General features: G+C 49.1%; 51 protein-coding genes and 2 pseudogenes (2 of these 53 cut by a window edge). 20 read left to right on the top strand and 33 right to left on the bottom strand.

Annotated elements, in window-relative coordinates; genetic code table 11:
• The 5 genes from ACXAFI_RS01540 to ACXAFI_RS01520 all read right to left on the bottom strand — a co-directional run.
• A protein-coding gene (locus ACXAFI_RS01540) for a hypothetical protein (protein WP_475107403.1) crosses the window boundary here: on the bottom strand, positions 1-1,577 show its 5' portion. The gene continues 1,486 nt to the left of window position 1, outside the view; 1,577 of the gene's 3,063 nt are visible here — the first part of the coding sequence; the start codon lies at positions 1,575-1,577; its stop codon lies beyond the left edge, outside the window.
• Positions 1,578-1,930: 353 nt separating this feature from the next.
• Positions 1,931-2,128 carry a hypothetical protein gene (locus ACXAFI_RS01535; RefSeq protein ID WP_475107402.1) on the bottom strand — a complete coding sequence of 66 codons (198 nt, stop codon included), beginning with the start codon at positions 2,126-2,128 and terminating at the stop codon, positions 1,931-1,933.
• 344 nt (positions 2,129-2,472) lie between these two features.
• Positions 2,473-2,895, bottom strand: coding sequence for a GFA family protein (locus ACXAFI_RS01530; protein ID WP_475107401.1), 423 nt, complete (start codon positions 2,893-2,895; stop codon positions 2,473-2,475).
• Between the two features lie 63 nt (positions 2,896-2,958).
• Positions 2,959-3,324: a hypothetical protein gene (locus ACXAFI_RS01525; RefSeq protein WP_475107400.1), complete on the bottom strand. Its 366-nt coding sequence runs from the start codon at positions 3,322-3,324 to the stop codon at positions 2,959-2,961.
• Between the two features lie 398 nt (positions 3,325-3,722).
• Complete coding sequence (locus ACXAFI_RS01520) at positions 3,723-8,900, bottom strand: DUF748 domain-containing protein (RefSeq protein WP_475107399.1); 5,178 nt, start codon at positions 8,898-8,900, stop codon at positions 3,723-3,725.
• Between the two features lie 259 nt (positions 8,901-9,159).
• Between ACXAFI_RS01520 and selD the strand changes: the two genes are divergently transcribed.
• The 3 genes from selD (at position 9,160) to cobB (ending at position 13,841) form a co-directional block, all read left to right on the top strand.
• The gene (selD, locus tag ACXAFI_RS01515; protein ID WP_475107398.1) at positions 9,160-11,445 is read left to right on the top strand and encodes a selenide, water dikinase SelD; all 2,286 of its coding nucleotides are present in this window, start codon (positions 9,160-9,162) and stop codon (positions 11,443-11,445) included.
• Between the two features lie 182 nt (positions 11,446-11,627).
• The gene (locus ACXAFI_RS01510) at positions 11,628-12,935 is read left to right on the top strand and encodes an NAD(P)/FAD-dependent oxidoreductase (RefSeq protein ID WP_475107397.1); all 1,308 of its coding nucleotides are present in this window, start codon (positions 11,628-11,630) and stop codon (positions 12,933-12,935) included.
• Between the two features lie 201 nt (positions 12,936-13,136).
• Positions 13,137-13,841: a Sir2 family NAD+-dependent deacetylase gene (cobB, locus tag ACXAFI_RS01505; protein WP_475107396.1), complete on the top strand. Its 705-nt coding sequence runs from the start codon at positions 13,137-13,139 to the stop codon at positions 13,839-13,841.
• Between the two features lie 19 nt (positions 13,842-13,860).
• On the opposite strand, the gene ACXAFI_RS01500 is transcribed toward cobB, so the two are convergent.
• On the bottom strand, positions 13,861-14,430 hold the full coding sequence (locus tag ACXAFI_RS01500) for a SixA phosphatase family protein (RefSeq protein WP_475107395.1): 570 nt from the start codon (positions 14,428-14,430) through the stop codon (positions 13,861-13,863).
• A 181-nt stretch (positions 14,431-14,611) separates the two neighbouring features.
• On the bottom strand, positions 14,612-15,088 hold the full coding sequence (locus ACXAFI_RS01495) for a DNA binding protein (RefSeq protein ID WP_152455050.1): 477 nt from the start codon (positions 15,086-15,088) through the stop codon (positions 14,612-14,614).
• A 546-nt stretch (positions 15,089-15,634) separates the two neighbouring features.
• On the opposite strand from ACXAFI_RS01495, the gene ACXAFI_RS01490 reads away from it, so the two are divergent.
• Positions 15,635-16,081 (top strand): CBS domain-containing protein, encoded by a 447-nt coding sequence (locus tag ACXAFI_RS01490; protein ID WP_444920154.1) that lies wholly within the window; start codon positions 15,635-15,637, stop codon positions 16,079-16,081.
• A 2-nt stretch (positions 16,082-16,083) separates the two neighbouring features.
• On the opposite strand, the gene ACXAFI_RS01485 is transcribed toward ACXAFI_RS01490, so the two are convergent.
• Both ACXAFI_RS01485 and ACXAFI_RS01480 read right to left on the bottom strand, forming a co-directional pair.
• The gene (locus ACXAFI_RS01485) at positions 16,084-17,940 is read right to left on the bottom strand and encodes an SLC13 family permease (RefSeq protein ID WP_475107394.1); all 1,857 of its coding nucleotides are present in this window, start codon (positions 17,938-17,940) and stop codon (positions 16,084-16,086) included.
• 243 nt (positions 17,941-18,183) lie between these two features.
• The gene (locus ACXAFI_RS01480) at positions 18,184-18,780 is read right to left on the bottom strand and encodes a hypothetical protein (protein WP_475107393.1); all 597 of its coding nucleotides are present in this window, start codon (positions 18,778-18,780) and stop codon (positions 18,184-18,186) included.
• Between the two features lie 786 nt (positions 18,781-19,566).
• Between ACXAFI_RS01480 and mnmH the strand changes: the two genes are divergently transcribed.
• Positions 19,567-20,658: a tRNA 2-selenouridine(34) synthase MnmH gene (gene mnmH, locus ACXAFI_RS01475; RefSeq protein ID WP_475107392.1), complete on the top strand. Its 1,092-nt coding sequence runs from the start codon at positions 19,567-19,569 to the stop codon at positions 20,656-20,658.
• 129 nt (positions 20,659-20,787) lie between these two features.
• Here mnmH and ACXAFI_RS01470 read toward each other — a convergent pair whose 3' ends face one another.
• The 9 genes from ACXAFI_RS01470 to ACXAFI_RS01430 all read right to left on the bottom strand — a co-directional run bounded on the left by ACXAFI_RS01470 (position 20,788) and on the right by ACXAFI_RS01430 (position 27,607).
• Positions 20,788-21,717, bottom strand: coding sequence for an SDR family oxidoreductase (locus tag ACXAFI_RS01470; RefSeq protein ID WP_475107391.1), 930 nt, complete (start codon positions 21,715-21,717; stop codon positions 20,788-20,790).
• Between the two features lie 14 nt (positions 21,718-21,731).
• A complete protein-coding gene (locus ACXAFI_RS01465) occupies positions 21,732-22,115 on the bottom strand; it encodes a VOC family protein (protein ID WP_444920159.1) in 384 nt (127 codons plus the stop codon).
• Positions 22,116-22,169: 54 nt separating this feature from the next.
• Positions 22,170-22,625 (bottom strand): DUF2750 domain-containing protein, encoded by a 456-nt coding sequence (locus ACXAFI_RS01460; RefSeq protein WP_444920160.1) that lies wholly within the window; start codon positions 22,623-22,625, stop codon positions 22,170-22,172.
• Positions 22,626-22,696: 71 nt separating this feature from the next.
• Positions 22,697-24,061, bottom strand: a complete 1,365-nt coding sequence (rlmD, locus tag ACXAFI_RS01455) for a 23S rRNA (uracil(1939)-C(5))-methyltransferase RlmD (protein ID WP_475107390.1) — start codon at positions 24,059-24,061, stop codon at positions 22,697-22,699.
• Positions 24,062-24,116: 55 nt separating this feature from the next.
• Positions 24,117-24,824, bottom strand: coding sequence for a M48 family metallopeptidase (locus tag ACXAFI_RS01450; RefSeq protein ID WP_475107389.1), 708 nt, complete (start codon positions 24,822-24,824; stop codon positions 24,117-24,119).
• Positions 24,825-24,854: 30 nt separating this feature from the next.
• Complete coding sequence (locus ACXAFI_RS01445) at positions 24,855-25,286, bottom strand: hotdog fold thioesterase (RefSeq protein ID WP_152455066.1); 432 nt, start codon at positions 25,284-25,286, stop codon at positions 24,855-24,857.
• Between the two features lie 77 nt (positions 25,287-25,363).
• A complete protein-coding gene (locus tag ACXAFI_RS01440) occupies positions 25,364-25,975 on the bottom strand; it encodes a DUF2799 domain-containing protein (RefSeq protein WP_475107388.1) in 612 nt (203 codons plus the stop codon).
• 44 nt (positions 25,976-26,019) lie between these two features.
• The gene (locus ACXAFI_RS01435; RefSeq protein WP_152455070.1) at positions 26,020-26,670 is read right to left on the bottom strand and encodes an MBL fold metallo-hydrolase; all 651 of its coding nucleotides are present in this window, start codon (positions 26,668-26,670) and stop codon (positions 26,020-26,022) included.
• Positions 26,671-26,713: 43 nt separating this feature from the next.
• A complete protein-coding gene (locus ACXAFI_RS01430) occupies positions 26,714-27,607 on the bottom strand; it encodes a hypothetical protein (RefSeq protein ID WP_475107387.1) in 894 nt (297 codons plus the stop codon).
• Positions 27,608-28,094: 487 nt separating this feature from the next.
• Between ACXAFI_RS01430 and malT the strand changes: the two genes are divergently transcribed.
• Together malT and ACXAFI_RS01420 are read left to right on the top strand one after the other, a co-directional pair.
• Positions 28,095-30,809, top strand: coding sequence for an HTH-type transcriptional regulator MalT (malT, locus tag ACXAFI_RS01425; RefSeq protein WP_475107386.1), 2,715 nt, complete (start codon positions 28,095-28,097; stop codon positions 30,807-30,809).
• Between the two features lie 233 nt (positions 30,810-31,042).
• Positions 31,043-32,680 (top strand): alpha-amylase family glycosyl hydrolase, encoded by a 1,638-nt coding sequence (locus ACXAFI_RS01420; RefSeq protein ID WP_475107385.1) that lies wholly within the window; start codon positions 31,043-31,045, stop codon positions 32,678-32,680.
• A 216-nt stretch (positions 32,681-32,896) separates the two neighbouring features.
• Here ACXAFI_RS01420 and ACXAFI_RS01415 read toward each other — a convergent pair whose 3' ends face one another.
• Positions 32,897-33,484: an FMN-dependent NADH-azoreductase gene (locus tag ACXAFI_RS01415; protein ID WP_475107384.1), complete on the bottom strand. Its 588-nt coding sequence runs from the start codon at positions 33,482-33,484 to the stop codon at positions 32,897-32,899.
• A gap of 102 nt (positions 33,485-33,586) precedes the next feature.
• On the opposite strand from ACXAFI_RS01415, the gene ACXAFI_RS01410 reads away from it, so the two are divergent.
• The 3 genes from ACXAFI_RS01410 (at position 33,587) to ACXAFI_RS01400 (ending at position 38,096) form a co-directional block, all read left to right on the top strand.
• A complete protein-coding gene (locus tag ACXAFI_RS01410) occupies positions 33,587-34,453 on the top strand; it encodes a LysR family transcriptional regulator (RefSeq protein WP_475107383.1) in 867 nt (288 codons plus the stop codon).
• A gap of 177 nt (positions 34,454-34,630) precedes the next feature.
• Positions 34,631-37,168: a plasma-membrane proton-efflux P-type ATPase gene (locus ACXAFI_RS01405; protein ID WP_475107382.1), complete on the top strand. Its 2,538-nt coding sequence runs from the start codon at positions 34,631-34,633 to the stop codon at positions 37,166-37,168.
• 49 nt (positions 37,169-37,217) lie between these two features.
• The gene (locus ACXAFI_RS01400) at positions 37,218-38,096 is read left to right on the top strand and encodes a polyphosphate kinase 2 family protein (RefSeq protein ID WP_475107381.1); all 879 of its coding nucleotides are present in this window, start codon (positions 37,218-37,220) and stop codon (positions 38,094-38,096) included.
• A gap of 157 nt (positions 38,097-38,253) precedes the next feature.
• Here the strand turns inward: ACXAFI_RS01400 and ACXAFI_RS01395 are convergent, their stop codons facing one another.
• The 4 genes from ACXAFI_RS01395 to ACXAFI_RS01380 form a co-directional block, all read right to left on the bottom strand.
• A complete protein-coding gene (locus tag ACXAFI_RS01395; protein WP_475109788.1) occupies positions 38,254-38,670 on the bottom strand; it encodes a DUF1203 domain-containing protein in 417 nt (138 codons plus the stop codon).
• 341 nt (positions 38,671-39,011) lie between these two features.
• A complete protein-coding gene (locus ACXAFI_RS01390) occupies positions 39,012-40,334 on the bottom strand; it encodes a phenylacetate--CoA ligase family protein (protein WP_475107380.1) in 1,323 nt (440 codons plus the stop codon).
• A 16-nt stretch (positions 40,335-40,350) separates the two neighbouring features.
• Positions 40,351-41,211: a TauD/TfdA dioxygenase family protein gene (locus tag ACXAFI_RS01385; protein ID WP_475107379.1), complete on the bottom strand. Its 861-nt coding sequence runs from the start codon at positions 41,209-41,211 to the stop codon at positions 40,351-40,353.
• Positions 41,208-42,629, bottom strand: a complete 1,422-nt coding sequence (locus tag ACXAFI_RS01380) for an aromatic amino acid ammonia-lyase (protein WP_475107378.1) — start codon at positions 42,627-42,629, stop codon at positions 41,208-41,210. Before ACXAFI_RS01380 ends, ACXAFI_RS01385 begins: the two co-directional genes overlap by 4 nt.
• Positions 42,630-42,808: 179 nt before the next feature.
• Between ACXAFI_RS01380 and ACXAFI_RS01375 the strand changes: the two genes are divergently transcribed.
• Positions 42,809-43,669, top strand: coding sequence for a LysR family transcriptional regulator (locus tag ACXAFI_RS01375; RefSeq protein ID WP_475107377.1), 861 nt, complete (start codon positions 42,809-42,811; stop codon positions 43,667-43,669).
• 59 nt (positions 43,670-43,728) lie between these two features.
• Here ACXAFI_RS01375 and ACXAFI_RS01370 read toward each other — a convergent pair whose 3' ends face one another.
• Complete coding sequence (locus tag ACXAFI_RS01370; RefSeq protein ID WP_475107376.1) at positions 43,729-44,052, bottom strand: cupin domain-containing protein; 324 nt, start codon at positions 44,050-44,052, stop codon at positions 43,729-43,731.
• 2 nt (positions 44,053-44,054) lie between these two features.
• A complete protein-coding gene (locus ACXAFI_RS01365; protein WP_475107375.1) occupies positions 44,055-44,936 on the bottom strand; it encodes a LysR family transcriptional regulator in 882 nt (293 codons plus the stop codon).
• A gap of 113 nt (positions 44,937-45,049) precedes the next feature.
• On the opposite strand from ACXAFI_RS01365, the gene ACXAFI_RS01360 reads away from it, so the two are divergent.
• The 3 genes from ACXAFI_RS01360 (at position 45,050) to ACXAFI_RS01350 (ending at position 46,654) form a co-directional block, all read left to right on the top strand.
• Entirely contained in the window at positions 45,050-45,724 is a 675-nt protein-coding gene (locus tag ACXAFI_RS01360) for a type 1 glutamine amidotransferase domain-containing protein (RefSeq protein WP_475107374.1), read from the top strand.
• A 160-nt stretch (positions 45,725-45,884) separates the two neighbouring features.
• Positions 45,885-46,337: a DMT family transporter gene (locus tag ACXAFI_RS01355; protein ID WP_475107373.1), complete on the top strand. Its 453-nt coding sequence runs from the start codon at positions 45,885-45,887 to the stop codon at positions 46,335-46,337.
• A 20-nt stretch (positions 46,338-46,357) separates the two neighbouring features.
• The gene (locus ACXAFI_RS01350) at positions 46,358-46,654 is read left to right on the top strand and encodes a putative quinol monooxygenase (RefSeq protein ID WP_475107372.1); all 297 of its coding nucleotides are present in this window, start codon (positions 46,358-46,360) and stop codon (positions 46,652-46,654) included.
• 202 nt (positions 46,655-46,856) lie between these two features.
• Here ACXAFI_RS01350 and ACXAFI_RS01345 read toward each other — a convergent pair whose 3' ends face one another.
• Positions 46,857-48,308, bottom strand: coding sequence for an aryl-sulfate sulfotransferase (locus tag ACXAFI_RS01345; protein WP_475107371.1), 1,452 nt, complete (start codon positions 48,306-48,308; stop codon positions 46,857-46,859).
• Between the two features lie 296 nt (positions 48,309-48,604).
• Between ACXAFI_RS01345 and ACXAFI_RS01340 the strand changes: the two genes are divergently transcribed.
• A complete protein-coding gene (locus tag ACXAFI_RS01340; RefSeq protein WP_475107370.1) occupies positions 48,605-49,270 on the top strand; it encodes an outer membrane beta-barrel protein in 666 nt (221 codons plus the stop codon).
• Positions 49,271-49,335: 65 nt separating this feature from the next.
• Here ACXAFI_RS01340 and ACXAFI_RS01335 read toward each other — a convergent pair whose 3' ends face one another.
• Positions 49,336-49,590: a hypothetical protein gene (locus ACXAFI_RS01335; RefSeq protein ID WP_475107369.1), complete on the bottom strand. Its 255-nt coding sequence runs from the start codon at positions 49,588-49,590 to the stop codon at positions 49,336-49,338.
• A gap of 308 nt (positions 49,591-49,898) precedes the next feature.
• Here ACXAFI_RS01335 and ACXAFI_RS01330 point away from each other — a divergent pair, with 308 nt between their 5' ends.
• Complete coding sequence (locus ACXAFI_RS01330) at positions 49,899-50,534, top strand: outer membrane beta-barrel protein (protein ID WP_475107368.1); 636 nt, start codon at positions 49,899-49,901, stop codon at positions 50,532-50,534.
• 155 nt (positions 50,535-50,689) lie between these two features.
• Entirely contained in the window at positions 50,690-51,355 is a 666-nt protein-coding gene (locus ACXAFI_RS01325) for a hypothetical protein (protein ID WP_475107367.1), read from the top strand.
• 65 nt (positions 51,356-51,420) lie between these two features.
• Here the strand turns inward: ACXAFI_RS01325 and ACXAFI_RS01320 are convergent, their stop codons facing one another.
• Complete coding sequence (locus tag ACXAFI_RS01320) at positions 51,421-51,675, bottom strand: hypothetical protein (RefSeq protein ID WP_475107366.1); 255 nt, start codon at positions 51,673-51,675, stop codon at positions 51,421-51,423.
• 310 nt (positions 51,676-51,985) lie between these two features.
• On the opposite strand from ACXAFI_RS01320, the gene ACXAFI_RS01315 reads away from it, so the two are divergent.
• Positions 51,986-52,687 carry an outer membrane beta-barrel protein gene (locus ACXAFI_RS01315; RefSeq protein ID WP_475107365.1) on the top strand — a complete coding sequence of 234 codons (702 nt, stop codon included), beginning with the start codon at positions 51,986-51,988 and terminating at the stop codon, positions 52,685-52,687.
• A gap of 2 nt (positions 52,688-52,689) precedes the next feature.
• Here ACXAFI_RS01315 and ACXAFI_RS01310 read toward each other — a convergent pair whose 3' ends face one another.
• From ACXAFI_RS01310 to ACXAFI_RS01295, 4 genes and pseudogenes are all read right to left on the bottom strand, one after another.
• Positions 52,690-53,268, bottom strand: a complete 579-nt coding sequence (locus ACXAFI_RS01310) for a hypothetical protein (RefSeq protein ID WP_475107364.1) — start codon at positions 53,266-53,268, stop codon at positions 52,690-52,692.
• A gap of 433 nt (positions 53,269-53,701) precedes the next feature.
• Positions 53,702-54,154 (bottom strand): annotated as a pseudogene (locus tag ACXAFI_RS01305) (IS5 family transposase); the annotation flags it as partial.
• 146 nt (positions 54,155-54,300) lie between these two features.
• Positions 54,301-54,480: pseudogene (locus tag ACXAFI_RS01300) on the bottom strand (transposase); the annotation flags it as partial.
• Positions 54,481-54,586: 106 nt separating this feature from the next.
• Complete coding sequence (locus ACXAFI_RS01295) at positions 54,587-54,922, bottom strand: gamma-glutamylcyclotransferase family protein (protein ID WP_475107363.1); 336 nt, start codon at positions 54,920-54,922, stop codon at positions 54,587-54,589.
• Positions 54,923-55,563: 641 nt separating this feature from the next.
• Here ACXAFI_RS01295 and ACXAFI_RS01290 point away from each other — a divergent pair.
• The gene (locus ACXAFI_RS01290; protein ID WP_444920185.1) at positions 55,564-55,803 is read left to right on the top strand and encodes a hypothetical protein; all 240 of its coding nucleotides are present in this window, start codon (positions 55,564-55,566) and stop codon (positions 55,801-55,803) included.
• Entirely contained in the window at positions 55,761-56,207 is a 447-nt protein-coding gene (locus ACXAFI_RS01285; protein ID WP_253868728.1) for a L,D-transpeptidase family protein, read from the top strand. Before ACXAFI_RS01290 ends, ACXAFI_RS01285 begins: the two co-directional genes overlap by 43 nt.
• Positions 56,208-56,291: 84 nt before the next feature.
• On the opposite strand, the gene ACXAFI_RS01280 is transcribed toward ACXAFI_RS01285, so the two are convergent.
• Positions 56,292-57,671: the 3' portion of an alanine/glycine:cation symporter family protein gene (locus ACXAFI_RS01280; RefSeq protein ID WP_475107362.1), read on the bottom strand. The gene runs 27 nt beyond the window's last position; 1,380 of the gene's 1,407 nt are visible here — the last part of the coding sequence; its start codon lies beyond the right edge, outside the window; its stop codon occupies positions 56,292-56,294.

Genomic DNA, 57,671 nt, shown 5'->3' with positions numbered 1-57,671 from the left:
GGCCCGTAATCAAGGCTGATTTTTGTAAGCCCCTCATTCATCCCCGCATTCAGTGCTAATAGCTTAACTTCAGATTCTATGGTGTGCAGATGTTCTGCCAAACGGTATAAATTTCGTTTCACTGAAATCTGAACATTATTAACATTCCTTCTCCAAGAGAAAAGATCATTAGCAACTCGTGATAAACTATAATTCTTTCCACAACTGACTTCATAACATCTACCTGGGAAAGTTACCCCCAGCAACCTAGTTAATTTTTTCCCCTGTGCTTTATTGCGACCTACAAGCTCCTGAGCTAGAGAGTCGACGCTATGTTGGTAATCTTCAAGGTCTGCTTTCGCTGAAAAAAGGCTTTCTTGTGCCTTAACAATTTTGCCATTCTCTCTACCTATACTCTCAATTAATGCATTAAAGGTATCAGCATCTTTGCCAAACCCTTGCGGTACAGCCTCCCAAGAGAACCCTAAAAAGTTACCTTCGCCTTTAAGCCAAGACTTGGTAACCTCTAGCTCAAAGAGTTTTGCTTGCAACGCATTAACTGCCTGAGGCACACCCGTATCCAGCGAAAGCTGGGTAAAATCAATTTCTGGGAGTAGAGCACGCAGTGCCGACTCGCCAAATGTTAAATCACTGTGAAGAGCATTAACTTCCTCAATTAGCTCTGCAGATAAATTGGAGCCCTCAACCTCGGACATTATCGCCAAGCGGACTTGCTGCACCTTGACTGAAGCCAGCTTCTCCATCAACTGATAAAGCATAGCGATATCTTTATACTCACTGGAGAGGCTAGTTGACGGTGCCACATCCTTTAGCGTACCAGTACTGGGATCATAATAGCGCGGACTTATCTCCCCCCGAGATACTGCCCACTGTTGTAGATAAACTGGGGCGCTCTCAAGTAGATCTATATATTGTTGAAAAGCAGTACTAAGTAGCTCATAGGCCTCATCCACATAACCTATTTCTACAGCTATTACTTCATCATTTAAGCGGCTTGCCAAGGCTTTATCCAGAGCAAGGTTGGCCTGGACAATTTCTGCCACCGCACGATCATAGTAAAGATCCAGCAAAGTATTCTGTAGGCTTTCGTTTGTAGGATACAGTCTTAACTGCTCATACAGCTGTGCTTCTACATCCGAGATACGATTTCGTTCGGTAGTATCAAATAGGTTAGAAAAATCCTCTGGTGATATGCCGCTAAGATATTTGTTGACTACAGAATCAGAATTGGCATCAAGACTATACATTAAGTCGAGATAGCGAAATGCAGCTCTATCGCGGGAGTAAGTGCCTTCTGCGGGAACTTCTTCATCAGGTGCAACGGAATCGGCTTCATTGTAGTAGAGCTGCTTACGGATAGCCTCTCCCAAAATAGAAACCTCAGCTGGCAAATTCATTGACTGAGTAGTTTCTACCAAATTATTGCCCAATAACTTCTCAGAACCCAAATGAACACTTTCTTCTGAATTAGTACCATTTATCAATTGATTTGAAGCCGAGGCGTTAACTGATATTCCAGCAATAAATACCAATCCCATAGTCAAAGCTGGCTTAGTCAGCTTAAAAGTAAATCCCATAATTATCATTCCCTAGATTTTTAACAATCATACTCCTTCCCTACCTGACAGACTTACTCCCAAAGAAAGACAAACCATCCTGAAAGGAAAATCAGCGCACGCTTTCTATCATGCAAATGTGATTGTTTCAACAAACTTGAAACACCTGTTACAGCAATTTATTTAACAATCATCATCTAATACTTGAAGCAGTTGACAAAAAGATAAGCAAAAAAATTCAAACAAAGGTGCAGAATAGATATTTATGAAGAGGTAGGGTATTTGCAAGAAATTTGGAGGGATGAAGAACTAGGAATAGAGTAGACACGAATCTAAAAAGTGCCGATCCATGGCTCGGCACTTTTAACGATTAATCAGCGACCCAAAAACAAAATAAGCGCAAAAATAATTAAACCAATTAACAGAATCCAGACACCTCGCAACATCAAAGAGCGAGCATACTCCGCCTCTTTATAACGCAGCGCATAGGGAATCCCGGTAATGGGGCCAAGAAATATGGTTACAATACCCCAAACCCAATGCTTATTGCCCAAGGCAGTGAGTGCGGCCATAAGGCCTCCAAACCAACACAAGGTGACACCTATGACACATATCACTAGTGCGATTATGGACCACCATTGATTAGCCAGGAAAATTTCTACTATCTGTGTTTCTGTCATGGCAGTTTGCCACTCCCTATTACTACTCGGTCATTCCACATTTTCAGGCCCTTTCAGCAGCTTAGTATGACTGCTTGTGGGAACCTCGTGTCACCCACAAACTCTGCTGCGGGTACAGTTACTCATAAATCCAAATCCAAATCCAAATCCAAATCCAAAAGCACTGTTAGCGACTAATAGTAACCTTAAAGGGGGACAAATGGTCCCCCAAATAGTAACTGGGAGTGTGTAACCACTCACTCTCCGGAAAATTCAGTGACCAACTCCAGGCCGGTTATATTTCTGGTCTCGTTGGCGAAGCTATAGTAAGTGGGCTTCTCATCAATAAATATCTGATGGGTCATTGTTACTTCTGGGGGAAGCTCGAAGATACCTGCAGGTACTGAATACTGCTGAGTTTCCTTTAATCGGTAGAAGAGATGGGAGCCACATTTTGAACAGAAACCACGCTCAGCCCAGTCTGAAGAGTCAAATACCGATACATGTTCTTCACCGGAGATTTCAACACTGGTCTGGCAGTCTACTGCCAACAGTGGACCACCACTCCATTTCTTACACATACCACAATGACAGACCCCAAGGTCAGAAGAAGGCAACTCAGCCTTAATGGTCACAGAACCGCACAGGCAGCTTCCCTGGACTTGATTAGAATCGTTCATATTTTTCTCTCTCTTCTGTAAAGCTATAGAAGCGTACACTTACTAACTGTTGCATAGGGCAATCTAAGATTCATAAGACTTGCAGCGTCGCTTGAACCAGTTGATCCTTTTGGTGTGATTCAGCGGGCAATTTTCCTTGCACAGCCGCGCCAGATCTTCCAGGGTGGTTGCTTCTGGATAATTTGCTACTTCCTCACCAGCAATGATGTGACGAAAACCCGGCTCATCCGCTGTAATCAGGAAGTGATTTTCCTTATCACCAATTAAGATCTTCTCCCTGGCCATTGCGTAAACCTGGAATTCCCACATACCCCAGGCACTCCATTTATTCATTACCAAACACGTGGACATGGTTTTAAGGGGCTGCTGCTGTTCAACAGCAAATACAGAGGTTGAAAACAGTAATAGGAATAACAGGGTTATTCTCATATTCATTCCTTGAATATTTATTCTTTTAAAGGTATGAGCAAATAGTCGCAATAACAGTGGTAAATAGCACTACCTAAAGAGAGGTATTCACACATCAACTATGTCACAAAAACGAGAACCACATCAAGCTAGATGAAAGATACCTATATTTGCGCTCTAGAATTCAGGTATCTAACACACTAAATTCAACGGTCATATAGGCAATACTGATTAATAAAGCAACTGAAAAGATCACAAGAAACTTTATCAATGTGAAGTCCATATCTACATAGGAAATCGGTTAAGCTCTATCAAAAGGATAGTTTCCTAGAAGAAGCCTATTAAAAGGCTCTCCTCCGTTATCAAAAAAACCAAGCCAACAATTTATAAGTTATTAACTTAGCTAATAAGCATCAACGTTAATTGGAAAATTCGACCCTTGGCTCACCGAAATCTCGCCCCATATAATCCGGAGCACATGGGATCAGCTCCGCCGCAGGAATGCCAGCGTCAATTAAGTAACGTTCAACCTTGCGACTTCGCTCCAAAGCGAGCTTCTCAAATTCTTCTCGCAAGATAATCGGCGGCCTACGATAAAAATTAGACAGGAAACGACGACTACCACGCAAGCCAATGGTGGAGTTGGGATACATTGCATTCCAGTCCCTGGCATTGGCAATTCCACAAACCCCTGGACGGGCATCCGGATGTTTGTGCAGCACTGCCACCATTTGCTGAAGCTGTGCCAGGGCTAAACCGGTTAACTCCGCACTACCTGGAGCAAAGTCGATAGAATCAAATGACTTAGCCATAAACCGTCCCCAAGCCAATTTACCCAAAAGATAAATACCATAAGGGGTGAAGTAACTAAATAGTGCATCCATGATGGCTTTTTGCAGAAGCTCACTAAACACATATTCCATGGAAAACTTGGGATCACGAATATTACCAGTAACCGGCATACCAAACTTCACATTCCCTTTTCCATCTTTCAGCAACCAAAGAGCCAGATTCAGGGGAATAAATCTCTTTTTAACTGCTAGTTGATCGTCGTCTCGCACTCGCCGAACCTTGATTTTTTCCAGCACGACATCGGCAAAGGCATTCAGTTGATTTTCGTGGACATGGATGTTGACCACAGCATCCATCTGTCCTTGTAGTATCTTGAAGCCAAGTAGTTTAGCCATATAGGGTGTAGCCGGTATCAGATTCACATTGGCCAAATAACCGGTCAGATCTGCATTCCATTTTTGCTGTCCAAGATAATCAATCGTCCCCGCCAATTGAATATCGCCAAACCCACCGGGGCGGCCATTCGCCACTACAACAGCTGGAGGATGTTCTCCCAAATTACTGATATCAGTGAGATTGAGGTTAATGTCACGCACCGGCAGGCGTGCGCGAAATTCATGCTTTCGGTCTACCCAGGTAAAAGTGCCGTGGCGTAAATAGATATCGCCGATGTGGTAAAAAAGTGGCGGCTGCAGTTTTTTCTTCCGGTGGATATACTGATTAATCGGTATACCACGCAGCTCAGCAATTTCCCAAGTCACAGGAAACTGGCCCTGCTCATCTCGCAACAAAATAAAGCGTGGCTTCAGGAAATCGATAAAATCAATCGTTAGCAGCTCCTTACGTCGATCAAAACTTAAGGCTTTGATATGTAATAGCCTGAAGTCCCCAACAGTACTATGGCGTTCAAATTCCGGGGCACCAGGGTCCCGATTAAAAAAGTGGAAATGAACGGCTTCTCCCCAGGCAAAGTACCACTCTTCTGAATTCATGGAGAAGTGTGAAACTTCAATACTCTCCCCCTCGACTAGTAATTCGCCTTTTGGCGAAAAGAGATCAATATTCTCAACTTTAAACAGGGACAACGTTAGTCCATGTACGCCACTAAAATTACCATCTAGATCAACAGTTCCGAATTTAAGGCAGTGACTGCCTTGGTCAAAGTAACCGGCGGGAATACAACTGGCGATATCCAGGAGGCGCAGTTGTTGTACCCCTAAGAACCGGTCTCCAAAATGCAGCTGCTCGACCTGTAGTCTCTGGGTTTTTAACAGGGGAAGAGGTAGACCTTGAGGAAACCCCGCTTCGTGCATTTGTATTTCTGACACACTGATGTCTCTGAGCAGAAATGTTCTCCCAGTTGATGCCTGCAGGCTTTCCATTCCCCCCAAACGCAACTGCCGCATTTGATAACAGGGGGCAAACTTTTTGTCTTTTAACAGTCCGGCAGGTAAACAGCCACTGGCATTCTGAACCCTTGCCAGGGACTCACCTTCAAAGGAGATGTTGTCCAGCTGGAAGCTGGGAATTTTAATGGGTGGGGTATTTTTTCGGGGAATTGAGAGGCCGGCCAAGTGTAACGAACCCTTAAGCGCAAAAGGCTTTTTAAGGGATATGCGCTGTAAACCGGGCATATATAATTCATCTATGCCATAACACCGCCGTGTATCCCCGGCTCTAGATCTCTCAAGTCGTTCGACTGTCACGGTCTTGCCAGAATCCGGCAGGCAGATCCGCGTATTGATAACCTTTAAATCGGTAACGGAAAAAACCTTTCCGCCGTTCCAGTCTAGTTCCCTCCAGCTCAGCTTTTGCAAGCCAGCTTGAAGGAAGTCTTGACCTTTTTGCCAGAAGGCGATTGGACCAGCTTGTACAGTGCTAAAACTTAGGCGGTCAATACCCTGGTCGAAACCAATACGAATTGGGTTCCCAGTAAATTTTATCTGTGGGGTTTCAATACAATCGGCTAAATTGGCTCTGTCAGCCCCTCCAGGCATTAGGCGCTGCAAACCACAAACTAAGATGTTATCGATAGATAAATCATAGAGATCGATAGAGCCTGGGGAAAAGTAGATCTTTGGAATTTCTAGCTTTGAGAACTGCCAGAGGGGCTCAGCAGAGACCGTACGGGTAAACTTAGTCTCCCCCAAAACCATGCCACTATTATTGATTGAATGTAAATCCCGACTGAAAATGCAGTGCGGTAATTTTTCTTGTATTCCCTGTTGCTGTGGCAGACAAGCTTGCAGGGATTCTGCAGACACTTTTTCAAACTTTATTTCTGAAGAAGCACTGCCATTGCGGGACCATAGAAATTCCAGAACCGGCAGGGAAAGTTTCTGTACATCCAGAGCGGCTTCATCGTCCCGCCCAAGCAATTGAACCCGGGCAATACTGGAGTCATTTAGGTTAGCCGATGCCTGTTGGCGACCAAATTCAAAATGAAATGCTTGGCCAAGTTGAAGCTCCTGAAAATCTATACAGCGGATATGAATATTAGAGAAAACCGCTATATCGGGTAAGCAGGTGTATAGCGTCTTTAAATCACTCCCCGGCAGGGCTATGTAAGTGCTGAGTATGGCGGCTTCTGAGTGGCGGATTCTTACCAGTGGTAAATTCAGATTTTTTATATTTAGTAGGGAGCGATTTTGTGCTGTGTGCGCTAGGGCCTGCTCAAGAGAAACCTCAGTGGTGGCGATATCAATGCCTCCTCGCCAGGCTATGCGAAGCGGCTGCAGTTGGCGAAAGTCACGCAGGTCGAAGCAAGTAGGCATTTCTTCAAGAGGAAGTGAGTCGCGGTAGAGTATGCGGGTCCAAGAATCCGGCAGGCAGCCGTCTAGACGCAGTAAGCTGGCACTTTCCAGCTTGAAATTTGGCGCGTCCACGCTGGCTATTTGAGTACTGGCCAGTGGTCCTTGCTCCTCGAGACGTCCTTTCTCAGTTCCGTAATCCGCTTCGGTTGGGCCAATATCCGATGCCATAGCACTGGCGGCCCAGGGGTCTTCAACCGCTTCACGGCGATAATAACCGGCACCGCTGGCCATTTTTTGCAGTAAAAGGCCCTTATTGCCACTGGGGCTGTCCCCCAGCATCAGCCGCTGCACCCCCAGTTTGCCAAAAATAGCATAGCCGTCCTTACCGGGTTGCAGGGCAAAATTCCCCTGCCCCCGCAGACTACTCAGCTGGGCACACAAAGGCCCCAGGCCCTCCGGTAGCAAGCCACGCGATAGACAACCCGATAGAGATTCCAGGGAGAAGTCTTGAATGGAATAAGGCGTATCGGATACCAAAGTGTCAATGCCGCCCCATTGTAATTGGCGCAATTTCAGTTTTTCCTCAGCCAATCCTTTCAACTGCATCTGCCCAAGATACAGTGGCCCACTGGCAAACCCCCAGGGAATCGACTTTGGCTGCGAACCAAAGCGCAGTGCCACTTTTTCCTCTCCACGCAGGCCCGCCAAACGCACACAGTGGTCGGGCTTATTCCACAACTCACCAGGTACGCAGCCACTGGCATGATCGACCGATAAACTGTCCACCGAGAGAACTCGGCTGGACATATCGAATTTCAGCGAACCCAACTGGGCCTGCTGTGCCGTTAGGGGCTGCCTGTGGGGTTGTGCCACATCCAGGTAGCGAACCTGTTGGGCATGGCTGGGCCCTGTGGCTATTTTTAGGTGCTGATTCCAGTCAAACTCGGTGGGCCCTGGGAGATTTAGGGTGGTGGCACGCACACAAAAATGATGCTCAGCATTGCGCAGCTGTTGTGGACACCAATCAAAGGCGGTAGCGCCTGCACGTCGCCACCGCAGCCGTTTGATTGGACGGATATAATCAAAATCGCGAATGGCAATGGTTTCCGCACGCCAATCCTGCCAGCGCTGATCACTGCGCCGCAACAAAACCCCTTCGCCGCGGGCGCGGCGCCACTGCGCCATGGCTACACGACCAAAGTCAAACTTTAAATCCCCTGCAGCTCGCAACGTGCGCGCTGCCGCACAATGACCGATCAAGCGTTGCAAACCGCGAATCGCATCGGCCCACTGCTGCGGTGGACAACTCGAGAAATATTCAGCCTGAAAGGCATCGGCCTCGGTGAGTAGACTGGGCCAACGAAACTCTCCAGCCTTTAAATGAAAATATGCCAAGGTGGTATTATATCGTGCAGAGTCTCTCTCTCTAGCTAACAATTCGTGCAATTCAATTTCTGCAGCGGCAATATCCACTTTGAGGGGAACATCCCCCTTACGCCACAGTCCCAGGGTAAAATCCCGCGCCCGCACATCGCCTAAATAAACGCAGGAAGCCGTCGACCAGATGGGTCTGTGCAAATAGCAGAGCTCGCTATTACGTATGCGTGCCGAACCGATTGTCAGTTGAAAATCCCTGTCCTGCCGTTCGCCCTGAGTCAGGTTCCAGCCGCCCAGCTCCCAATCTCTTTGCCGATCTCCGGGGGTGGATTGCAGATCGATATAAGCGCCGCTGATCGAAGCCCGCGGCAGATTGGCGCGACCACGCAGCAACTGCCACCAGCTATAGTCCAGCAGGATTTCCTGGGCGGAAAAACCTCGCCCCTCGCGATTGATTGCACGCGAATCGACAACCAAGACACTTAGATCCAGCAGAGACACACGGAAGTGTTGCGCCTGAAAATCCAGCCCCCGCTCGGCCATCCATGCGCTGGTTTTATCGCGTACCAGACCGGAAAGCACCAGAGATAGCCCTTCGAGCAGCAATAATCCGCCAATCAGCCACCACAGCAGATGACGAAAGCGGGCATTATGACGGGCAGGCTCTGTTGGCATTAGAAAAATAGCGCCGCGAAATTAATTGAAAGCAAGCTGCAACGACAGCTGAGCCCATAAAGTAAAGACCAGCCCCGTTGTTTTTTTTACCCTGACGCTGTGATTCGCGATAATGAAAGTTGACGTCGTGCTATCAGTCTCGCCCCAACTCACGCTGTCTAATATTTATCCAGAAGTAAATTTGCGCGGCGGGAGAAGTTGGCTGGCGGGCAATGGATTTACCCCAGCAATCGTTCCAGAGAATTAGTAGTGAGCAAAAATGCAGGAGCACCCTAACTACCAGGATATCGTTCTGGTCGGCGGCGGCCACGCCCATGCCATAGTGTTGCAAATGTGGGCTATGAATCCGTTGCCGGGCGCGCGCCTGACGCTGGTTTCACCGCAGATCCAAACCGCTTATTCAGGCATGTTGCCGGGGATGGTGGCGGGCCACTACTCACTGGATGATACGCATATTGACTTGGCGCGCCTGTGTCGCGCTGCCGGTGCCCGGTTTATTCAGGCCTGTGCCCACCATGTCGACGTGAAAACCCGCACGGTCTCCTTACTCGGGCGCCCCCCACTGGAGTACGACCTGCTCTCCCTGGATGTCGGCGCCACCCCAGTGCGGGAACTGCCGGGCTCTGAGCTGGCCATCCCCATTAAACCCATCGGGCACTTCTACAACTTCTGGCAAAAGCTACAAAAGCACGTACAAAAAAACCGAACGCCCCTGCGCCTCGGAATTATTGGGGGCGGTGCCGGCGGCTGCGAGCTAGCCATGGCCATGGCTCACAGCCTAGAGGAACAGCTCTATTCTGGGCGTGTGCAAATTCACCTGATCCACGCCGCCGACGAAATCCCCCAGGGCTACCCATTCCTCGCACGAAAATTAGTAGCGCGAGAACTCCGTAGCCTCGGGGTAGAGGTACACCACAACTGGACCGTGGCGGAAATTAACGAACAGGGCGTGCGTAACAACAGCGGCGATTTATTGGGCCTGGATCAGGTGCTGCTCACCACCAATGCCTGTGCCCCTCCCTGGCTAGCGGACTCACAGCTTGCGCTGGACGGCAAAGGCTTCGTTCTAGTAGACAGCAAACTGCGCGCCCAGGGTCATCAGGAAATCTTTGCCGCCGGCGATGTAGCCAGCTTTTCCGCAGGGCCGCTGCCCAAGGCCGGTGTCTACGCGGTGCGTCAGGGGCCAGTGCTCTTCCATAACCTGCGCGCGACACTCACCGGGCGCCCACTGAAGCGCTATCGCCCACAGAAGCGCTTTCTCAGCCTGCTGTCCTGTGGAGGCAGGCGTGCTGTAGCGGTGCGCAATGGAGTTGCCGCAGTGGGCGCGCCACTTTGGCGCTGGAAGGACCATATCGACCGCAGCTTTATGCACCGTTTTAGCGATCTGCCCGTCACCATGGAAGAGATGCCGACCGCGCAACCCCGCGAGATACTGAGCCAACGCGAAGGTATTTCTCTGGCCAGCATGCGCTGTAATGGCTGCGGCGCCAAAGTGGGCCCGGAGGTATTGCGCCGCGCCCTGGCCAAACTGCCCGCGCAGCAATCCGATTATCTGTTGCGCGGTCTCGGGGATGATGCCGCCGTAATGGACCTACCTGCCTCTCAGTTATTGGTGCAAAGTTCCGATCAACTGCGTGCCCCAGTAGCCGATCCTTGGCTGTTTGGAAGACTCGCTGCCCTGCACGCACTCTCCGATCTATTTGCCATGCATGCGCGCCCTGTGAGTGCGCAGGTATTGGCCACCCTGCCCACCGCAGCAGAGGAAATTACCCAGCGGGATTTACAACAACTACTCGCTGGTGTGATTTACGAACTCAATCGCCATCACTGTGTTCTATCCGGCGGACACACCGCCGAGGGCGCGGAACTGCAGTTGGGCCTCACCGTAAATGGCTTGGCTGAGCGGGAGCAATTATTGGAAAAGCGTGGAGCTCGTCATGGGGACTGCCTGATATTGAGTAAACCTCTGGGCATTGGCACCATTCTCGCCGCCGAGGGGATGGGGGAAGCCAAAGGGCGCTGGCTGCAGAAGGCTCTGGAAACCATGCTGCACAGTAATGCAGCCGCCGCCGGAATATTCGCCCAGCACGGCGCTCACGCCCTCACCGATGTCACCGGCTTCGGCCTGCTCGGTCACTTGCTGGAAATGCTGAAACCCGATGGACTCGGCGCCACGCTGATCGCCGAGCCACTGCCGATGATTCCCGGTGCCCGCCAGTGCATTGTGCGCGGCTGGCTCTCCAGCCTGCAGCCGCAAAATGCCAGCGCCTACGCTTATGTGGAAAACCCGCGGGAATGGCAATCGCTGCCGCACTGGGCATTGCTCACAGATCCACAAACCTGTGGTGGCCTGCTCGCCGCAGTGCCTGCAGACAAGGCTGAGCCCTGTGTGCGCGCGCTACTGCAGAGTGGCTGCAGCCAAGCTGCCATCATCGGTGTGATCAGCAGTAACGAGAATCCACAACCAAAGGTAAGCCTGCGCAGAGATGGCCACTGGCGGCAGTTACTTACCCGCGATAACGAAGCGGAACACAGCCAAGTGTGATAACCCCGCTTTTCCTCCAATTTTCATCGCCACTGGTTAGGGCCTGTTGATACTAATTGCTATCACTGCCAATGCAGGGGATACTGACGCCAAAACAAGCGCCAGCAGCCAAGTATTGCGGCGATAGGTCTTCACAGATCGGGGAGTCGGCTTATTAGCAATCGACAGGAAGACCACCCACCATGAAAAAAATTGTGATCGTCGGCGGCGGCGCCAGTGGACTACACCTGGCCACGCGGCTCGGGCACTATTTCAGCCTTACTCCAATCCTGGGGAAAAGACGCAATTCCCCCGCAGCACAAGTCACTCTGGTCGATAAAAATCGCACCCATATCTGGAAACCCCTGCTTCATCAGGTTGCCGCCGGCGCACTGGACGCCAATATGGACGCCCTCAACTACCAGGTTCACGCTCGCGCCAATGGCTATGAGTTTCAACTCGGCGCCCTGCAGTCCCTCGATAGAAAGCGCCGTGTAGTCACCCTGGGTGCAGTGCTGGATGACGAGGGCAATGAACTGGTACCCCCCCGCGAGCTTGAATACGACTATTTAGTGCTCTGTATTGGGAGCAAGTGCAATGACTTCCACACCCACGGTGTGCGCGACCATTGCGTTTTTCTCGACAGCAGTGAGCAGGCACAGAAATTCCACCAGCAGCTTCTCAATCACTTTTTGCGCTTGGAGACCCACACTAATAAAAATTTGCAGATCGCCATAGTCGGTGGCGGAGCTACCGGGGTAGAGCTATCGGCAGAATTAGTCGGTGCCAGCAAGCAAATGGGCAACTATGGGCGAATCAGTGCCGACGCTATTGATATCACTGTCATTGAGGCTGGGCCGCACCTGTTGCCGGCCCTTCCGGCCCGCTTGGGCAATAACGCCGAACGCGAACTGAGTAAAATGGGTGTGCGCGTACTCACGGGTTGCAGTATCGCCAGTGCCAGTGACTCAGGTCTCACCACCGGCGATGGCAGGGAAATTCCCGCAGCCATTCGCGTCTGGGCCGCAGGGGTCAAAGCGCCGGAATTCCTCAACCGCCTCGACGGGCTCGCCACCAATCGCCTCAACCAGATAGAAGTGAAAACCACTTTACAGAGCCAAAGTGATCCACATATTTTTGCCATGGGAGACTGTGCCAGTTGCATCGATGGTGACGAGCAACGGGTACCGCCACGCGCCCAAGCGGCACAACAGATGGCCAAGCTCACCGCCACCAACCTGATCGCTCTGATTGAAGACAAGCCATTAGGACATTTTTACTATCGGGATCGCGGTTCACTGGTCTCCCTGAGTAAATACACTGCGGTGGGAAATTTGATGGGCACCCTGGTAAAAGGCAGCCTCACCATTGAAGGGCGAATTGCCGGACTTGCCTACCGCTCCCTCTATCGCATGCACTTGGCGGCTATCCATGGTTGGCCAAAAGCCATGCTGCTCTATTTGATTGGTCAAGCCAACCGCGCGGTGAGCCCCCGTCTAAAATTGCATTGATAAAAAATAATTAAATTCATAAAACTGGCGGTCTATTCGGGTCGCCTGTACTTGTTGATCTGCAAGCATTTACAAACTGTTTCAGGTGTTTACCCTAATTCAACTATTTTGAGCTTTCATACTTCAGATAAAATATTTTCCCCGTAAACTAGCCAGTAAATATTTATCTTTTAATCACCACAGATTAGCGAATTTTTTTCTATGCAATATCAACGTATCGTGGTGCTGACCGGTGCCGGTATCTCAGCGGAATCCGGTATCCGCACTTTTCGTGGGGCCGATGGCTTGTGGGAAAATCAGCGTATTGAAGATGTTGCCACTCCCGAAGCCTTTGAACGCAACCCTCAACTGGTACAGCGCTTTTATAACGAGCGCCGCCAACAGCTGCTCTATGGTGATATAGCTCCCAACCCGGCCCATCGAGCCTTAGCCGAACTGGAAAAAGAATTTTCCGGAGACTTTTTATTAGTTACCCAAAATATCGACGATCTGCACGAACGCGCTGGCAGCAGCAACCTGATCCACATGCACGGTGAACTACGTAAAGCGCGCTGCAGTATCAGCGGCCAGCTATTTTCCTTACAAGGGGAATTACAGGTTACGGATCGTTGCGAATGCTGTGGACTGTCCGGCACCTTGCGCCCCCATGTGGTTTGGTTTGGGGAAATGCCATTGCAGATGGAGACTATTTACGCAGCTTTGAGTCAGTGTGACCTATTTATCAGCATCGGTACCTCCGGCAATGTTTACCCGGCAGCCGGTTTTGTGGAGTGCGCTAACCTGGCGGGTGCGCACAGTGTGGAATTAAATTTGGAACCCAGTAGTGTGGGTGATGCCTTTGCCGAGCACCGCTATGGACCTGCCTCGAAGATTGTCGGCAGTTTTGTACAGGAGCTGCTCGGCTAGGAAGAATATCCGTTGAGAACTACTGGGTTTCCGAGTGCTCGGCCATTTTGTTTTCTCTACTGTCCTCACCGTAACGTTGTAGCAGGGTGGTCACCTGTCCGCGATCACGGATAACGATATAGAGTCGATCGTATTCATCCGATTCCCTGATCGGCGCACCCTGCTCCCCTCCGAGCAGCGCCACCATCTCCGGGGTAGTATTACTATGCCCCACCACTAAGATACGATCACCAGCCAGCTCCAGCTCCATAGCAAACTCTTTTAGTTTGCGATAATCATAGCTTTTAATCGTTAAGCCCCGCTGCTCGGCCAGTGGACGGGCGGTTTCCTTGGTGCGAATAAAATCGGTGCTGTACACCGCATCAATTTCCACACCCTCGAGTATCCGAGCCAATTGTTCAGCACGCGCTTTTCCGGCCGCAGCGAGTTGCGGATCTCTGCCAGCATCGGGCCCCCGCTGTTTTTCCCCGTGGCGCACCAGATAAATCACCTGGCTACTGGTATTTGATGGTGTGGCTTCCGCCCAGGCATTGAGCCCAATCAGGGGTGTAAAGCAGAAAACTAGCAGGCCAATAATTCGAGTAAACACAGAAAAACTCTCTCAATCCAACTATTGGCCGGAGGTTATGCAAAAGATATTAGAGAAAGTAAACCCGTATTCGATGAAATACAGGAAAATGCGTTTAATTTTTTAAGAAGTGTAAAGATAACCGTGGCGAGAAGTATCCAGCACCGGTATTACCGGTACTGGATAGGGAGCCAGAGAGGAGTTAGATCTTCCACTCTTTAACGGTTTCCAGACCGTACTCATCGATCCACTGGCTCAGCGCTTTAGGGTTGCGCTTTTTCTTTTCAACAGTGGCACCGGTATAAGGGTTGCGGTAGTGACCGGTTTCCAGCTTAGGCTCGGCAGACTTGCTCGCAGCGGCAGCACGGCGGCCGCGACGGGGGGTATCACCCTCTTTTTTCAGGTGACGGGCCACACGAGACTTAAGAGTCTGTACGTAGTCTGGAGCGTCTTCATCATTCAGCTGGTCTACCAGCCACTCAACGACCTGACGGCCACGTGCAACGAAGAATTCCTCTTCTTCCATGTGGTATTCAGCGGCCAGGTTAACCAGCGCCTTATCAAAAGCAATAACGCCATCTTTTTTGCGCTCTGCCTGAGCCATTTGCTCTTGCAGTTCTTCTATTCTTGCCTGGTGTTCGGCAATTTGTTGTTCGAGTTGTTCGTATTCCTGGAACATTCAATAAACCTCAACGACGGTTATTAAAAATACAGAGTAAACACTGTGACGGAAACCGACACAGAGTCGAGCCCGGTTATTCGAAATATCAAAATTGTTAACAGCACCACTAGCCGATTGCAGGCGGTTAAGTGATGTTATATTCGGCATATTACGAATTAGCCGAATGCAAAAACGAGATATCGTTGCACCGGTCGACTCCAGTGCTAGATATGTTCGGCAAATACATTATTTAAAGCTAGCCGATTTCAGCCATCTCCGGTATTGAACCCGAAACACTGATTATATTTCTCGGCTGAGGTCGCGAATAATAATCTTTCGCCAACAAATATCAACTGTTTACGCCCTATCATTTGAATATAATAGGATTCTTCGCTCTTATCGCTAACAAAGTGTAACAAAGGCGGGGATATCTGCCTCAACAAAAGGATATTCAAACACTCCTGTTTTGGCTATATTGTATCCGCAGTCACCAGTTGCAAATTATTGCATAGACTTTTGTTATAGCACCCATTGCAAAAAACCATTGGATAACCATTGTAAGCTATGTCCAATACCCACAATATCCATCATATGCCCACTCTAGCGGCACTGATGACACCTTTTCCCTACCATATTGATATCGATGCCACGGTCGAGGAAGCCTTAGCGCTAATGGAAGAGCACAAGGTGCGCCATCTACCGGTGACCCGCGCCGGTGATCTGGAGACGGTTATCTCCAAAGGGGATATCGAAAGGGCCAATGCACCGGGACATCGTTTGGAAGAGCAGCAACTCTATGTCCACGACTTGTGCGCGCGCCGCCCTTTTATTGCCGATATCCACGATCCATTGGATAAGATTCTCATGGCCATGGCGGATACCGGTATCGGCTCGGTGCTGGTCATGCGCGAGGGAGAGCTGGTGGGTATCGTCACAGTGACCGATATCCTGCGCTTTTGCGGCAACTACCTTGCGGAGCTGGCGCAACCGGTGGACGACTCCATCGCCTGAGTTCAGAGGGGCCATACCCACAGCAGCATAGGGATACTCACAACCACTACCAGTATCTCCAGGGGCAGGCCCATGCGCCAATAGTCGCCAAAGTCAAAACCGCCCGGCCCCAGGATTAGGGTATTGTTCTGGTGCCCCACCGGCGTGAGAAAGGCACAGGATGCACCGATCGCCACCGCCATTAAAAAGCTATCTGGATTCACCGCCAACTGCTCGGCGGTACTGATGGCAATTGAGCACATCACCGCCGCAGTAGCCACATTGTTCATAAAGTCCGACAGGGTCATGGTGATGATTAATATCAAAGCCAGAGCCACTACCGAGCTACCCTGAGCCAGGTTATCCAGCAGTACTTGTGCCACCAGATCCGCCGCGCCTGTCCTCTCTATGACCTCAGCCACAGAGATCAGAGTGCCCAATAAGACAATCACCGATCCATCCAGAGCCTCGTAAATATTGCGCAATGGCACAACTTTCAGCGCCATAAAAGCCAGTACACAGGTGGCGAATGAGACTGCTGCAGGCACCAAACCAAAGGCCGCCCCCGCCACTCCCAACGCCATGGCAATCAGGGCGATTGCGGCCTTCTCTTTATTGGGCATGCCGATATCCCGTTGGGCCAAAGGCACACAGCCCTGATCCCGTGCAAAGTTGCTGAGGTTGTCATCGGGGCCCATCATCAACAGGGCATCGCCCGCTTGCAGCGGTGTTGAGCGCAGCCGCCGTACAGAACGACGCCCCCGCCGGGACAGGGCGAGCAGGTTGATCTGATAGCGGGTCGAAAGGTGCACAAACTGAATCGAGCGCCCCACCAGGAATGAATCGGGCATCACTACCAGCTCGCGAAGCTGCATTTCCTCGCCAGCGGGTACGCCCTTATCTTTATCCTGATCTTTTTTCCGCCCATCAGTATCCTCCAGTGGTTTTGCGCCGCCGAGCTGTACAACAACCTTTTTGTCCTTTTCCGTCTCAGTGCCGCCTACCATTTTCAGCCCCAGCCTGGATAAACTGGCAGCCAGGGATTCGGGCTCGGCCTCAATCACCAGAATGTCCCCGCTTTGCACCCGCTGCCAGGGAGCGACCGCTGCTACCCTGGCATCGCTTTGCACCAACCCAACCACCTGTGCATCCTCGGCACTCAGCACCTTGCCAATTTCTCCCAGGCTCTTACCCACAGCCGCACTCTTTTCCCCAACCAGTGCCTCAGTTAGGTAGGTTCCTGTTTCAAAACTGGCCGCACCCGTCTGGCCACGACCGGGCACCAGGCGCCAACCCAGCAGGCCGATAAACAACAGTCCCACCAGAGTCACCACTAAACCCACCGGTGTGAAATCGAACATGCCGTAACTACCAGCCCCCGCGCTATCGCGGAAACCAGAGACCACCAAGTTTGGCGGCGTGCCGATCAAGGTGGTCATGCCACCGAGAATGGTTGCGAAAGACAACGGCATCAACACCTTACCCGGGGCCAAGCCCTGTTTTTCCGCCATATCCGCCGCCACCGGCATCAACAGCGCCAAAGCCCCTACATTGTTCATAAAGCCGGATAAGAGAGCACCGAGCCCGGTAAGCAATAACATGGATATTGTGATGTTGCCGCTGCGCGGTACTACCCGCTGAGCCAGGGCCCCCATAGCGCCAGTATTCTGCAGGCCGCGACTGAGAATCAGCACACAGGCCACGGTAACCACGGCGGGATGACCAAATCCAGCAAAGGCTTTTTCAGGAGGGATTAATCCGAAGAAAACACAAGCGAGCAGGGAGGACAGCGCCACCATATCGTGGCGCCAAGGCCCCCAGATAAACAGCACTATCGTAATCGCGAGAATGATTAAAATCAGCAGCTGATCGAGGGTCATATAGAGGAGCGCCTAATGCAATTCATAGGGAAATTCCCACAGGGCGACTTATTCAGGGTATACAAGGATTAAGGCTAAAGAGGAAAAATGGCGCCAGAACACTGGATTCTATTGAGAGGTATTTGTGCCGAAATTTACTTCTTCTGCCTTTGTCAGCGAAGTAAATCGTTCGGAATAGAAATAGCGAGAAAGAGTTCCAATCGCACATCCCTGTGCGGTTTGGGGCCAGCGTTGCTGTCCTAATTAAGCTAAGGTGAAGGTCACCGCCCGCTCCTCAAGGGGGTAAAACTGGGTGCCCACCTTGATACATACCCGCATAGTACTGCAGGAAAACCAACCTCGATATCCCGTTACCTGGAGGCTCCCGTGCGTTATAGCCATCCTCTGCAACAGGCGCTGGGCCCAAGGTCTCAGATTTTCGCCGTCATAGCCCGAACCACAGGCACACACATGAAGATTTACGAAATTGGCGGGTAGTCCCTCTTTAATCAGGGTGCTCGCCAATTCTGTTGGCGTGTAAGTTTTCCATTCCCCCCCAGTCCACTTCGGCGTTCCATTTACATACACTTTTTTCTGTACATTTTTTCCCACAGATCGCTCAGCACCGATCATTTGACCATCCGGCGCCCCCGTTCCGTGTGTAACGATATAAAGAGTATCCTCTGGCCTCAATTTACTGAGGCATTTATCGACCCAACGATACATCGCTTTCCCAATACCAGAAGTTACTTTATTCGCAAGTATCTGGTTTACTGGGATATTCCAGGCCCCAGCCAAACTCTTTGCGTACTCCTGCATTTCATCGCTATTAATGGGAATATAAATATAACTTTTTGCCATTATAAAACTTCCCTGGGTCACTGATGTTTCTAAAGGCAGTTAAACCCGTAGTAATCAATCATTGGTATAAATGATTGTCTCTGATTAACCTGCCATTGATCTCAGCCCCAGCTTTAATCAACCTTGATAATAATTAGGACTTTTGGGTATCCCCTTAAGCCTTCTTTAAGTTAGCCATATAAATACCGCTAAAAGCCAATGAAATTTGCAAAACGGAGTTGTCATAACACGACACAAACTGAGGTTATTGATGATTTATCTTTTATAGCTGAGGGTTTTGGAGCTCCAAACTCAATAAATAAACAATTTCCATTAACGATAATAACTATTTAAGAGTACCCTCAGGAAATTGGTAAATTGCTTAAAGATTAAGAGGAGCTTTAGTCTTTATTGTTAAAGCCCACAGTAGAGAAGAGCACTGGAAATGAGCCACGATTTAATCGCAAGCGACTGGAAACTTTTTATTTTTTGATTTAAAGCTCTAAAAGCGTCGCCCCCAAAAAGGGAATGCCTGATTTTAACGAGCTTAAAATTTACCCCTTAGTACCACGCTACCACTTCCATCGAGAATTCAAGCAAATCCTGGTTAGTTCTTGCTAACCTACCGGCATGACCGGAAACGCCTACCAAAAGGCTTTGTTCAAATCGTACCGACTCACTCCCAACTCCACATCCAAACTTATGGTTAAGAAAGCATCAAGGCGCGTTACAATTTGAGGACCAAACCTGCAATGGACAGGTCTGGGTACTTTACTCTCACCGCTTCAGAATTTGTGGAGACTCTCATTGCGGCACAATACTGCGAATTACCGGGCCCTTTTCCTCAACGATATTCCTCTACTGGATGTGCGTGCGCCGGTGGAATTCCAACGTGGAGCCTTTCCCTGTGCGGAAAATCATCCGCTATTGGATGACCAGCAGCGTGAGTTGATAGGTACCGAGTACAAGCAACAGGGTCAGCAAGCGGCTATCGATTTGGGCTGGAAGCTGGCCACTCCGGAAGTGGTTGAGCAAAGGCTGCAAAATTGGACTGCATTTATACATCGCCACCCCCAAGGTTATCTCTACTGTTTTCGGGGCGGCCTGCGCTCGCGCACTACACAAAAATTATTGCGGGAGATGGGAAGTGATTACCCATTGATTGAAGGTGGCTACAAAGCCATGCGCACTTACCTGCTCAACGAGCTGGACAACCTCAGCCAAAAGCTGCCGCTAGTCGTAATTGCCGGTCATACTGGCAGTGGCAAGACAGAACTGATCCAGGGCAGTGAACGTGCACTCAATCTGGAGGGAATTGCCCGACACCGCGGCTCCAGTTTTGGCCGCACGGGTTGTGAACAGCCATCTCAAATCGATTTTGAAAACCAAGTAAGCATCGATTTACTCAAACTTTCCCAAGCAACCGGACCTGTTTTTATTGAAGATGAAAGCCGGCTTATTGGTCGCTGCGCCCTACCCCCGATACTGCAAAGTGCCATGAAAGAAGCCCCCAGAGTCCTGGTGGAAGAACCACTGGAACAGCGGGCGCGGCGTATTGTGTGCAGTTATGTGAGCGAGTCCCTGCCGCGCTTTAAAGCTACAGAAAAACCCGCGGTTGCCCTTGGCGAAGATCTGCGTAACAGCCTGAGTAAAATTCGTAAACGTCTCGGTGGATTGCGCTATCAGATGTTGGATGCACAACTCGCCGATGCCAACCGGGAGTTACAGCACAGTGGTGACAGTGAGGTCTATATCCCGCTCGTTATGACACTGTTGCGGGAATATTACGATGGCAGTTACAACTACCTGATGGAAAAACGCGATAGCACCATCCTGTTTCGCGGAAGTTTCTCCGAAGTGAAAGAGTGGCTGCAACAAGCGAGTGCAACTGCTAGTTAGTAACTATTAAGTTTCAGTTAGTAATTCTTAAAACTAAGTCGGTATTTTGCCGTGGTGTATTGCGCTATAAAACATGTTTGTCCAAGTGGTAAAAACTGAAGCTACGACCCAGCGGCCTGTAAAAATTAATTAAACCTTGTGGGCCAAACGGTGCAACTTAAAGCGACGCAATAAAATCCAGTCTCGCAATTTATGCGGTAACCAGCGCGCAAGCCAGGGCAACAGGCGGCTGCGATTGCCGATACGGACCAGTGTGCGCGGCCGTTTACGTAGTAGTTCACGTACTAACTTACGTGCCAGGGAACTGGCCAGGGTGGCATTTTGTTGAGATTCCTGTGCGCGGGCGCGTACCACCTCTTCCTGGCGCTTATACATTGAATCTGGGGGCAAGAGACCGCGCAGTGATACTTCCGCGTGGCGGCCGAACTCCGAGGCAATAGCCCCAGGTTGTACCGTCATAACGCGAATCCCAAAAGGTTTTAGTTCCAGGCGCAAGACTTCCGAGAGCGTGTGCAAGGCCGCTTTGGAAGCGCAGTAAGCTCCGGAGAAAGGAGTAGCCAAAACACCGGATACGGAACCGATATTACAAATTACAGCCCCCTTGCCCGAGCGCATCAACGGCACACTGGCGCGCGCCAGTGCCAGCGGGGCAAATACATTGGTGCGAAACTGATTTTCCAGGGAGCGGGTATCCAGCTCCATCAGCGGGCCCATCTGCCCGTAACCGGCGTTGTTGATCAATATATCCAGACGACCGTAGGCGGCCTTGAGGGCGTGTAGCACCCGGTTAATATCTGCCTGGCTATTAACATCCAGAGCTTCGGTGGCGATACCCAGATCCGCCAATTCCTGCAGACTTTCCGGGCGCCGCGCGGTGGCGATAACAATTGTGCCGCGGCGGTGCAAAGCCAGGGCCAGCTCGCGGCCAATACCACTGGAACAGCCGGTAATCAGTGCGACTCTGTCGGGCGCCACATAGCCCCGGCCAATTTGCGCAAGGCTCTCTGCGGCAAAGCTATCAGGAGATTTTCGGAAACTGGATACTGGCGGTTTGTTCACGGGGACTGCTCCGTTTACTGGTTCGAACCCTCCGACACGACCTGAGGTTGCTCAATCAAGCCAATAATATTGCCGTAAGGATCGAGAAAACTCGCCATTAGTACGCCCTCGCCAACATCCACCACATCGCTGTGTTGTCGCGCACCCATGGCTCCAAGACGCTCGACTTGCGCGGCCATATCCGCAACCGCCCAGTAGGCGATCACCCCGTCCGCACGGCTGATCGCGCTGCGCGCATCCGGATTCAGGCCCAGTTCACAATGGCCGAGATGGAAACCCACATAGCAATCGCTATCGAAATAGGGCTCCTTCTGCAGCAGCTGCGAATACCAGGCGCGGGCCTCCGCAATATCTGTTACACCGTAAATAACTGTATGCAAGCCGAGAAACTGCTCCATTGAGACACCCTGTTGTTTAATTTTTATCCGCTGGGTGGGGCACTATGGCGCAGCTTATTGCAGCTCCTGCTCCAGTTGCTCCAGCAGGTCGATGGGTTCCAGCTCCACACCGTCCAGCTCATCGTTCCAGTTCAGCCCCACCAGCAGTACATCCTCGTGCATACCGGTGAGCCAGTCATCCATAAATTCTTCCAGGTCGATAGCTACCGCCTGGTAATCCGCCCAATCGCCCTCACAGTGTGCCTGGGCAAATTCCCGCTGGGACCAAAAGGGCATCACCTCGGTCTGTGGGCGCTTTTCGGATTCGCACAACGCAAAGCCCTCTTCCCCCTGCAGCGCCCAGACGCAGCCCTGTTCAGCGGCCTCCGGTAAAAAGCGTGCGCAGTTTTCTTCAAAATCGTCAGTTAAGGGTTCGCTTTGCATAACATCTTCGCTTAATAAGTTTGCCAGCAGTTTACGCCAGTTTGCCCCCCGCACCAACGCAAAGGCCACGGCTCTGGCATCAGGCAAAACTGCTTTACTTCCATCCCCCAGGACTTTTTAAATGACATACAGGGACGGAATAAAATTGAATAAATGTTTTAGGAATCCAGCTCAAATACCGCCATAGATTCCACATGGGACGTCTGCGGAAACATATCCATAACACAGGCCTGCCTAAGACGGTAACCCAGCTGAACCAATTCCCCGGCATCCCGCGCCAGAGTCGCCGGGTTACAGGACACGTAAACAATTTTCTGCGCCTTGAAACGGGCGATACCACGCACCGCCTGCAAGGCGCCATCGCGCGGAGGGTCCAACAAAATTTTATCGAAGCCACCGCTGGCCCAGGCCTTTTTCACCATTTCCTCATTCAGGTCGGCAGTGTGAAAGCGCACGTTGTTCAGCCCGTTCAATGCGGCATTTTCCTTGCCTCTTTGGGTGAGAGCGCCAACACCCTCGATACCGATAACCTCCCCGGCGCGGCGTGCCAGTGGCAGGGTGAAATTTCCCAATCCGCAGAAAAGATCCAACACCCGCTCGCCGAGTTGCGGGTCCAGTAACTGCACAGCACGGCTCACCATCTGCCGGTTAACCTCGAAATTCACCTGGAAGAAATCCATCGGCTGGAAGTGCAGGCTCAAGTCAAATTCCGGCAGACTATAACTGAGGCAATTCTCACCATTCTCTGGCCACAGAAGCTGTATCGAAGCCGCATCACCAGGTTGTATATACATGTGTATACCTGATGATTTAGAGAAACCCAGCCAGCGCTGCCGATCCCCTTCCGACAAGGGCTGTAGGTGGCGCAATACCAAGGCCGCCACATCATCACCGACCGCCACTTCCAACTGGGAAAAGTGCGCGCGCCCCTCGCTCTCCGCCACCAGTTGCTTTAACGCAGGAATATGTTGAGCGATAGAAGGGTGCAAAACATGGCACTCATCGATATCGGTCAAATCGTTGCTGCGCTTTTCGCGAAAACCAAAAACGAGTTTTTTACCTTTTGCCGATTTCACCAGTCGAATACCGATACGTGCTTTACGCCGATAGCCATAAGGTTCGGCCAGCAGAGGAGGCAAAATTTCCTCGGGTTCAATACCGCCAAAACGGGCCAGCTGATCCAACAAAATTTTTTGTTTTTCGACAATTTGCGCATCGTCCTGCAGGTGTTGCAGGGAGCAGCCCCCGCACAGGGACACATGGGGGCAGCGCGGTTCACAGCGCAGTGGCGAAGCCTGAATTATCTCACTGGCAACACCTTCATCGAAGCGAGCCCGATGAGCGCTATAACGAAAACGCACCTCTTCACCAGGCAGGGCGTTATCGATAAATACTGTTTTTTTCCCCACACGGGCGAGACCGCGCATATCGTGGCTGAATTTTTCCACACAGGCTTCTGCCTGGGTGGGCAAAGGTTTTTTTACCTTCTTACGCGGAGTGATAAAACGCGGTTTTCTGCTCATAGGAAATTACTGAATATTCAAAACTTCTGAAATCAATGGGACCTGTCGGTAAATTCTATACCGTGAGGCGGTGGCCGTTATCACGCAGCCAGCGGCGCAGCTCTTTATAGCGGGGGCAAACACTCTGCACCAGCAGCCAAAAATCGCGGCCGTGATTATGGTGACGCAAATGACTGACCTCATGGGCCACCAGATAATCCACCACCGGTTCCGGTGCCAGGCACACCAACCAGTTGTATTGCAGGTCTCCACGAATACTGCAGTGCCCCCACTTACTCTTGGTGCGGCGAATTCGCAGTGTGGAAAACTGTAAGTCCAATTGTTCGGCCAAGCGCTGGGACTTCTCTGTTAACAGGGCCAACGCCTCGCGCTGGTAGAGGCGCTGTAGGGCACCCTGTAATTGCTGCGCTGTGGGTGCGGGCGATAACGTGTAGAGACGAACAGCCTCTTCGGTGATTGCCGCACCACCTCGATTAGCCGCCCGCTCCAGGAGGCGCATTTTACCCAGCCAGGGAAAGTGTTCGCCAAACTCAAAGCGATATTGCGGCACCTGCGCCGCACGCTGGTTGGCAGCGAGCAATTGAGCGCGTACCCACTGGATATTTTCCTGTAAAAACTGATGGCCGTGACGGGCGGCGCAGCGCTGTGGAATACGCACCTCCACGCCAGATTGGGCCAATACTAGGCCCAGGCGCTTGCGTCTTGCCGAGCGCACCAGGCGGTAGGGAATATCCTCAAAAAAATATTCCCGCACTTCACTCATTAAAATCGCCCCAATAAAACTCGACGAAAATTACCCAGCGGCATGAGCCACAACCGCCATGGTAATCCGGGAAATACAGCTCAGCTTGCCATTGGGGGCGTAAATCAGAATTTCCCATACCTGGCTGGTGCGCCCGATATGTACCGGCTTGGCCCGTCCGGTAACTTCACCCTCCGGCACAGGACGTAGATGATTGGCATTAATCTCCTGGCCAACACAGTAAAACTTACTGGTATCCACCAACAGATTGGCACCGATAGATCCCAGGGTTTCCGCCAACACCACGTTGGCTCCACCATGTAGAATGCCGAATGGCTGGCGGGTGCGATGATCCACCGGCAGCTTGCCCTCCAGGTAATCCTCACCAATTGCGGTAATCTCCAGGCCCAGATAACCGGGCATACACTGGGCGGTGCCCCGGTTAATCTCTTCCAGGGTGGGAGTAACGTGCCAAATTGCCATGGGAATAACTCTCTTGAAAATCCAAACTGGGACCGGGGGAAATGGCTGAATTGACTAGCCATATCAACCCACTAAATTCACCAGTAAAAAAAACCAGATGAAAAAAAGCCGCGCGGATAAAAACCCGGTGTGAAATAGTCTGGGCCGAAAAGCCCGTAGCGGTGTAGTTCTAAATCCAACATGCGCAACTCCCATTCGAGCCGGCTGTGCTGGAAATAGAGCGCACGCCTCTGGTTGTCACTATCGCTGTGCCTAAGGGCATGATGTAGGGAGTAAAGCTCTCGCTCTAAATTATCCCGGCGCCACAATAAATCGCGATACTGCTGTGCTACGCGATAGTGGGCGAGGCCACGCTGATAACTCTTTAAAAAAATATCCGCGGTGGGACCGGTGCATACGCCCTCATATTTTCGCCCCTGGCGCCCCTGGGCATAGCCATTCTCAGCGGTACAAAATTGTTCCACGCCTTCTTCGTGGCCCCGCAACCAGGCCTCGCTGTCCACATAGATTTCGTAACTTTGGCATTCCTTGGCGATATCCTGCACCAGCGCCTGGGAACGCCCGCGGGCGCCGTCTTGTAGACCGCGCTCGTACCAGAGCCCATTGCGGCAATCCGCCTCGGAAATAACAGCGCAACCACTAATGGCAGTGGCCAGAATCAACATGAAAACACTCAGCTTTACGGGCATGGGAAGGGGCTCCCGATGGATTATTGTTTTGCCATTTCCACCAATTAGCCGAAACGTTTATCGGCGACGAACGGGTTGGTCTGACGCTCCTGGCCAAAAGTGGACATAGGGCCGTGACCGGGTACAAAGCGCACATCATCGCCCAGTGGCCACAAGCGCTCGGTAATCGAGCGGATCAAGGTGTCGTGATCCCCCTGGGGAAAATCGGTGCGGCCAATAGAACCGGCAAACAACACATCGCCTACCAGTGCCAACTTGCTCGGGCGATGGAAAAAGATCACATGTCCTGGGGTGTGGCCTGGGCAGTGATGCACTTCCAGTTCCTGGTCGCCGACAGTCACGGTATCGCCCTGCTGCAACCAGCGATCGGGGGTGAACACCTCCACTGAGGGAAAACCGAACATCTGCGCCTGCACCGGCAATTGCTCGATCCAGAAACCATCGCCCTCGTGGGGCCCCTCAATCGGCAACTGTAATTGTTTGGAGAGCGCCGCAGTGCCACCCACATGATCCAGGTGACCGTGGGTAAGCAGGATTTTCTCAATGTTGAGCCCGCGCTCTTGCGCCGCCGCCAGAATTTTGTCCAGGTCGCCACCCGGATCCACCACTGCGGCACGCTTGCTATCTTCGCACCAGAGCAAGGTGCAATTCTGCTGAAAAGGAGTGACCGGGACCGAGTGAAATTGCAGCGACATGGTAAAACCCATCCTTATTCGGGAGTAGTAGCTAGTGCCGCAATTATACCGCGACTGCCCGCCGAGATCGCTGTGCGGATGCGCCTGCCTTTGGTTTGGTGTTTTGCAGAAGAGCGCGCAGGTCTTTGCCCAGCTGCTCCCACACCAATTCATTGCACCAGTTACCCTCCGGTGGCAGTAGCTGCGGACCGGCCAGGGCATCGTGTGGATCGAACAGTGGCCTTGTCGCGTAATCCCGAAATACCGCTTGGTTGTAACTGGGACTGAGAGGTTTTAGGGGCCAGCCGAGCAGGTCATCCGGATGATAGAAATTTTTCCAGCGGAATTGATACCCGCGAGAGGTCGTAGCCACCGCCTGGATCTGATCCCGCTGCTTGGCCCCAAACCACAGCGGCGTGCCGGCCCCGAGGGTATACCAATGGCTGAGCGTTTTCAGGCGCAAAAAGCGTTCCCGTGCGGAGCCCTTGCGCACCTCGGCTGGCCCGCCATCGCGCCAGACACCGTGGTTTACACTGGGCCGCTGGGCATCCCACAAATAGTTGGACAAGCTAATACAGCTGGCCGAATGACTGATAAGCAACACCGGAGCGCAATCGCCAGCGGCGGCTGCGGCCTTTTGCAAGGTTTGATAAATGGCTGTCTGAGTTCTCTCATAGAGACCACCGCGACTATGGATATCCCCCAATTGCGCCGAGTTCTCAGCCAGGGCGTCAAGCAGGAATTTACGCGCGCGCAGACTATCCACCTCGCATTTGCGCATATCCTCAAATACTCGCTGGGTATTACCTGGCAGTGTTTCCACAGTAGGAAAAGTATCACAATGAAGGCGCGACCAGTCTTCACCCAGGGTTTCCCTGAGCATGGAAAACAACGGCTTTACACAACTCCTGTGTGCGTCACCTATAGCCGGCGCTGCCAAAACCACAATATCGGCCATAACTCCCTCTTTTTTTATTATTGTTGTCGCAGCCGCATCTACTTCCCTGACGGCATCAGTTATTCACCAAATTTTTTTCGAAAATAACTCTGTTTTTTCATAATCCAGTGATCCAAGAATCCCCCACTGCGTACAAACGTTCGTGTATTACGGCAACGAATGTCAGCCGGGAAAGCAGATAACGCTGTCGGGTAGCTCTACGCCGGTCTAGGTGAACACAGGGATGTGTTCCTGGCACCGGACACCGCAAGCCAAAAACTGGCCGCAGGATCTCTTTCTGATTATTTTGTCTCTTTGGGCTGGATCGGTAAGACTGATTGGATCCGCCGATCAATATACCGTCATAAGCAAAGCCACTTCTAGTATTAGCCAAAGAGAATCCAGCAAGTCGTCCTATCCTCGGCGCAAATCTGTCACAAAAGCGCTCCGCTAGTGCATAATATCCCTGTATAAAAATCAGACATTTAAAACAATCCTGCCCGCAGCGATGCTTTTAACTTCCAAATACAGCCTGCCGGACTGCCCCGAGCATACCCTGGTGCGCCCGCGCTTACTGGCACTGCTCGACGACAGCCACAGCGACCAGCTGCTGCTTGTGACGGCACCGGCGGGCTACGGTAAAACCACGCTGGTCACTTCCTGGGCCTCGGCGCAGGAAAATCCAATGGCCTGGTATACCCTTGATGCCAGCGACAATGAACCGAACCAGTTTTGTCGCTATCTGGTGGAAAGCGTGCATCGCGCTACCGGCAAAGGCGTACCGCAAACCTGTCGCTTATTGGCGGCGCCACAAAGTCCGGATCCAACAACTGTCATCAGTCATCTGCTGGGTGAACTGCGCAGCTTGCCCAGCGAACTGCGCATAGTGCTCGACGACTACCACCATATCGACAATCAGGCGGTGCACAGCGTCACTCGCTTCCTGTTGCGCCACGCACCGCCAGGCGTCGGGGTCCTTCTCACCAGCCGTAGCCAGCCGCCCCTGGGGCTGGCCACCCTGCGCGTACAAGGCCGCCTATTAGAGCTGGGCAGCGATCAACTGGCCCTGAATACCGAAGAGATCGCACGTCTGCTGAAGCAGCGCTTGCCATTTAATCTCGATGGCGACCGCGCCGCTCAACTGCACCACCTGAGCGAGGGTTGGCCACCAGCGGTACAACTGTTCGCCCTGTCGGTGCGCGATCGCCAAGAAGTAGACCGCTACCTGACGGAACTGGAACAGGGCCACAGCCATATCCTCGACTATCTGGCCGAAGAAGTGCTGGAAAGGCTGGAGCCAGAGCTGCGCGAATTACTCGCTCGCACCTCGATCCTCACCCGTGTCAATGCCCAGCTGGCGGAGCGCCTGAGTGGCCGCAGCGATGGCCAACAACTGCTGGAAGAGGCGGCGCGGCGCGGACTCTTCCTGCAGGCACAGGACTCCAGCCGCCAGTGGTTCCGCTTCCACCCGGTATTCGCCCGCTTCCTGCAGCGCCAGCTCACCAATCGGGAGCAGCTGTTGCACCTGCACGCTCTCGCTTGTGATTCCTGGCAGGAAATGGAACAGCCGGTGGAAGCCCTGCGCCATGCCCTCGCTGGCAGTGACCGCGAGCGCCTGTGTCAGCTGCTCGATAGCCAGGGAGAAATACTGCTGCGCGGCGGGCAGTCGCGCTTGTTGCGTGATTGCCTGGAATGGCTCGGCAGTGAGGCGTTGCAGCAGAGTGCGCGCTTCACCCTGCTCTCGGCAAAAATGGCGCGGGAGAATTTTGAATACGACCAGTGCGAGAAAATGCTCGCCACCGCCGAGAGCTGGCTGCAGCGGCAGGATCCACAGCAATGGCGTCAGTTTGAAGGGGCTTTCGCCACCATGCGCGCCCAGGTGGCCATCGCTCGCGGCCAGACCCTGCAGGCCAAAGAGTATGCCGAAGAGGCCCTAGGGCTTTTACAGCCCGACCAACTAGGTGAGCGGATTTCTGCACTGCTTGTCACCGGTGAGACCAGTTTTTGCCTGGGCGCATTAGAGCCCGCCGCAACCCATATGTTGGAGGTGGAAGCCCTGGCCATCGCCGAGGGAGATATTCCCAGCGCCGCCTGGGCCATCTGCCAACAGAGTGAGATCGCCTTCGCCCAGGGGCTTCTACAAAAATCTGCCTCACTGCAGAAGAAGGTGTCCAACCTGGTGCAGAAACACCACCTCTCCACCCTGCCCATCGCCGAGTTTGTCTGCCGCCTGCTCGGGCAGCTGCAGTGGGAAAAGGGGGATTTGGAGAGCGCCGAGCACTCGGCCCGGCGGGGAATGCAGATCAACCGCAAAGTGGGTGAACACTGGCTACTGCCGGAATACACGCTGTTGCTAAAACTCGCCCAGGCACGTGGAGAAAAAGAGGAGTCGCTGGAGTGGCTGGCCCGCATCGACCGCTTACTCTCAGATGGGCGCTACCACCGCGACTGGGTTGCCAATGCCGATGCCGCGCGTATTCGCACCTGGCGCGCCCTGGACAACCAACAAGCCATTGCCAGCTGGTTGGAGCAAGCTGCGCCAGTTGCAGACAGGCCCAGTAATCACTTTGAACAGTGTCACGGCCGCAACCATGTGCGCGCACTGATCGAACTGCACCGCTGGTCCGACGCCAATCGCCTGCTGAGCCGCCTGCAACAGATCGCGGAAGAGTGTCATTTAGTCACCGATCGCCTGCGCAATCGTGTGCTGGAGTCCCACCTGTTGTGGCTGCGCGAACAGCACGGTGAAGCCGTGGAGGCCATTAGCGAGGCGCTACTGCTGGCCGCAGGCAGAGGATTTCGCGCCAGCTTTCTACAAATTGGCAAACCCCTGATTGTGATTCTCAAGGCTGCGCTGGAACGGGGCTTGGATGAAGCGTCCACCGACAAGGCCCAAGTACTGATTAAACTCGCCCAGCAGCAACCTGAGTTGGACGGTGGCATTCGTATTGAGCTGGACGACACTATTATTCGCGAGATTCTCGCCAGCGACGCGGTACCGGATTTTCTGCGTCACTCACCACTCACTCCAAGGGAGTGGCAGGTTTTAAACGCTATTCATTCAGGCCTTTCGAACGAGCGTATCGCCAGGCATTTCAAAGTGGCGCCGAGTACCATCAAAACCCACATCCGCAGCCTCTACCAAAAGCTGGATGTCAAAGACCGTCAGGAAGCGATTACCCTAGCCGAACAAATGCTGCGCTCGGTGCAGGACCGCCCATAGGAGTAACTGCGAGTCGGGGCACTGGGATGTGCGCAAAGCTCCACTACAGGATTTCTCTACATCTCTATTTAAACAGTTCCCGAAACTTGTTTCTCCTGCTCTAAATCCCCCCGGTCAGCCCCTCCCCCCCTCTATGGGGAGGAGGAACGCGGCTCCGCCCTTCGCCATACTCACCCTATCCTTTCCTGAGTGGGCCCGCCCACCCTTCGAATAATGAGACAAGGCAGTAATCCATGAGCGGCAACAGCACCGAGTGGTGGCGCAACAGCGTTATTTACCAGATTTACCCCCGCAGTTTCTGCGACGCCAACGGCGATGGTATCGGCGACCTGCCAGGTATCACCCAGAAATTGGATTACGTGAAATCCCTCGGTGTGGACGCTATTTGGATATCCCCTTTCTTTAAATCCCCCATGGTGGATTTTGGCTATGACGTGGCGGACTACCGCGATGTGGACCCGATTTTCGGCAATCTGCAGGACTTCGACCGCTTAATTGAGGCCGCCCATGCCCGCGGCCTGAAAGTTATTATCGATCAGATTCTGAGCCACACCTCAGATCAGCACCCCTGGTTCGAGGAGAGCCGCTGCAGCCGCGACAACCCCAAAGCCGACTGGTATGTGTGGCAGGACCCTAAAGCCGATGGCAACCCGCCCAATAACTGGGTATCTGTTTTCGGTGGTGGCTCCTGGCGTTGGTGTACCCGCCGCCGCCAATACTACCTGGCCAACTTCCTCAAAGAGCAGCCGGATCTCAATGTGCACAACCCCGAGGTGCAGGCGCAGTTGCTGGCGGATATGAAATTCTGGCTGGATCGCGGTGTGGATGGTTTCCGCCTGGATGCGGTGAATTTTATCTTCCACCAACAGGCCCTCAGCGATAATCCTCCCCGCCCGCTTAAGCTGGATCAAAAAGGACTGCCACCGGTCAATCACTACGATTACCAATGGCACAAGAACGACAAATCCCAGCCAGAAAACCTGGTGTTTTTACAGCGTGTGCGCCAGCTGATGGATCAATACCCGGGTACCGTTACCGTGGGCGAAGTGGGTGATGATAATACCCATAAGATCATGGCGGACTACACCACGGAACAGCGCCTGCATATGGCCTATTCCTTCGATTTATTAACCGAGGATTGCAGCGCGCAATTCCTGCGCGAAACCCTGGAAAAGAACCGCGCGGTAATTGAAAAAGGATGGCCCTGCTGGTCCATTAGCAATCACGATGTGCCGCGCTCTATCACCCGCTGGAACCGCAGCCTTAGTCCGGAGCTGGCGCAAAAGCGCGCGCCCCTGTTCCTACTGATGCAACTTGTCCTGCGCGGTAGCGTATGCCTGTATCAGGGGGAAGAACTGGGCCTGGCGGAAGCGGATATCGCCTTTGAGGATTTGGTGGACCCCTACGGTATTAACCTTTGGCCCGAGTTCAAAGGTCGCGATGGCTGCCGCACGCCTATGCCCTGGACCGATACCGCTGATCAAGCCGGCTTCACCAGCGGGAAGCCCTGGTTACCGATTTCCCAGAGTCACCGGAACTTAGCCGTGAATCTGCAGCAAGACAGCCAGCACTCCATGCTCAACCAGTTCCGTGCATTGATCGAATGGCACCGGCAACTGCCCCAAAGTCTGGCAACCGCACAACAGGAAGTTCTCGATACCGGCAATGATTTATTGGTGTTCGTGCGCCGCGCAGATAAGGAAGTATACCTGGTCGCCCTGAACCTGGGCGCCACTGAGGAAAGCTATGCTCTGCCACAAGAGTTTTTTGGGGCCGAGGATATTACTCCAGGCCTGTTTGCAATGGAGCTGAGAGAAAACACGCTGGTTTTGCCCGCCGCTGGCGCCGGTGTATTGCGAAACAAAAATTAACTTCAGGCTTTAACAGCCCGTCAAAAAATTTTACCAGCTGGTGGCAACAACCACCGGCTGCCAATTTCAGAAAAACGGCAGTATCTCTCCCAGGGCTATAAGTTGGTTTTTCTGTCTCTCTGCAACGTCATTTATCCTTTCGACGTCTGCTTCTCCGCCGGCCCAAAGCCGGCTTTTTTCACTTTGCTCTACTTACTTTGCTGTGCGCCTCATAGATCAAATTGCTTCCAGAGCTACCTTAGCCTGAGTTAAGGCCGTCTCTTTGTGGTCATCCCCCATATTCAGCCCTTCGGCATAGATGACCGTGACATCGTCGATGCCAATAAATGAGAGAAAATGCTTGATGTAGGGCACATGAAAATCTATGACAGAATCTTTATAGAAACCCCCAGATGTCGTGACCAATACCACTTTGGTATCTCTAATCAAACCCTCTGGCCCATTTTCTGTATAGGTAAAGGTCACCCCGGCCCGCGCTAAGTGATCAAACCAAGCTTTCAGAGTAGATGGGCTACCAAAGTTATACATGGGTGCTGCAATCAGTACCGTATCTGCATTTTTGACCTGTTCAATAAGGTTGTTCGAATACTCCGTTAGCGCTTTCTGGGCTGCACTTTTCTGCTCCTCAGGGCTGAAGAAGGCACTTACCATTTCACCGCTCAAATGCGGAACCGGGTTAATACTTAAATCCAACTCGGTGACTTCAGTGGCAGCCTGTCGTGACAGCCAGTGTTTAGCCAGTGACCTGGAAGTCGAATGGTCCCCTAAGGCAGAGGCATAAACGGCAAGAATTTTGTGACTCATAGTCTCTCCAGCTAGTGAACATCAATGATGCGGAGACTATAATCTCTGCAAATTGGCAACTAAATTATCAATTTATGCAATTTATAATTGCATAAATGCAATATGATGGACTGGAACGATCTTAGATACCTGATAGCCGTGGCAGATCACGGCTCCCTACAGAGTGCAGCCAAAGCCTTGGGGGTAAACCATTCCACCGCCTGGAGGCGTCTGCAGGCCTTGGAAAAAGATCTTGGCTGCCAGCTTTTCGTGGCAGACAGGCAGGGCTATTTCCTCACAGACGAAGGAAATGCAGCTTTAGAACACGCCAGAAAAGCCGCCGAGAATATCAATGCCATTGCATTGAATACAGGCATTAAAAACTTGGAAATGGAAGGCATTATCCGTATTACCTCAATTGGCTCTTACTCTTATGAGGTGGTTCCAAAACTCTGTGCCGCCTTTCGCACACACCACCCCAAAGTTGAATTTGAACTCATAGACTCGGCGGAACATCTATCACTGGAAAAGAGGGAGGCGGACATTGCCTTTCGTGGATCACCTAGCGCTCCGGATAATCTCATTGCCAAGAAGCTCTTTGATATCAACTGGCATATTTTTGCCCATCCAGACTTGGTTAGCGGTCCAATGACACTGGATGAAATTAAGCAGCAGAATATTATTGGTTATCGCGGTTTGAGTTTGCCGATTGGTCGCTGGAGTGAAAAAACATTTAAGAATAGTCGCAAAGTAATTTACTGTAATTCGGTAATGGCAGCGGCAGGTGCAGCCAATGCAAAGCTGGGTTTTGCCATTTTGCCCGAAGGGGACCAAAAAATGGTGCAACCTTACAAACTAAAGAAAGTATTCGAGCTTAAAGAGTTTCAAAGTCATTTCTGGTTACTTTCTCATCCTCAAATGCGCAATTCAGCACGCGTTAAAGCCTTTTGGGATTTCAGCCTGGACACCTTCAAGAAAGGGTATCTTTAAGCTGATCAAGGTGAAAATTATTAGCTACGGGTGCCCATCAGATCACAGCCTATAATATTCAATTAATATGGATGCACCGCCCAATCATTCAATAATGATTAGCCGTATTTAACCCCAACTGTCGTTAACAGGCGGACCATTCGACGGGAAATTATTTTCAACAGGCGGAATCGATCCGTGCCAATACCCGGGCCAAAATCCGAAAGCGGAAACGCCAGTAAAGCCGGCTTAAAAGGCTCCCAGGTTGACCTGCAGAAAGCCGATTTACCCTCCATTTACCAGGCACTCAACACCTCACCTCAGGGGTTAAGTCAGGCCGAGGCCGAGACACGTCTGCAACGCTACGGCCCCAATAGCATCCAGGAGAAAGAACAAAGCGCACTACTCAAGTTTCTGCGTTTTTTTTGGGGACCCATTCCCTGGATGATCGAAGCCGCCGCCCTGCTATCGGCACTTATCGGTCACTGGCCAGATTTCGCCATTATTATGGCGCTACTCCTTTACAACGCCGTCGCGGGATTTTGGCAGGAGCACAAGGCCTCCAATGCTCTGGCCGCGCTCAAGGCCAGCATGGCGCCGCAGGCGGAGGTGTTGCGCGATGGTAGTTTTCAAACCATTGACGCCGCCGATGTAGTTCCCGGGGATATTGTGCGAATCAAACTCGGCCAAGTGGTGCCCGCAGATGTGCGCTTTATCGATGGCAAATCCATCAGTATCGATCAGGCTGCTCTTACGGGTGAGTCATTGCCGGTCAGCAAAAAAATAGGAGACATCGGTTATTCCAGTAGTATCGCCAAGCGCGGCGAAATGACCGCTGTTACAATTGGCACCGGGCGCAATACTTTTTTTGGCCGTACCGCAAAGCTGGTAGCCGGTGCCGGCCAAGGCGCCTCCCACTCGCAAAAAGCCGTTACTCATATTGGCGATTTCCTGATAGTGCTGTGCCTGGTACTGGCTTTGTTACTGGTAGGTACCCAGCTCTACCGTGACATAGTGGTGGCCCCCAGCTGGCACTGGTCGGACATTATTAATATTTTACGCACAGTCCTGGTGCTATTAATTGCCTCGATTCCCGTGGCAATGCCCTCCGTAATCACTGTCACTAACGCACTCGGTGCCCTGGCGCTATCCCGAAAAAAAGCCATAGTCTCGCGACTGGAGTCTATAGAGGAGCTTGCCGGGGTCGATATTCTCTGCTCCGATAAAACCGGAACACTCACCAAGAACCAACTAAGCCTGCACGATCCCAAATTATTTGTCGCCAAGAGCCCGGAACAGTTAATTCTCGCCGCGGCGCTCGCCTCGGAAAAAGGTTCTAGTGATCCGATCGATCAGGCAATTTTTGCCGGCCTCAAAGATAAGAAATCACTTAATAATTACCAGCTTAAAGAATTCACTCCTTTCGACCCAGTAATCAAGCGTGCCCAGGCCCAAGTAGTCGATGGCAGTGGAAATTCTTTGTTTTATTGCAAAGGTGCACCCCAAGCGGTGATGCAATTGTGCAAGCTCAGTGGTGATAATGAAAAGAAAGCCTCAGACTGTGTGCAGGAACTCGCCGCACGGGGCTTACGCTCCCTGGGTGTGGCGAGTTCCAATGATGGGAAAAGCTGGAACTTTCTTGGCATCCTCTCGCTAGAAGATCCACCTCGGGATGATTCCAAACAAACCATCAGCCGGGCCAGGGAGCACGGGCTGCAGATAAAAATGATTACTGGCGACGACGTCGCTATCGGCAAAGAAATCGCTGCTCAGGTGGGGATTGGGCAGAATATTTACGCCGCCGCCGATGTTTTTACCGACTCGGAGAATATGGACCACTTATCCAAGCAGGTGGTCGATTGTGTTGAACGCGCCGATGGCTTTGGCCGTGTTTTCCCCGAGCATAAATACGCTATCGTAAAAGCCTTACAAGAGAGAGGGCACCAGGTGGCAATGACCGGCGACGGTGTCAACGATGCGCCTGCCCTAAAACAAGCTGATTGCGGAATTGCCGTTAGTGGCGCCACCGATGCGGCCCGTGCCGCAGCGGCGATTATTCTCACCGCTCCGGGCCTCTCCACTGTAGTGGATGCTATTGACGAAGCACGCAAGATCTTTGAGCGCATTATTAATTATGTGCTCTTTCGGGTATCCATGACCCTGGATATTATGGTGGTGGTGGTGTTTGCCACTATCCTTTTCGGTTTTTCTCCCCTCACCCCAGTCATGATCGTATTAGTGGCACTGCTCGACGATATTCCCATTATGACTATTGCCTACGACAACACCCTGCTGCCGAAAGAACCGGTGCACTGGGAAATGCGTGATTTGTTACTAGGTTCGACCATTATCGGCATTTTTTCTATCGCACAAACCATGGGGCTCCTCTTGATTGGTATGGAGTGGCTACAAAACAGCCAGTGGCAATCCTGGATACCCCTGGATAAGCCTCAAATCCAAACGATTATTTTTTTACAAATTGTCGCCGGTGGTCATTTACTACTTTTTGTCGTGCGCTCCCGCTCTGCCTTCTTCGCAAAGCCACTGCCCGCAATGAGGTTATTTATCGCTATTGTCGGTACTCAGGCGCTCACGGTTTTAATGTGTGGATTTGGTTGGCTGGTACCTGCTATTCCCTGGCGTATTATCGGACTCGTTTGGCTCTATATGATTTTGTGGATGTTTATTCTGGATCTGGTGAAGAAGCTGCTCTACCAACGTCTGCAGGATATTTAATCCAACCTGCATGGACAAATCATTTAACTTATCATGAAGAAATAAAACTATGAACTGCTTCGAGGCATTCCAGGTAAAACCCGGCAGCAAGATACAGTTAGATAAGATCGATGCCAGTTTTAAAGATTGCTATAACAATCGCGAAGAGGCCCAGCCGGTCATTGATAAATTAGATGAAAGAATTCGCGCACAGCAGTATCTTATGTATGCTGAGCACAAGCGCTCCTTATTGATCTGCCTACAGGGTCGGGATGCCTCCGGTAAAGATGGCACAATTAATCATGTGCTTGGAGCAATGAACCCCCAAGGCTGTACGGTGACTAGCTTCAAGCAGCCATCTAAAGAAGAAGCCGCCCATGATTTCCTATGGCGATGTCACAAAGTCACTCCCGCACAGGGACATGTGGCGATTTTTAACCGATCCCACTATGAAGATGTATTAATTCAACGGGTGCATAATATGGTACCAGAGAGCATCTGGTCCAAGCGTTACGACCATATTAACCACTTCGAACAGCTACTAGCCGACAATAACACCCTGACACTGAAATTTTTTCTGCATATCGATGCGGACGAACAATTGAAACGCTTTAAGCAACGTATCGATGATCCAAGCAAACACTGGAAGATCAGTGAGAGCGATTATACGGAGGCGAGCTACTGGGACGCCTACACCCAGGCTTTTGAGGATATTCTCTATAAGTGCAGCAAACCTCATGCCCCTTGGTTCGTTATTCCCGCCAATCACAAATGGTTTAGAAATCTGGCAATTGCCTCCATTGTGGCCGACGCGATGGAGGCCCTAAAAATGTCTTTTCCCAAGCCCAGTGTGGATATCAATGAAATAAAAAGAAAATATCATAAGCTGGATGACCTAGAGGAAAAAGAGGGACTCTTAGATGATTCAAAGGAGCATAAAAAAAGCTAGCAACCTCTCCTAAGTTCTAATCTTCGATAATTTTTTCACTTCAAGGTTGAATGCAGGTAACAATAACTATCAGTGGAACCGCCGGACTGTGAGGGCTGTATCCCAGCGATCAGCAGAGTTTTTCAGAAGCCCAACAGGCAGTCCCCAATGATGCACCTTACGCTCGGTAGACGGCGCAATTGAAGCACCCAGGAATCGCATTGTGAATATGAATATACTCCACACTCCCTAAGGAAAATTGCTTTTCAAGCACACCCTCAAGCTCAGCTCCCTGAGCAACCTCAGCAGTCTCCATTAGCCCCTCGCAATTATAAGCGCGAATTGAAAGTAGCCTGTGTCGCAGCATCAGTGGAACTTCATTAATCTCCAACTTAGCTGGCTCGGCATGCTCCCGAATAAAGATAGGGCCTGAAGCACGATAAAAGGATGAAGTATTATGATGGCTATAGGGTAGGCAGAGTACCCTCTCCCCTGCTTTGGCATCCACAAGGGACACCCTGCAGGGATAACCGGGGCTCGCATCTACAAGCTTCCAGCAAGCATTTTTTTCTTTCAACTGAGCATCTGGAAGCATCAATAAATGGTAAAAATTTAGCGGGTTAATGCCTTGTATTTGAAATGCCATGGTAACTGCAACCTGATTGATCAAGAAGAAACAATCATAACTTCACAGCACATCGAGTATCGGTCATTTTCGGAAGTGTAAATTTGGGCAAATGTGATACAGCTGTAAAGAATACACTAATGGATTGAAGCGATAGGACTTCTCTATCTAATGATCACACACTCAGCGACAAATAAAACCAACAAAATTAACTATAAGCCAGCCTCAAGCTTACTCGATATACTACCTCTATACAGAGGAACACTTAGCAACAATAACAACACACTGAAAAGCTATTGGTGATACAGAAATCACCTTCTATCTATAATTTTTCTAATCTTCCCAGGTTTTTCACTAATTACACCAGGCTGTAGGATATCTATATTTAGTCTTGAAGCAGACTCAAGCCCAAGGAATATCATACGAAGTGTTAGATCAAAACTAGTCAACTCTCTATAAAACTCACCCGCCAAATACTCTTTTGCCTGATCATCAACAATATCTTTAGCTTCAATTTTAAATGATAATTGATCGTGCCCATCAATTTTATCGATAATGCAATGGTAAAAGGAACTGAATCCAGGAATGGATGTAACGATGTTTTCTAACACAATTGGATATATATTTCCCCCATTGATTGTGAACATATTATCGAGACGCCCTCTGATGGGACCCAAATAGGCTCCAGTTTGGCCACACTCACATGGCTCCTTATACATTTCAGCCAAATCGTGTGTGTTATAACGAATCAGAGGAAGAGCTTCACGTTTCAGAGCTGTTATTACTAATTCTCCTGTAACACCATCATCACATAACTCACCCGTATCTGGATCAATAACCTCCACATGAAAAAAATCTTCCCAGACATGTAAGTTATGATATTGGCATTCACTCGCTACTAGCCCAAATTCCGTATTTGCATACATGTTAATTAGCTTGGCGTTGAATACCCCCTCATAGTAACTCCGAAAAGTCTCTGAAAACAATTCACCCACTACGAATATTTTCCTGACACTCAAAGACACGGGCGATATGTTTTTTTCCAGACAGTAACGCTCTAGCCTCGGTAACAATGAAGGTAAGCAAACCATATAATTCAGCTTGTCTTTTTGTAGACTCTGTAGCTGATGATCAATTCCCAGAAAGGAATCTGCAGGAATAGTGAGACCAAAAATTTCACTGGCAGCATGACAGATCATCCCACTAGGCCAGGGACCATAAGTCATTGCACATAAACACTTGTCGAATGGTTCAACACCCGCAAGCAAATAGCTTCGAGCCTGAGAGGTTACTGCCAGCTCAATATCTTTACGTGTATAGGGCACGCGCTTGGGTGCACCGGTACTGCCCGAAGTATGACAATAGCGAACAATATTGTCATAATTCATACTAATTTCTGACATAGAAGTTGAGAACACTTCCGAACTTATAATCGGTAGTTTATATAAATCTTCAAAACTTCTTATTTCCTCTATGTCAATATCATTACTTATAATTAACTTGCGATAGTAATCAGATTTTTCAAAGGCTTCTCGCAATAGTCGCCTCACCTGTTCATCTTTTAAACTCTGCCTTTGAATTTCAGGCTGATTATTGACATGTGAAAATTCAGCCTGCAGCTCATCATAATTCATAAAACCCACCAATTAATCACTTATAGTACTTAATCAGTTTTTCAGCGGAAAAATGTACACGATGTAATTCTCTTCGTTGATTATAATCATTGACAGCATAGTGTAAGACTTGGTGATTATTCCAAATAACCAAGGTCCCAGGACGCCATTGCACTCGACAATTGAATTCTGGTTTTTCTATATGATGAAATAAATAATTCAAGAGCCCCATACTTTCATCGCATGTCATTCCCTCAAATTGTGAGGTAGTAGTTCGGTTTACGTAGAGAAAAGGCTTACCAGTTACAGGATTTTTACAGACTGCTGGATGTATAGCAGATTCTAGCGGCATCAATTTGAGTGCTCGCTCTATACCAGATTCATCTCCATCTTTACCTTCTATTGACTTTTTCAGCGGCTGTTTTTTAAGCATTAACTCAGTAGTGTGTATCACATTGAGTGAACCGACTAACTGTTGCATTACAGTTGACAGGCTCTCATAAGCAAGCGTTGAACTTGTAAAGAGGGTATCACCACCCCTAGGAGGAATATCAATACCGTACAATGCGATACCTTTTACCGGGTTGGAGTAATAGCCCTGATCGTGATGCCATATTCCTCCTGTATTTTTCTTTTCACCAGGCTCCTTAATAATTTTAGCAACTTGTGGATAACCCTCTGAGTGACCTTGAAAGAAGAAATAGTTCTGCTGAAGCTCCCCAAACAAGCTGCAGAACCTAACAAATGCCTGAGTATCCAGGTCAATATCTCTGATAACTAAAAGTTCATGTTCATGCCATAAATTTTTTAATGTTTGCTTAGCGTCCAGATCGAATTCAGAAATTTCTTTAGCGGAAATCTCAATACCAAAATTTCCTGTTAAATAGTTAAAATTCATAGAATGCTCTCTAATTGAGATGTTGTATATTGCGACCAATTCACTAATTTTAATGCTTCTGGCATATCGCCACTTGAACGCATTATTGCTGCCCTAGCTGAGCAAAAAGTCGCTGCTCGAATAATTTCTCTTAAACTATCCAGTTGGTCACTGATATTATTGAGAGCTGTCATTCCGCAGGGAACCAAATCCTGATTATTTCCTTCACACGAGAAACTCATCTGACGCACAGGTGTCGATCTAGCTTTTATTTCCTGGAACAGAGCCGACGATAACTGATGAATTCCTTTACAGTGGTTAAACGATTCAGCATTTAAATTATCCGGCAGTCCTCCATTCAATCGATGATCCATCAAAATCAATATTTGTCGATCAAGCATTTCGGCTAAGCGATGGATAATTTCCTGCATAAATTCGGCAGAAGCTGCCAATCCAATCGCATAAAACAATCCGCCATGCCATGGACCTGATTCAAGAATTAGAGGGTTATCTGCAACGGCAGTGGCTTCAGAACGTATTTTTTCCTCTGAATACTCCAATAGATCAAGGCAGTGGCCTAATATCTGGGGAGCACAGCGAACAGAATATCGCGCTTGTAATAAGCTTTTTTCACCCTCGATAACCCTTGAGGACCGCAGGTAATCACGTCGTAATTGTGTAAGTAATTGGCCAGCACGCGCATAACTGCCATGCACCTCTCCGTAGCTCAATCCCTCGGAGAAGTGTTCATCTCCCGCCCCTATGGCCATGGAGGTTAATGCCACAGATTTGAAACAATCTCTTAATAGCTTTCTTAGCTGATAATCATGCTCAATAGCCCAGGAAGCCATCATAGAGTTGGTATTTACAAGCCCAATGACATCACGGGGGCCTCTTGGCCCTTGTTCAAATAGAGGTGAAATAGCATGAGCCATGGAAATCAAATCACCACTGGCTCCAAGGCTCCCTTTTCGGGGTACTCTCGGAAGCCTTTCGCTATTGGCCAGCTTAAGAAGCGCTTGATAAGTGGAAGGATGGATACCAGATAAGCCGTGCGCTGTTTTTAGAGCCTGTAACTTTAATGCACGCCTGACTACCGATTTCGGTAATGGCGCACCAACACCAACTCTTAAGTATTCCAGAAGATTGACTTGTGTCTCTTTCCACTGACTTGGATCTAGGCGATTGCGCTCATTCTCTCCATAACTTGTGTGCAAACCGTAGATAGGATTTCCATCATCTCCAAGCTGTTCCTGCAGTAATGCATAGGAATGCTTAACTCTAGAAATATCTATATCACTCGCAGTAATTGGGTTGTGTAAGTACCCCCACTCATACCAAGCCTGCAGAGGAAAAGTTAAAACTGAGTTGAAATTAGTTTCATAGGTTACCGCACTGCCATTCGCTACCGCTGGATAGCTTAGAGATGATGTAGACACCCTGACTCCAGAAATAATTTGAATACTAAGAAGGCGAAGAAATTAGCATGGGAGTTGAAACTTGAAAAATAGAACTGGTCGTTGGTTGCCATAGGCAATATCTATGGCAACCAAATAAATGTCGATGTAGACTCAACTTAAACAGTCTGGCTTTTAAAGTGGCTAAATAAGTTATCCCTATGTTTCCACACGCTGATGAACTCAATTATTTTATTGAGGTTGCTAAAACAAAAAATATTTCAAGAGCGGCAGAGAGGTTAGGGATTCGGCAACCGAGTTTAAGCGCGGCTATCAAGAGGCTGGAAAGACAGCTTGGTACAGAAGTAATCATACGAGAAAAAACTGGTGTGCAATTGTCTCGTGCAGGGTTGAGACTATTAAAAAGTGCTCAGCAGTTACTTGATGATTGGGATGAGGTTAAGTACTCAGCGCTGCGCGAAAACAAAGAAGCTGTTGGTCACTTCACCATTGGATGTCACAGTTCCATTTCACTACATATGCTGCCCGATAGGCTAGCCGAATTCATTGCTCAAAACCCAGGTATCGAATTAAGCTTCCAACACGCGCTTTCTCGGGAAATTGTCGAATCAGTGGTCAGCTGGAAAACTGATATCGGCATTGTGGTAAATCCCGTACCCCATCCTGATTTAATCATAAAGCACCTCTGTCATGATGTGGTGAGCTTTTGGCATAATCCTGAAAAAATACAGTCCAGGGACGTATTAATTTATGATCCAGCACTGATGCAAACGGACTGGCTGCTAAAAAATATGGCAAAAAATAACAAATATAAACAATATATTACTTCCTCTAGCCACGAATTGATCACAAATATGACACTTGAGGGAGTCGGGGTCGGCATAATTCCTGGCCGAGTTGCTCAAGCAATTGGAAGAAATCAGCTTCAATGGGTTAATGAAGACCAACCAGGATTCAAAGATGAAATCTGCTTGGTGTATAGAAGGGAAATAACCCATAGCCTAGGTGCTGAGAAGTTAATTAAAGAATTTAAACTTACGAATTATAAAAAATTTGGTTAAGAGAAGAGAATAGGAAAACTAATTTTTAAACTATGAGCCAATTATTTTTGATCTATATGTCAAGTTCCTTCTCGATAAAATATTGCCAACCATACCGTCGCCTCACCAGAGGATGTCTCAATCACCCGATGCTTTCTTCCAGCCTGTATCAATAAGCAATCACCAGACTTCAGTTGACATACCTCCCCGCAATCAAACTCCACCACCCCATAACCACTTAGTACAAGCACCCACTCATGTTCATCCTGGTCATACCAACCTTCCTCCGGCGAGGATTGGCCGTATGAAACGATTCTCTCAATTCGTACAGCATCACTTTTTACGATGTCCTGGAAGTGCTCAACCTCAGTGTTTTTCGGGAGATTCTCGAGAATATTTATCATATTTACTCCTGCCAGCTAGAAAAGTGATCCATTAGATAATCAATGGCCATTCTCGCTCGTATTGGTAAAAAGCGGCGATTCTGATACACAATCCAGCTACTGGCTCCGTGCCCCCAATAAGGCTCCAGCACGGGCTCTAATAACTGTGAGTCTAACGAGCGGTTAAAGCTGCTTTTTGGCATATAGGCAATACCTAGACCTTTTTCACATGCGTTTACCACTGTATGGGCATTATTACTTCTCCAACGACCATTAACCCGGACTGATTCTTCAACACCCTCCATATCGAATATCCAGTTATCATTATTCGCAACAATACAACTGTGTGACTTTAAATCTTGAGGATGGTTTGGCCTGCCGAATTGATCGAGATATTCCGTACTGGCAACAGCCATCATCTGGCGTCCCGCCAGCTTGCGGGCTACCAGTCCAGAATCCTCCAGGCGGCCATAGCGGATCGCAAAGTCGATACCATCCTCAACAAAATTAACCATTCGGCTGTTGAAATCGATATCAATCTGCAGGTCGGGATGCTGTAAAGCGAAAGCCATCAGCGCTGGTGCCACATACTGCTCGGCGAATATACCGGCACAGCTCACCCTCAAGGTGCCACTCAGCTCATACTGTTGCTGGCCAACCTGTTCATTGGCCTGCTGCAGACCCACAACCAGTTCTTTACAGCGCTGGTAATAAACAGCCCCAGCCTGAGTCAGGCTGACCAAGCGCGTTGTTCTAGCCAGAAGAGCGCTTCCCAGGCGCTCCTCCAAGCGAGCCACCTGCCGGCTCACATGACTGGTACTGCACCCCAACTGTTTGGCGGCCGCGGAGAAACCCTGGCACTCAGCTACAGCAACAAATTCGACTACACCGTCAAATGTATCCATACCTCACCATTATTGCCATTCTGCAAAGGTATTTAACAGAAACTATATATTATCATCTTATCAGGGACAACCTAGAATCCTCCCACTGAATGCTTAACACAGAGGACAGATTCATGAAGAAAGTACTTATTCCCGTAACCAACCATGCAACCCTCGGGGAAACCGACCAAGCTAATGGCACCTACTCTCCTGAGCTGACGCACGTCGTGCATGTCCTCAAAGAGAATGGCATTGACTACGATATTGCCTCCATCAAAGGTGGCAAGGCGCCACTCTACGGTACCGATATTGAAGGAGATGAGGTCAACAGCCAGGTATTGGCCGATGAAGACTTCCAGAACCGAGTCAACAACACTATTCCAGTAAACCAGCTGAATACTGCCAATTACGATGCCGTGTTCTACCCAGGTGGGTTTGGTCTACTTTCCGACCTAGCCAGTAATGAAGATTTCGCTAAATTGAGTGCAGAGATCTATGAAAATGGCGGCATTCTTTCTGCGGTCTGCCACGGTCCGGCTGGCTTACTACCCATCACCCTGAGTAATGGTGAGAGTTTGCTGGCTAGCAAATCGGTAACCTCCTTTACCCGAGAAGAAGAAATCGACTTCGGCACCATTGAGGATATTCCTTTCCTGCTTGAAGAAGCAGTTAGCCGAAAGTCTGCTCGATTTAACAAAGTGCAACCCTGGCAGGAATTTGTCATCGAGGATGGCCGCGTGATTACCGGTCAAAATCCAGCCAGTGCGCATGCTGTTGGTAAAGCAATCGCTAAGCAGTTAATCAACTAGCGGTTAATAACGCATCAACAAAGCTGGCGCAAGCTGATGTTCCTGCGCCAGCTTTTCATATCCCTTCAGCCCTACAGCCCTACAGCTTCCACTGTGGGTCATCCCAACTCATCTACATCAGCAGTCATAGCCTTAAAATCCCTTCCACGAGGTTCCAGCAGTGCCTAGCTCAATTCTTTATCCGTCGCTTATGTTAATTGCCGGAATCGGCATCCCGGTGATGGCCACGTTAAATAGTGGTCTAGGTGTGAAGCTTGGCAGCTCTGCTCTCGCTACGACGATTTTGTTTTTTGTCGGACTGACCATCTCTACTATTTACTTATTTAAAACTGAAGGTTTCCAAGTAGCCGGTTTTCACAAAGATATCTCCTGGCACCTTTATCTCGGCGGCATATTGGTTGCTTTCTACGTACTCAGCGTCACCTGGGTTTCACCAAAATACGGCGTTGGCAATACTATATCTTTTGTTTTACTTGGCCAGCTCTTTGCTATGGCCACCATCGATCATTTTGGCCTCTTTGGTGCACAACAAAGCAGCCTGGACCCCAAACGAATTATTGGATTTATTCTGATGATTGCAGGCATCTTATTAGTGGTAAAACGCAATTCATAAATATATCTGGAGATCAGACAATGCCCAATCTATATGTAATGGCAAAAGTGAAGTCTAAACTTGGAGAAACACAGAAAGCTAAGAACATTCTGACAAGACTGGCAGAGAACTCTGAAAAGGAGAGCGGATGTTTGAGTTATCTGATTTTATGTTCGGGTGAGGATACAGATACCTTTATGACATTAGAGGTGTGGGATTCAAAAGAGAGTGAACAAAAACATTGGCAAGAGCCGCATTTAAAAGAAACATTAAAAGAGTTAGAACCAATTTTGGCTGAAGAACCAAGAATTGAAAAATATCAGGTTACTTCTGATTAAAAGCATACGACCATCTCCAGCAAAGTTAATGATCATAGGCCCACAACAAAGTTAGTGTGGGCCAAGGAGAATATTCAGGAAGTAAGGGAAGACACATGAATCATAATAAGTAGCGTATTCATAAATGCACTCAGCAGTAAAAAACTCAATTCACCCTGAATTAAAATACTACAGGCACCACTCCCTCTAAACGCTTGTGTCATTACTCAGGAAAATTAAAAACAGGATTGGTGATCAACATTTCCGACCAACTAACACGCTCTGCTCGGTAAATCGTGGTATCGAACACTTTTAATTCCCACGCAGTATCCGCTGGGCTAGTCGATGTTACCTCTACCAAGTAAGCATTGCGATCACTTCCCGTACTGATGTCCGATGGGCCACCGGCACAAAGCAATATATTTCCACCGGCAAGCTCATCAACATCACCCAAGGATTGAGTATACTTTGGCGCTATGTATTCCCAGGTTTGTTCAGCACTCATTGTCGATGTATTCAGCCGAAACTTTACTGCACGGCTATTGTAGATATTACCACTCAACTCAGCTTCATTTCTGTTGTCGTAAATCAGAATTTCATGATCACTTGTCAACATTGGCGCATGCTGCGAGGCCATCCAGGAACCAGTCTGTAGAGTAAAGAATTTATCCTTCAAATCGCTCTCAATATCTGAGTCCCTCCCCATTATCCAATTTATCGCACCAGACTGATGATCAATGCTGACCACCCAGCTCTGAGAGCGACTAGAAAGTAAAATGGAATTATCCTGAGGAACATAATGCAGTGCATTAGAGTGGCTCCAGTCAAGGGCTCCGTTATCCAAAACCCTACTGGCCAAAGCACCGGGGAAACGGCTGGTATCCAAGTGATCAAATGCCGACCACTTCCACACTGTGTTCCCATCAGTATCGATTTCTAAAATGGCATCTCCTTGTAGGAAATGCTCACCAAACTGGCCCGTTTCATTGGTTAACACCAACAGATTGCCATTCTCCAGCAAATGAATATCGTGGTGATAACTCGGCAATTCGAAAGAGGACAACACCTCTCCGGAGAAAGAGATTACTCGGGCTTCCCCGCTGAGTAGTAAAAGTAAACGCCCATCATGTAGATTTCTCGCTACTGGAGCACCGGTTAATGGGACATCACCGTGCAGATACCAAACAACCTCTCCCTCTTCATCAAATCCCCAGAAAGTACTATCCCTCTCCGCTGATGGCGCAAAGATAGTAATGCCCCCCTCAGACATAACCGTTTTATTCAAAAGTTCAACAGCGGGAACTCCCGCAGGTACCGATCCTGTTTTAAATTCTACGATTTCACTGCGAACAATCTCACCACTATCCAAAAGTGCAACCGCAGTAAACCGATAAGTAGTATCAGCGCGTAGACCGACCACGGTTACTTCGTGGTCTGTGCCTGGCTCACTATACGCTGTACGTCGTCGACTGGTGTCTGCAGAGTTAAACCTTATTGCCACTCTCGCCGCTTCCGCAGTAATCACACTGGCATTCACCATCAGATGGTTTTCAGGGTGAGCGCTGAGTGTTAATTGAACAGTATCATCCTGCTGTGCAAAAACCTCAGAGACAGTACCTGTTAAAAACAGCAAGAATACTGATTGAAAAACAGCCAACCTAAAATATTTACTCATTGGGGATCTCACAGTTTGTTATGAATACAACTGTTTAACGCAACCATTGCCTTCTGGTTTACAGAGAAATTGACTTTTCAAGAGACTGTAATCGATCGTAATGGATGATTATTGACTAGACGCACCTAATGCTGCACTATGCGCCAAAATTGAGAACTGGTACGCATTTACCAAACTTTGAAGAATGCATTACAGAATTTGATCCTTCACCCCGCTGCCAATTCATCACCACAAAATACTCATCGCTGCCTACTTATCCAGGTAGGTGGTCTTTTATATTGATGTAAGGATATCCTTTGAAAAGATTTATTCTCAGCTCCGTTATCGCTCTTTCCGCATCCAATACTATGGCAATGGAAAACAGCTTCTACATTAAGTCATCTTATGGAAAGGTAGATACAGATATTTCTTCACAAGAAGCTCAGGAACTGTTCGGAACAAAACTCTCAGATCCTAATGGCTGGTCTTTAACATTGGGATATCGCTTCAACAATTTTCTTGCCATCGAAGGCGGCTATGCAGACTTGGGCGAGGCTGAAGCTAAGACAAGTGAAAATGATGTAATTCCTGACATGAGCGGAACTTACTCTTACGACTATAGCTATAGGGCCGAACTTAACGCCCAAACTAAAATGCTGGGCTTGTTCCTCTCCACCGATATCAGTAAAAATTTTTATGCTGGCATTCGTGCTGGATATCAAGCATGGGATGCAGAATTAAAAAGCAAGGGCAATTTCAATGCAAAATATGAATGGAATGATGACTTCTCTCAAGTCTTTGATGATATTTCTTATAATGAGGGTTTAGCTAATAGTGAGTCTACTGATGGTAGCGACCTCTATTATGGTGTTTCCGCTGGTTGGAACTATAACAACTGGAGCCTCAGCCTGGAGCACACTATTTTCGAAATGGACGAGCTGAAGCCCAGCCTCTCCTCCCTGGGACTGACTTATAATTTCTAAAGACCGCTCTTACTTTTTTCAGCAGCCATATCGGCTGCTGAATTTATCTCTAAAAAACTCTAAAGCTACTTTATCCCCGCAAACAATACCTCAAACCAGCGCAAATACTCCGACCCCAATTGAGCCTTTTTGGCCAGTCTCTTATCTCGATACACGTCCTTATATACATGATAAACCGCTCGCTCGGTCAACTCGCGCCAGCGCTCGCTATTAAGCTCAGGGATTGAGCCATTGGCTAAATTGGGATCGGTCAATGGGTCGTGCTGGGCTTCAGTGGTTCTCAGCGCTAATTCCAATTCTTGTAGAATCGGATTGATCACCTTGAGGGTATTAGATTCGAAGAGTTGCTTAGCACTGCCTCCCCTGCTCTGCGAAGCATTTTAAACTCTTCAATTCCTATCACTTTTCTATGAATGGCTTCAAGCATATGTAATTTGTTGTAATAGATAGCTGTTGACAGTCTCTCCCAGAGGTTGCAACATGCGCCAAATTTGGGGAAGTATCACTGGCAAATTAACAGTCACAGCAGCATATGATTTATACCGCACATATAACATCTTCTCTACCGACTTTACAAATCTCACGATAAACAAACACTACTCATCATCTAATTGATTAAGGATATCCCTTGAAAAGATTTATTCTGGCTACAGCTATCGTTTTGTCAGCTTCAAACACCATAGCACTGGAAAATAACTTTTACCTTAAATCCACTTATGGGGCAGTAGATACAGATATTTCCACCCAAAAACTGCAGGGTTTAAATATACCCGACAACCTATCTAATCCCAAAGGATGGTCCTTTACACTGGGATACCAACTCAATAACTATATTGCTCTCGAAGGCGGCTTTGTAGACCTGGGAGACGCTGAGGGTAGAGAGTATGATATCGTGGCAGTAGATTATGATGATATCTTCTCTAGAAAATTTAAGAAAACGATTAATACACAAACACAAATAGTAGGTCTATTTTTTTCTACCAATATCAATAGGGATTTTTATGCCGGAATACGTACCGGATATCAATTTTGGGATGAGCACTTTCAAACCAAATGGGAATCAAGCTATCTTAATCAATCTGAAAAGATAACAGGAACGTTCGAAGGTTCCTACCATCGCACCAATAACGGTAGCGATCCTTATTATGGCATTTCCGCTGGCTGGAACTACATCAACTGGAGCCTAAGCTTGGAACACACCATTTTTGAAATGGAAGAGAGAAAACCCAATTTCTCCTCTTTGGCGCTGACTTACAACTTTTGATGTAGTAGCCAATAGGCTTTCTCAGTAGCAGAGCCGACTGCTGAGCACGAGAACTAATGACTAATTCTCTTCCTAAATTTTAACATCAAGATAAAAAATATCACTCATCATCCAATCAGTTAGCTGATTCTTGTATATTTAGTTAAGGAAATCCTTTGAAAAAACTAATCCTTGCCTCCGCTATCATCATCTCCACTTCAAGTACTATGGCAATGGAAAACAGTTTCTACTTCAAGTCTACTTATGGAATGGTTAATACAGACATTTCCTCACAAGAGACACAGGAGAAATTAAGCACTGATCTATCTGATCCCAATGGCTGGTCTTTTATACTGGGTTACCACTTGAATAAATTCCTTGCTCTTGAGGGTGGCTATGTAGACTTAGGAGATGCTGAGGGTAGATACCACGATCGTTACGATTCCCCTTATGGGTTTTCCGCCCATGATACTATCCATAATTACACGATAAATACACAAGCAAAAACATTTGGTCTCTTTTTAACCACCGATATCACCAAAGATTTTTTTGCTGGATTACGTGTAGGATATCAACTTTGGGATGAACATTTTGAAGATAAAGTAACTAATTATTTGCATTATTATGATCACGACCAGAATGGTGTTTTTACCGACATAGCAACCCGAAGCTACACAGAAAAAGATCAAGACTGCGAGACCAAGGATGGTAGTGATCTTTATTATGGAGTTTCCGCCGGCTGGAACTACAACAACTGGAGCGTAAGTCTAGAGCACACTATTTTTGAAATGGAAGAAAGGAAGCCCAACCTCACCTCCCTGGGCCTGACTTACAATTTCTAAAGACTGTTCTTACTTTTTTCAGCAGCCAAATCGGCTGCTGAATTTTTCTCTAAAAAACTCTAAAGCTACTTTATCCCAGCAAACAATACCTCAAACCAACGCAAGTCCTCCGGCCCCAACTGGGCATTTTGGGCCAGCTTTTTATCCAGATATACATCCTTATAGACATGGTAAACCGCTCGCTCGGTCAATTCGCGCCAGCGCTCGCTATCCAGCTCAGGGATTGAGCCATCGGCTAAATTGGGATCGGTTAATGGGTCGTGCTGGGCTTCGGTGGTTCTCAGCGCTAATTCCAATTCTTGTAGGATCGGATGGATCACCTTGAGGGTATTAGATTCGAAGAGTTGCTTCGCACTGCCTCCCCTGCTTTGCCAAGCATTTTTAACTCTTTAATTCCTATCACTTTTCTACGAATGGCTTCAATCAGTTGTAATAGATAGCTATTGACAGTCTCTCCCAGAGGTTGCAACATGCGCGAAATTTGGGGAAGTATAACTGGCAAATCAACAGTCACATCAGTACATGATTTATACCGCACATACTTGAGCACATATAACTTCTTCTCTACCAGATTTTCAAACCTTACGATAAACAAACACTACTCATCATTTAATTGATCAAGGATATCCCTTGAAAAGACTTATTCTGGCTGCAGCGATCGCCTTGTCAGCTTCAAATACCATAGCACTGGAAAATAACTTTTACCTTAAATCCACTTATGGATCTGTAGACATAGATATCTCCTCGCAAGATGCGCTCGAGAGCTTTAAAACCAAGCTATCTAACTCTAGTGGATGGTCTATTACTCTGGGATATCGCCTCAATAAATTTATTGCTCTCGAAGGTGGATTTGCAGACCTGGGAGATACCGAAGGGAGTTATCGGCATGAAGAGTGGAGCTTTAGCCAATGGGGCGACGAGATGTCCGAAATCAGTACTATTGATTATAAGATCAGTACAGATGCAAAAATACTAGGTCTATTTCTCACCACAGATATTACTAAAGATTTTTACGCTGGAGCACGCGTAGGATATCAATTATGGAATGAACAATTTCAAAAGAGACATGAATTTTCTGCAAGGTGGGATTGGGATGACTATCATGGCATTAATACTACAGATGAGACCAATGATGGAAGTGACCCTTATTACGGTATTTCTGTTGGCTGGAACAAGAACAACTGGAGCTTGAGCTTGGAGTATACCATTTTTGAGATGAAAGACAGAAAACCCAGCCTCTCCTCCCTGGGACTGACTTACAATTTCCAAAGACCGCTCTTACTTTTTTCAGCAGCCATATCGGCTGCTGAATTTCTCTCTAAAAAACTATAAAGCTATTTTATCCCAACAAACAATACCTCAAACCAACGCAAATCCTCCGGCCCCAACTGAGCATTTTTGGCCAGCTTTTTATCCAGATACACGTCCTTATATACATGATAAACCGCTCGCTCGGTCAATTCGCGCCAGCGCTCGCTATCCAGCTCAGGGATTGAGCCATCGGCTAAATTGGGATCGGTCAATGGGTCATGCTGTGACTCAGTAGTTCTCAGCGCTAATTCCAATTCTTGTAGAATCGGATTGATCACCTTGAGGGTATTGGATTCGGAAAACTGCTTGGCCACTTCCTCCTCTGCCTGGCGAAGCATTTTTTTGCCCTGTATTTCCGATAGCTTTTCTCCGGCAGGGCGCAAGCCGAATTTATTAACCACTCCACTAACACCGGGCAATACCGCCTTGGCAGCCAGTCCAGCGCCAATTAAAGGGTTAAATACCGCTGTGACACCCCCAACCAGCAACAGTCCAAGAGTCAGTTTTCTGTCGAGCTTGTCGATATCATCTGCCAGCTTCTCTAGAGAGCTTTTGTTGGAATTCTCCCTTTCCAGCGACAATTCTACGGCGCTCTCCACCATAAATTTACGTAAACTCCCCCCATAATGGGAGTTGGGAAAGTGAAATACTCGACGCTTAGGTAGGTCGTTTACCTCGGGGCATCATCGGGCAAACAACGCATTGTATGGAGAGTAAAGCCATTTTGTGAGAGCCTATAAGGAATCACAAAGTAATGCTTTTCATCATATTCCTGCATAAAATGATCACTGCGCTCAGCAGAGGAGAATATCGGCAGGCCGGCAACCACTTCTTGAAAAACTTTTAAGCTGCCGGTGATTTCTGCTGGCAGTTTACGAGAAAGATCAAGTAAACCCTTCTTGCTTCTATCGAAATATTACTTCATATCCGTTTATTCACTGGGGAGCTAAGAATCATTGAGAGTGCTTCGCAGTATTCTTTTGGCCTTTTTGAATCCATTTCCCTGTGAAGAATATTCCTTGCCTAGAAGCTATTTCATAACTTCTTTAACGTAATTAACATGCATGCAATATAGAAAAAAGCACGATAAGTGGATAAATATCGTTCCCATCTAACAACTAAACGGCGGTAATTTCCCAACCACGCAAAAGTCCGCTCAACTTTCCAACGGCGAGTATACCTTCTGAGCTTTCTACCGTCCTGCCTTGAGGCTTTTTTTCTATTTCTTCTGTGTGGACAGATAAGGTCGATTCCACGACTCAACAGACTGTCTCGAAGAGGGTCAGAGTCCGCAGCTTTATCATAAACTAAGCGATGAATCTTTGTATTTTTATACGTAACATCAAGTAATGGATGTAATAACTTTACTTCTGCTGGTGAGGCCGAAGTAATGGTGCCTCCCAGTGGAATACCTTCGCCATCAACCACCACCATCCACTTTGAACCCTTGCCCCGCTTGGTTTTCCCGATTTCGAAGCCCCCTTTTTTGCTGGTGCAAAGCTGCCATCAGAAAAGACCTCCTCCCAGTTAAGCAAAGACTGTTGATCCAACAGTTCCAGGAACCTTCTCCATGCCTGTAACCAAGCTCCTTGCTCTTCCCAAAACTGAAGCCTTCTCCAGCATGTACTCGGTGATGGATACTGTGAAGGAAGATCTTTCCATCGCGCTCCAGAACGCAAAACCCACAGGATGCCTTCAAAACAAGCTCGATTATCAATGGATTTTGAGCCTCCCTTTCCTCGTTTTAACTCAGGAAGACAAGGTTCGATCAATTTCCATTGATCATTGGTTAACTCTGACTTGAATCGGCTCACTATTGCTGGACTTTTTTCTATGTAATTGCGTGAGAATAACCGATTTCAAGTTATGAAACAGCCTCTAGTTATTGTTAAAAGATTAATGGCATTAAGTGAGAATGCTTTAATTAGCTTCGGCATAAATCCAAGCTTTTGTACCAGATTTCAACTTGGCGGCAACCCGCTGATAGGCATCTACTTCATAGGCATCAGATTGAGCGAGTTCTTCAGCAGAAATCTCAAAGACCGTTCCCTCAACTTCGTCAGAGAAATTTCCGGTATATTTCAGAATGGGATGAAATTCCTTGCCACTAGTTTGAATAACCTGTGGATCTATGATTCTTATCTCGGAAAGCTGATAGCCAATTAAGACATCTCCAGATCCCTTTAACTTACGCCCAAAAGTTTCCAGCTGGACATTCTCCTGCTGAATCGTACCGTAAGAAAATAAACGTTCCATAGTTCAAACCTTAATCCTGCTAATAACTTATTGGCTGCAACGTAAAAACACACCCATTATATCGCCAGGGTATTTTACCTATTTAGAATCGGGTAAAAGAAGCCCCAAAGTAGTGGCCCTATAGATTTAAGTTCTTACTCTTAAAACTGGGAAAACCCACCGGCTAGCTGTATTTCAGGTTAATAACCAGTGATTCACTTATTCCTTTTTGATGTGACTGGCCTAAGACACCGACCTTAACATCCCTTGGACCTGCATTGGTGAAAACCTGTGCTAACCCATCCCGCAGCTGAGGCTGAGTATACGGCGAGCTGCTTTGGGGAAATCTCTAACCTGCGCCTTGCCCCAACTAGGGTGCGCACGGATTTTGCCCCCCAGGAAGGCAATGGTTTGACTCTAAATCCATGGTTGTTTACACGGCCCACTGGCAATAGAGAGGTGTGTAATGCATAACCGACCTTCGCTGCAAAACCATCAAACTATACCTACACGACAGAAAACATCCCTACAAAAAGTACAAGGAACTCTACGTAAAAACGCTTCATTCGCCGCTGCGCTGATGGTTGTAGGATCGGCAATATTGGCCCCCCTGGCCTATGCTGCGGATTATTCCAACCCCTACTCCCGCCAGGACTCAAGGTATGTCGCTCATCAGGGGCATGGAGGGCATTATGACCGGCACTCCAGATACAGCAGGGATTACAGGTACCGAAGAGAGTACAGAGGACACTCGCGATACGATAGGAATCAAAGAAGTTATTCTCGATACAACAGAAACCAAAGGAGCTATTCTCGATACGGCAGGTATCAACGGGCACAGCCACAGAATGGCCGACACATGTGGTTTAAAGCCAACGTGCAAGGCACACCGCGTATTGTGATCGACCTCAGTGACCAGATGGCCTACTTCTATAAGGGTGGACGTCTTGCTGGCATGTCTCCGGTCTCTACCGGTAAACCCGGCCACCGTACACCCACTGGCAACTTCCGTATTTCAGAGAAGAAATACAGTCACCGCTCAAACCTGTACGGTCACTATGTAAGTTCTCGTGGCTATGTAGTGCGTAGTAATGTGGATGTGCGCCGTCACCGTAAACCTGCCGGGTCTCGTTTCCGCGGAGCCTCTATGGATTACATGATGCGGATTAATGGTCCGGTCACCATGCACGCCGGTTATGTACCCGGCTACCCAGCCTCCCACGGCTGCATCCGTATCCCCTGGCATATGGCGAAAATTTTCTACAGCCACGCCAGAGTCGGAACTAAGGTATCCGTCGTGCCCTAGGCAAAACCTACGTACTTACTAAAAGGCACTATAAAAAAGGCGGACTATTAAGTCCGCCTTTTTCTTTGTCTGAAAAAACCGCTGTTATTGAGAGACTTCTGCCCCTTCTCGCTTTGCAGTTTCCATACGGGTGAAATAATCGTGAGCTGCACGGTTAACGTGCCTTGCCAGCAATAATGTAGAAAGCATGGTGGGTACGGCCATTACGGCGTACATACCGATGATAATGCTGTTAACCGCGCTCAAAGACGCGACCGCACCCAATACAATCAGAACCATATAGAGCCCGGTATAAAGACCCTGCCAGCGGCCACCGAAAAGAAATACATAGCACTTCATACCGTAATACCAGCAGGTGACGATGGTGCTAAAAGCCAGAGGGAAAACCATAAACAGCAACAGAATGGGGCCCAATTGACCAAACACCTGAGAAAATGCCTGAGCAGTCAGAGTCACACCGGCCACCCCCTCACCCTGTTGCCAGGCGCCAGTGAGTAGGATCACCAGAGCGGTACAGGTGCAGATCAGCAGGGTATCTACGATAGGCCCGAGCATAGCCACCACGCCTTCGCGCACTGGCTCGCGGGTTTTTGCCGCACCATGGGCCAAAGATTCCGTACCGATTCCCGCCTCGTTGGAGAAAGCCCCCCGGCTTACACCAATGGTAATTACCGTACCCAAGGCACCGCCTGCAATCGCCTGGCCACTAAACGCATCGCTAAAAATCAGGGCAAATGCCGCGGGCACCTGCTCCCAAAAACTCGCTATCACGATCAGAGTCATTACCAGATAAAACAGTACCATGCCCGGTACTATGCGCGCGGAGAATTTGCCGATGCGCTGGATACGCCCGGCAATCACATAGGCAGAGGCGATCGCAATTAATAAACCAATGGCAAAATCAAACAATAGCGAACCACCCGGTGCAACCCAGCCCATCGGCTCGGCGAAAGATTCACGCAACAATTGAGTAGTCTGATTAGACTGGAATACGGGCAACATACCGCACAGCCCCGCCACGGCAAACAGCACCGCCAGCGGTGTCCAGCGCCTGCCCAAGCCTTCGCGAATCACATACATGGGTCCGCCCTGCAGTTCCCCATTGGCATCACGGCCACGGAACATCACCGCCAGAGTCGCGGTATAAAATTTGGTGGCCACACCCACTAAGGCCGTGATCCACATCCAGAAAATCGCTCCTGGGCCACCGGCAGTGATGACAATGGCCACGCCGGCAATGTTGCCCAAACCCAAAGTGCCAGAAAGCGCCGTGGAGAGTGCCTGGCTATGGTTTACTTGGCCAGGATCATTGGGGTCATCATAACGGCCACTCAACAAGCCAATGCTATGGCTCAAATGGCGGTAGGGGCGGCCCCGGGAATACATCAGCAGTGCCAAACCACCGCCAACCAGTAACACCAATAAAGGCGGCCCCCAAACAAAATTAGCGAAGGCCTGTAAGGC

It is taken from the genome of Microbulbifer sp. ABH2_005, assembly GCF_056160005.1.
Note: the sequence above shows the minus strand (reverse complement) of the source record. Positions and strands in the feature narration are given on the sequence as shown.

Coding starts and splice junctions, on each gene's coding strand:
- ACXAFI_RS01535 (WP_475107402.1), bottom strand. CDS start 2,128: ATGGCCGCACTCACTGCCTTGGGCAATAAGCATTGGGTTTGGGGTATT.
- ACXAFI_RS01530 (WP_475107401.1), bottom strand. CDS start 2,895: ATGAACGATTCTAATCAAGTCCAGGGAAGCTGCCTGTGCGGTTCTGTG.
- ACXAFI_RS01525 (WP_475107400.1), bottom strand. CDS start 3,324: ATGAGAATAACCCTGTTATTCCTATTACTGTTTTCAACCTCTGTATTT.
- ACXAFI_RS01520 (WP_475107399.1), bottom strand. CDS start 8,900: ATGCCAACAGAGCCTGCCCGTCATAATGCCCGCTTTCGTCATCTGCTG.
- selD (WP_475107398.1), top strand. CDS start 9,160: ATGCAGGAGCACCCTAACTACCAGGATATCGTTCTGGTCGGCGGCGGC.
- ACXAFI_RS01510 (WP_475107397.1), top strand. CDS start 11,628: ATGAAAAAAATTGTGATCGTCGGCGGCGGCGCCAGTGGACTACACCTG.
- cobB (WP_475107396.1), top strand. CDS start 13,137: ATGCAATATCAACGTATCGTGGTGCTGACCGGTGCCGGTATCTCAGCG.
- ACXAFI_RS01495 (WP_152455050.1), bottom strand. CDS start 15,088: ATGTTCCAGGAATACGAACAACTCGAACAACAAATTGCCGAACACCAG.
- ACXAFI_RS01490 (WP_444920154.1), top strand. CDS start 15,635: ATGTCCAATACCCACAATATCCATCATATGCCCACTCTAGCGGCACTG.
- ACXAFI_RS01485 (WP_475107394.1), bottom strand. CDS start 17,940: ATGACCCTCGATCAGCTGCTGATTTTAATCATTCTCGCGATTACGATA.
- ACXAFI_RS01480 (WP_475107393.1), bottom strand. CDS start 18,780: ATGGCAAAAAGTTATATTTATATTCCCATTAATAGCGATGAAATGCAG.
- ACXAFI_RS01465 (WP_444920159.1), bottom strand. CDS start 22,115: ATGGAGCAGTTTCTCGGCTTGCATACAGTTATTTACGGTGTAACAGAT.
- rlmD (WP_475107390.1), bottom strand. CDS start 24,061: ATGAGCAGAAAACCGCGTTTTATCACTCCGCGTAAGAAGGTAAAAAAA.
- ACXAFI_RS01450 (WP_475107389.1), bottom strand. CDS start 24,824: ATGAGTGAAGTGCGGGAATATTTTTTTGAGGATATTCCCTACCGCCTG.
- ACXAFI_RS01445 (WP_152455066.1), bottom strand. CDS start 25,286: ATGGCAATTTGGCACGTTACTCCCACCCTGGAAGAGATTAACCGGGGC.
- ACXAFI_RS01440 (WP_475107388.1), bottom strand. CDS start 25,975: ATGCCCGTAAAGCTGAGTGTTTTCATGTTGATTCTGGCCACTGCCATT.
- ACXAFI_RS01435 (WP_152455070.1), bottom strand. CDS start 26,670: ATGTCGCTGCAATTTCACTCGGTCCCGGTCACTCCTTTTCAGCAGAAT.
- ACXAFI_RS01430 (WP_475107387.1), bottom strand. CDS start 27,607: ATGGCCGATATTGTGGTTTTGGCAGCGCCGGCTATAGGTGACGCACAC.
- malT (WP_475107386.1), top strand. CDS start 28,095: ATGCTTTTAACTTCCAAATACAGCCTGCCGGACTGCCCCGAGCATACC.
- ACXAFI_RS01420 (WP_475107385.1), top strand. CDS start 31,043: ATGAGCGGCAACAGCACCGAGTGGTGGCGCAACAGCGTTATTTACCAG.
- ACXAFI_RS01415 (WP_475107384.1), bottom strand. CDS start 33,484: ATGAGTCACAAAATTCTTGCCGTTTATGCCTCTGCCTTAGGGGACCAT.
- ACXAFI_RS01410 (WP_475107383.1), top strand. CDS start 33,587: ATGATGGACTGGAACGATCTTAGATACCTGATAGCCGTGGCAGATCAC.
- ACXAFI_RS01400 (WP_475107381.1), top strand. CDS start 37,218: ATGAACTGCTTCGAGGCATTCCAGGTAAAACCCGGCAGCAAGATACAG.
- ACXAFI_RS01395 (WP_475109788.1), bottom strand. CDS start 38,670: ATGCTTCCAGATGCTCAGTTGAAAGAAAAAAATGCTTGCTGGAAGCTT.
- ACXAFI_RS01390 (WP_475107380.1), bottom strand. CDS start 40,334: ATGAATTATGATGAGCTGCAGGCTGAATTTTCACATGTCAATAATCAG.
- ACXAFI_RS01385 (WP_475107379.1), bottom strand. CDS start 41,211: ATGAATTTTAACTATTTAACAGGAAATTTTGGTATTGAGATTTCCGCT.
- ACXAFI_RS01375 (WP_475107377.1), top strand. CDS start 42,809: ATGTTTCCACACGCTGATGAACTCAATTATTTTATTGAGGTTGCTAAA.
- ACXAFI_RS01370 (WP_475107376.1), bottom strand. CDS start 44,052: ATGATAAATATTCTCGAGAATCTCCCGAAAAACACTGAGGTTGAGCAC.
- ACXAFI_RS01365 (WP_475107375.1), bottom strand. CDS start 44,936: ATGGATACATTTGACGGTGTAGTCGAATTTGTTGCTGTAGCTGAGTGC.
- ACXAFI_RS01360 (WP_475107374.1), top strand. CDS start 45,050: ATGAAGAAAGTACTTATTCCCGTAACCAACCATGCAACCCTCGGGGAA.
- ACXAFI_RS01350 (WP_475107372.1), top strand. CDS start 46,358: ATGCCCAATCTATATGTAATGGCAAAAGTGAAGTCTAAACTTGGAGAA.
- ACXAFI_RS01345 (WP_475107371.1), bottom strand. CDS start 48,308: ATGAGTAAATATTTTAGGTTGGCTGTTTTTCAATCAGTATTCTTGCTG.
- ACXAFI_RS01310 (WP_475107364.1), bottom strand. CDS start 53,268: ATGGTGGAGAGCGCCGTAGAATTGTCGCTGGAAAGGGAGAATTCCAAC.
- ACXAFI_RS01295 (WP_475107363.1), bottom strand. CDS start 54,922: ATGGAACGTTTATTTTCTTACGGTACGATTCAGCAGGAGAATGTCCAG.
- ACXAFI_RS01290 (WP_444920185.1), top strand. CDS start 55,564: ATGTCGCTCATCAGGGGCATGGAGGGCATTATGACCGGCACTCCAGAT.
- ACXAFI_RS01285 (WP_253868728.1), top strand. CDS start 55,761: ATGTGGTTTAAAGCCAACGTGCAAGGCACACCGCGTATTGTGATCGAC.